Origin of the sequence: Dactylosporangium sp. NPDC050688 (genome assembly GCF_040654515.1) — a bacterium.
Classification (GTDB): Bacteria; Actinomycetota; Actinomycetes; order Mycobacteriales; family Micromonosporaceae; genus Dactylosporangium.
This window is the reverse complement of the sequence record NZ_JBFAIC010000009.1, coordinates 104069-160132: the sequence shown is the minus strand read 5'-3', so window position 1 is coordinate 160132 and position 56064 is coordinate 104069. Positions and strand designations below refer to the sequence as shown.

52 protein-coding genes, 2 tRNA genes, 1 other RNA gene and 2 pseudogenes (1 of these 57 running past the window's edge) are annotated in these 56064 nt (G+C 71.8%); 31 read left to right on the top strand and 26 right to left on the bottom strand.

What is annotated here, in order from left to right; all coding sequences use genetic code 11:
• The 7 genes and pseudogenes from AB0H83_RS11870 to AB0H83_RS11840 form a co-directional block, all read left to right on the top strand.
• Window positions 1-131, top strand: the end of a protein-coding gene (locus AB0H83_RS11870; protein ID WP_360090928.1) for a nuclear transport factor 2 family protein. 247 nt of this gene lie to the left of the window's left edge; only the last 131 of its 378 coding nucleotides appear in the window; its start codon lies off the left edge, out of view; it ends in the stop codon at window positions 129-131.
• A 128-nt stretch (window positions 132-259) separates the two neighbouring features.
• On the top strand, window positions 260-745 hold the full coding sequence (locus tag AB0H83_RS11865; protein WP_360090925.1) for a hypothetical protein: 486 nt from the start codon (window positions 260-262) through the stop codon (window positions 743-745).
• The gene (locus AB0H83_RS11860) at window positions 745-2118 is read left to right on the top strand and encodes a hypothetical protein (RefSeq protein WP_360090922.1); all 1374 of its coding nucleotides are present in this window, start codon (window positions 745-747) and stop codon (window positions 2116-2118) included. The genes AB0H83_RS11865 and AB0H83_RS11860 overlap by 1 nt, the downstream gene beginning before the upstream one ends.
• On the top strand, window positions 2115-3434 hold the full coding sequence (locus AB0H83_RS11855; protein WP_360090919.1) for a VWA domain-containing protein: 1320 nt from the start codon (window positions 2115-2117) through the stop codon (window positions 3432-3434). The genes AB0H83_RS11860 and AB0H83_RS11855 overlap by 4 nt, the downstream gene beginning before the upstream one ends.
• Window positions 3435-3443: 9 nt before the next feature.
• Window positions 3444-4559, top strand: a complete 1116-nt coding sequence (locus AB0H83_RS11850; RefSeq protein WP_360090916.1) for an AAA family ATPase — start codon at window positions 3444-3446, stop codon at window positions 4557-4559.
• A pseudogene (locus AB0H83_RS11845) lies at window positions 4556-7153 on the top strand (DUF5682 family protein); the annotation flags it as partial. The gene AB0H83_RS11850 and the pseudogene AB0H83_RS11845, both read left to right, overlap by 4 nt.
• An 809-nt stretch (window positions 7154-7962) precedes the next feature.
• A complete protein-coding gene (locus AB0H83_RS11840; RefSeq protein WP_360090913.1) occupies window positions 7963-8652 on the top strand; it encodes a hypothetical protein in 690 nt (229 codons plus the stop codon).
• A gap of 157 nt (window positions 8653-8809) precedes the next feature.
• Here the strand turns inward: AB0H83_RS11840 and AB0H83_RS11835 are convergent, their stop codons facing one another.
• Entirely contained in the window at window positions 8810-9181 is a 372-nt protein-coding gene (locus AB0H83_RS11835) for a helix-turn-helix domain-containing protein (protein ID WP_360090910.1), read from the bottom strand.
• An 81-nt stretch (window positions 9182-9262) separates the two neighbouring features.
• Between AB0H83_RS11835 and AB0H83_RS11830 the strand changes: the two genes are divergently transcribed.
• Window positions 9263-10111 (top strand): SDR family oxidoreductase, encoded by an 849-nt coding sequence (locus AB0H83_RS11830; protein ID WP_360090907.1) that lies wholly within the window; start codon window positions 9263-9265, stop codon window positions 10109-10111.
• A gap of 79 nt (window positions 10112-10190) precedes the next feature.
• Here the strand turns inward: AB0H83_RS11830 and AB0H83_RS11825 are convergent, their stop codons facing one another.
• The gene (locus AB0H83_RS11825) at window positions 10191-10820 is read right to left on the bottom strand and encodes a hypothetical protein (RefSeq protein ID WP_360090904.1); all 630 of its coding nucleotides are present in this window, start codon (window positions 10818-10820) and stop codon (window positions 10191-10193) included.
• A 133-nt stretch (window positions 10821-10953) separates the two neighbouring features.
• Here AB0H83_RS11825 and AB0H83_RS11820 point away from each other — a divergent pair, with 133 nt between their 5' ends.
• Window positions 10954-12372 (top strand): IPT/TIG domain-containing protein, encoded by a 1419-nt coding sequence (locus AB0H83_RS11820; protein ID WP_360090901.1) that lies wholly within the window; start codon window positions 10954-10956, stop codon window positions 12370-12372.
• A 48-nt stretch (window positions 12373-12420) separates the two neighbouring features.
• Here AB0H83_RS11820 and AB0H83_RS11815 read toward each other — a convergent pair whose 3' ends face one another.
• Window positions 12421-13488, bottom strand: a complete 1068-nt coding sequence (locus AB0H83_RS11815) for a hypothetical protein (RefSeq protein ID WP_360090898.1) — start codon at window positions 13486-13488, stop codon at window positions 12421-12423.
• Window positions 13489-13783: 295 nt separating this feature from the next.
• On the opposite strand from AB0H83_RS11815, the gene AB0H83_RS11810 reads away from it, so the two are divergent.
• The 3 genes from AB0H83_RS11810 (at window position 13784) to AB0H83_RS11800 (ending at window position 16795) form a co-directional block, all read left to right on the top strand.
• Window positions 13784-14641, top strand: coding sequence for an efflux RND transporter periplasmic adaptor subunit (locus AB0H83_RS11810; protein WP_360091061.1), 858 nt, complete (start codon window positions 13784-13786; stop codon window positions 14639-14641).
• The gene (locus tag AB0H83_RS11805) at window positions 14638-15372 is read left to right on the top strand and encodes an ABC transporter ATP-binding protein (protein WP_360090895.1); all 735 of its coding nucleotides are present in this window, start codon (window positions 14638-14640) and stop codon (window positions 15370-15372) included. The genes AB0H83_RS11810 and AB0H83_RS11805 overlap by 4 nt, the downstream gene beginning before the upstream one ends.
• Window positions 15373-15457: 85 nt before the next feature.
• Window positions 15458-16795, top strand: a complete 1338-nt coding sequence (locus tag AB0H83_RS11800; RefSeq protein WP_360090892.1) for an ABC transporter permease — start codon at window positions 15458-15460, stop codon at window positions 16793-16795.
• A gap of 42 nt (window positions 16796-16837) precedes the next feature.
• On the opposite strand, the gene AB0H83_RS11795 is transcribed toward AB0H83_RS11800, so the two are convergent.
• The gene (locus tag AB0H83_RS11795; protein WP_360090889.1) at window positions 16838-19153 is read right to left on the bottom strand and encodes an AbfB domain-containing protein; all 2316 of its coding nucleotides are present in this window, start codon (window positions 19151-19153) and stop codon (window positions 16838-16840) included.
• Between the two features lie 916 nt (window positions 19154-20069).
• Between AB0H83_RS11795 and AB0H83_RS11790 the strand changes: the two genes are divergently transcribed.
• Both AB0H83_RS11790 and AB0H83_RS11785 read left to right on the top strand, forming a co-directional pair.
• Complete coding sequence (locus tag AB0H83_RS11790) at window positions 20070-20717, top strand: DUF6230 family protein (protein WP_360090886.1); 648 nt, start codon at window positions 20070-20072, stop codon at window positions 20715-20717.
• A 76-nt stretch (window positions 20718-20793) separates the two neighbouring features.
• The gene (locus AB0H83_RS11785; RefSeq protein WP_360090883.1) at window positions 20794-22329 is read left to right on the top strand and encodes a DUF6114 domain-containing protein; all 1536 of its coding nucleotides are present in this window, start codon (window positions 20794-20796) and stop codon (window positions 22327-22329) included.
• Here the strand turns inward: AB0H83_RS11785 and AB0H83_RS11780 are convergent.
• Together AB0H83_RS11780 and AB0H83_RS11775 are read right to left on the bottom strand one after the other, a co-directional pair.
• On the bottom strand, window positions 22317-23387 hold the full coding sequence (locus AB0H83_RS11780; RefSeq protein WP_360090880.1) for a CoA transferase: 1071 nt from the start codon (window positions 23385-23387) through the stop codon (window positions 22317-22319). The genes AB0H83_RS11785 and AB0H83_RS11780 overlap by 13 nt on opposite strands.
• 5 nt (window positions 23388-23392) lie before the next feature.
• The gene (locus tag AB0H83_RS11775; protein WP_360090877.1) at window positions 23393-25066 is read right to left on the bottom strand and encodes a DUF885 domain-containing protein; all 1674 of its coding nucleotides are present in this window, start codon (window positions 25064-25066) and stop codon (window positions 23393-23395) included.
• Window positions 25067-25199: 133 nt separating this feature from the next.
• Here AB0H83_RS11775 and AB0H83_RS11770 point away from each other — a divergent pair, with 133 nt between their 5' ends.
• Window positions 25200-26192 (top strand): DMT family transporter, encoded by a 993-nt coding sequence (locus tag AB0H83_RS11770; protein ID WP_360090874.1) that lies wholly within the window; start codon window positions 25200-25202, stop codon window positions 26190-26192.
• Here AB0H83_RS11770 and AB0H83_RS11765 read toward each other — a convergent pair.
• A complete protein-coding gene (locus AB0H83_RS11765; protein WP_360090871.1) occupies window positions 26088-27122 on the bottom strand; it encodes a PHP domain-containing protein in 1035 nt (344 codons plus the stop codon). The two genes, AB0H83_RS11770 and AB0H83_RS11765, sit on opposite strands and share 105 nt — an antisense overlap.
• Window positions 27123-27125: 3 nt before the next feature.
• Entirely contained in the window at window positions 27126-27584 is a 459-nt protein-coding gene (locus AB0H83_RS11760) for a hypothetical protein (protein ID WP_360090868.1), read from the bottom strand.
• A 70-nt stretch (window positions 27585-27654) separates the two neighbouring features.
• Between AB0H83_RS11760 and mtnA the strand changes: the two genes are divergently transcribed.
• Window positions 27655-28608, top strand: coding sequence for an S-methyl-5-thioribose-1-phosphate isomerase (gene mtnA, locus AB0H83_RS11755; protein WP_360090865.1), 954 nt, complete (start codon window positions 27655-27657; stop codon window positions 28606-28608).
• A 436-nt stretch (window positions 28609-29044) separates the two neighbouring features.
• On the opposite strand, the gene AB0H83_RS11750 is transcribed toward mtnA, so the two are convergent.
• A tRNA-Ser gene (locus AB0H83_RS11750) sits at window positions 29045-29131 on the bottom strand.
• A 67-nt stretch (window positions 29132-29198) separates the two neighbouring features.
• Between AB0H83_RS11750 and deoD the strand changes: the two genes are divergently transcribed.
• Window positions 29199-29906: a purine-nucleoside phosphorylase gene (deoD, locus tag AB0H83_RS11745; protein ID WP_360090862.1), complete on the top strand. Its 708-nt coding sequence runs from the start codon at window positions 29199-29201 to the stop codon at window positions 29904-29906.
• Between the two features lie 9 nt (window positions 29907-29915).
• On the opposite strand, the gene AB0H83_RS11740 is transcribed toward deoD, so the two are convergent.
• From AB0H83_RS11740 to AB0H83_RS11725, 4 genes are read right to left on the bottom strand one after another with little or no spacing between them, the layout of a single operon-like run.
• On the bottom strand, window positions 29916-31082 hold the full coding sequence (locus tag AB0H83_RS11740; RefSeq protein ID WP_360090859.1) for an ABC transporter permease: 1167 nt from the start codon (window positions 31080-31082) through the stop codon (window positions 29916-29918).
• Window positions 31079-31729 carry an ABC transporter ATP-binding protein gene (locus AB0H83_RS11735; RefSeq protein WP_360090856.1) on the bottom strand — a complete coding sequence of 217 codons (651 nt, stop codon included), beginning with the start codon at window positions 31727-31729 and terminating at the stop codon, window positions 31079-31081. Before AB0H83_RS11735 ends, AB0H83_RS11740 begins: the two co-directional genes overlap by 4 nt.
• Window positions 31726-32769: a peptidoglycan-binding domain-containing protein gene (locus AB0H83_RS11730; RefSeq protein WP_360090853.1), complete on the bottom strand. Its 1044-nt coding sequence runs from the start codon at window positions 32767-32769 to the stop codon at window positions 31726-31728. Before AB0H83_RS11730 ends, AB0H83_RS11735 begins: the two co-directional genes overlap by 4 nt.
• Complete coding sequence (locus AB0H83_RS11725) at window positions 32766-33248, bottom strand: hypothetical protein (RefSeq protein WP_360090850.1); 483 nt, start codon at window positions 33246-33248, stop codon at window positions 32766-32768. Before AB0H83_RS11725 ends, AB0H83_RS11730 begins: the two co-directional genes overlap by 4 nt.
• 88 nt (window positions 33249-33336) lie before the next feature.
• Here AB0H83_RS11725 and AB0H83_RS11720 point away from each other — a divergent pair, with 88 nt between their 5' ends.
• Genes AB0H83_RS11720 through AB0H83_RS11705 form a run of 4 tightly spaced genes read left to right on the top strand, consistent with a single transcriptional unit; the run spans window position 33337 to window position 36273 of the window.
• The gene (locus AB0H83_RS11720; protein ID WP_360090847.1) at window positions 33337-33993 is read left to right on the top strand and encodes a response regulator transcription factor; all 657 of its coding nucleotides are present in this window, start codon (window positions 33337-33339) and stop codon (window positions 33991-33993) included.
• Window positions 33990-35105 carry an ATP-binding protein gene (locus AB0H83_RS11715; RefSeq protein WP_360090844.1) on the top strand — a complete coding sequence of 372 codons (1116 nt, stop codon included), beginning with the start codon at window positions 33990-33992 and terminating at the stop codon, window positions 35103-35105. The genes AB0H83_RS11720 and AB0H83_RS11715 overlap by 4 nt, the downstream gene beginning before the upstream one ends.
• Before the next feature lie 36 nt (window positions 35106-35141).
• The gene (locus AB0H83_RS11710) at window positions 35142-35831 is read left to right on the top strand and encodes a TetR/AcrR family transcriptional regulator (protein WP_360090842.1); all 690 of its coding nucleotides are present in this window, start codon (window positions 35142-35144) and stop codon (window positions 35829-35831) included.
• A gap of 1 nt (window position 35832) precedes the next feature.
• Entirely contained in the window at window positions 35833-36273 is a 441-nt protein-coding gene (locus tag AB0H83_RS11705) for a thioesterase family protein (RefSeq protein ID WP_360090839.1), read from the top strand.
• Window positions 36274-36387: 114 nt separating this feature from the next.
• On the opposite strand, the gene AB0H83_RS11700 is transcribed toward AB0H83_RS11705, so the two are convergent.
• From AB0H83_RS11700 to AB0H83_RS11680, 5 genes are all read right to left on the bottom strand, one after another.
• The gene (locus tag AB0H83_RS11700; protein ID WP_360090836.1) at window positions 36388-36813 is read right to left on the bottom strand and encodes a nucleoside deaminase; all 426 of its coding nucleotides are present in this window, start codon (window positions 36811-36813) and stop codon (window positions 36388-36390) included.
• Window positions 36814-36842: 29 nt separating this feature from the next.
• Window positions 36843-37364: a tRNA adenosine deaminase-associated protein gene (locus AB0H83_RS11695; protein ID WP_360090832.1), complete on the bottom strand. Its 522-nt coding sequence runs from the start codon at window positions 37362-37364 to the stop codon at window positions 36843-36845.
• A gap of 68 nt (window positions 37365-37432) precedes the next feature.
• The gene (locus AB0H83_RS11690; protein ID WP_360090829.1) at window positions 37433-37621 is read right to left on the bottom strand and encodes a hypothetical protein; all 189 of its coding nucleotides are present in this window, start codon (window positions 37619-37621) and stop codon (window positions 37433-37435) included.
• Between the two features lie 86 nt (window positions 37622-37707).
• A complete protein-coding gene (locus tag AB0H83_RS11685) occupies window positions 37708-38289 on the bottom strand; it encodes a hypothetical protein (RefSeq protein ID WP_360090826.1) in 582 nt (193 codons plus the stop codon).
• Window positions 38290-38360: 71 nt separating this feature from the next.
• Entirely contained in the window at window positions 38361-39482 is a 1122-nt protein-coding gene (locus tag AB0H83_RS11680; RefSeq protein WP_360090823.1) for a hypothetical protein, read from the bottom strand.
• A gap of 34 nt (window positions 39483-39516) precedes the next feature.
• On the opposite strand from AB0H83_RS11680, the gene AB0H83_RS11675 reads away from it, so the two are divergent.
• The 3 genes from AB0H83_RS11675 to AB0H83_RS11665 all read left to right on the top strand — a co-directional run bounded on the left by AB0H83_RS11675 (window position 39517) and on the right by AB0H83_RS11665 (window position 41798).
• Window positions 39517-40638: a prephenate dehydrogenase/arogenate dehydrogenase family protein gene (locus tag AB0H83_RS11675; RefSeq protein WP_360090820.1), complete on the top strand. Its 1122-nt coding sequence runs from the start codon at window positions 39517-39519 to the stop codon at window positions 40636-40638.
• 329 nt (window positions 40639-40967) lie between these two features.
• A complete protein-coding gene (locus AB0H83_RS11670) occupies window positions 40968-41411 on the top strand; it encodes a DUF6232 family protein (RefSeq protein ID WP_360090817.1) in 444 nt (147 codons plus the stop codon).
• Between the two features lie 186 nt (window positions 41412-41597).
• Entirely contained in the window at window positions 41598-41798 is a 201-nt protein-coding gene (locus AB0H83_RS11665) for a DUF397 domain-containing protein (protein ID WP_360090814.1), read from the top strand.
• 67 nt (window positions 41799-41865) lie between these two features.
• Here AB0H83_RS11665 and AB0H83_RS11660 read toward each other — a convergent pair whose 3' ends face one another.
• The 3 genes from AB0H83_RS11660 to AB0H83_RS11650 form a co-directional block, all read right to left on the bottom strand.
• Window positions 41866-42066, bottom strand: a complete 201-nt coding sequence (locus tag AB0H83_RS11660) for a DUF397 domain-containing protein (RefSeq protein ID WP_360090811.1) — start codon at window positions 42064-42066, stop codon at window positions 41866-41868.
• A gap of 53 nt (window positions 42067-42119) precedes the next feature.
• On the bottom strand, window positions 42120-43034 hold the full coding sequence (locus AB0H83_RS11655) for a helix-turn-helix transcriptional regulator (RefSeq protein ID WP_360090808.1): 915 nt from the start codon (window positions 43032-43034) through the stop codon (window positions 42120-42122).
• A 284-nt stretch (window positions 43035-43318) separates the two neighbouring features.
• Window positions 43319-43507: a DUF6232 family protein gene (locus AB0H83_RS11650; protein ID WP_360091058.1), complete on the bottom strand. Its 189-nt coding sequence runs from the start codon at window positions 43505-43507 to the stop codon at window positions 43319-43321.
• A gap of 381 nt (window positions 43508-43888) precedes the next feature.
• On the opposite strand from AB0H83_RS11650, the gene AB0H83_RS11645 reads away from it, so the two are divergent.
• A complete protein-coding gene (locus AB0H83_RS11645; RefSeq protein ID WP_360090805.1) occupies window positions 43889-44368 on the top strand; it encodes a hypothetical protein in 480 nt (159 codons plus the stop codon).
• Between the two features lie 56 nt (window positions 44369-44424).
• On the opposite strand, the gene AB0H83_RS11640 is transcribed toward AB0H83_RS11645, so the two are convergent.
• Window positions 44425-44512: transfer RNA gene (locus AB0H83_RS11640), tRNA-Ser, on the bottom strand.
• A gap of 55 nt (window positions 44513-44567) precedes the next feature.
• On the opposite strand from AB0H83_RS11640, the gene ffs reads away from it, so the two are divergent.
• From ffs to recR, 4 genes are all read left to right on the top strand, one after another.
• An RNA gene (gene ffs / locus AB0H83_RS11635) (signal recognition particle sRNA small type) lies at window positions 44568-44661 on the top strand.
• 116 nt (window positions 44662-44777) lie between these two features.
• Window positions 44778-47738, top strand: coding sequence for a DNA polymerase III subunit gamma and tau (locus tag AB0H83_RS11630; RefSeq protein WP_360090802.1), 2961 nt, complete (start codon window positions 44778-44780; stop codon window positions 47736-47738).
• Window positions 47739-47955: 217 nt separating this feature from the next.
• Window positions 47956-48276, top strand: a complete 321-nt coding sequence (locus tag AB0H83_RS11625; protein ID WP_245635724.1) for a YbaB/EbfC family nucleoid-associated protein — start codon at window positions 47956-47958, stop codon at window positions 48274-48276.
• Window positions 48277-48285: 9 nt separating this feature from the next.
• On the top strand, window positions 48286-48879 hold the full coding sequence (gene recR, locus AB0H83_RS11620; protein ID WP_360090799.1) for a recombination mediator RecR: 594 nt from the start codon (window positions 48286-48288) through the stop codon (window positions 48877-48879).
• Here the strand turns inward: recR and AB0H83_RS11615 are convergent.
• The 4 genes and pseudogenes from AB0H83_RS11615 to AB0H83_RS11600 all read right to left on the bottom strand — a co-directional run.
• Window positions 48876-49115, bottom strand: a pseudogene (locus AB0H83_RS11615) (hypothetical protein); the annotation flags it as partial. The gene recR and the pseudogene AB0H83_RS11615 overlap by 4 nt on opposite strands.
• Window positions 49116-49496: 381 nt before the next feature.
• On the bottom strand, window positions 49497-50201 hold the full coding sequence (locus tag AB0H83_RS11610; RefSeq protein ID WP_360090796.1) for an HNH endonuclease family protein: 705 nt from the start codon (window positions 50199-50201) through the stop codon (window positions 49497-49499).
• A 220-nt stretch (window positions 50202-50421) separates the two neighbouring features.
• Complete coding sequence (gene leuA / locus AB0H83_RS11605; protein ID WP_360090793.1) at window positions 50422-52128, bottom strand: 2-isopropylmalate synthase; 1707 nt, start codon at window positions 52126-52128, stop codon at window positions 50422-50424.
• A 158-nt stretch (window positions 52129-52286) separates the two neighbouring features.
• On the bottom strand, window positions 52287-53090 hold the full coding sequence (locus tag AB0H83_RS11600) for a hypothetical protein (protein WP_360090790.1): 804 nt from the start codon (window positions 53088-53090) through the stop codon (window positions 52287-52289).
• Window positions 53091-53210: 120 nt separating this feature from the next.
• On the opposite strand from AB0H83_RS11600, the gene AB0H83_RS11595 reads away from it, so the two are divergent.
• Entirely contained in the window at window positions 53211-54476 is a 1266-nt protein-coding gene (locus AB0H83_RS11595; RefSeq protein WP_360090787.1) for an aspartate kinase, read from the top strand.
• Between the two features lie 11 nt (window positions 54477-54487).
• Entirely contained in the window at window positions 54488-55549 is a 1062-nt protein-coding gene (locus tag AB0H83_RS11590; protein WP_360090784.1) for an aspartate-semialdehyde dehydrogenase, read from the top strand.
• Window positions 55550-56064 lie beyond the last annotated feature (515 nt).

Genomic DNA, 56064 nt, shown 5'->3' with positions numbered 1-56064 from the left:
GGTTCGTCGGCCGGCTCGCCGGCTCGTTCAACGGCTCGGCCTTCGACGCGCGGATGCGGTACACGCGCACCTGGGTGTTCGACGACGCGTCGGGGTGGCGGCTGGTCGCCGGGCACGCCAGCATGATCTGACGCATCGGCATTCGTGGATGGCTTCATCGGGTCGGGGCATGCCTAGCTGCCGGAACGTGGCAGCCGGGATTTTTGTCGTACCGATGCTGTAGAACTACCGGCGTCAAGGAGTCCGACGCTGGAGGTCGATGGCAGTGGACGTGGAGCGGCGCTCGGTAGCGCCAATCATCCCGCCGGTGAAGCCCCGCAAGCTGGCCAAGGTGCCGTTCGTCGAGCTGGCCGACGGGCGGTTGCAGGGGGTCGTGTCGAGCGGCTCCGACGTGGAGCGGGTCTATGTCTCCTCGATCGGGGCCGGCAGCCACGGCCTGAGCTGCAGCACCAACAACAACCGGCCCTGCGGCGGGCTGCGCGGGTCCTATCCGTGCAAGCACCTGCAGGCGCTGCTCGACGAGGCGGTGCTGCAGTATGGCGCCGACCGCGTCGCCCGCTACCTGCGCATCGACGTCGAGGAGGGGCGCAGCCTCGCCGCGGGCCTGCGCGCCCACCACGAGCCGTCCCCGGCGGCGACCGTGTTCAGCAGCTTCCTGCGCCACCTGGCCTACCTGGAGCTGCCCGACACCACGCTGCCCGTGCCCGAGCTGCACTGGTTCCCGTCGGTCGGGGCGGCCCGCTGATGCTTCCCACGCAGCTCGGCGCCCTCGTCGCCGACCCCGCCCCGGGCGTGCCCGAGGCCCTCGACGTGGCCGGCTCGCTCGACCACGCCCTGGCCGACGGGCTGGCCAGGATGTCCCCGGCCGCGCTCGCCGGCTTCGCCGACGCGTTCTGCGGCAGCCCGCTGCGCGACCGGGTCGCCGAGGCCGTCGACAAGATCGCCGCCGGGTCGGTCTCCGACGAGCACCTGCTCGCCCTGGCCGGGGCCCGGTCGGCGCTGTTCGGCGCCGTCCACGACGCACTGCTCGGCCAGGCCGACGCGGCGCTCGGCCGCACCCGGCAGGCGTGGCCCGGCGGCAGCGGCGAGGCCGCATCCGCCGGCAACCTGCTCGCCGGGAGCCGCTCGTGGCTGCGCGAGCTCGCCATCACCGGCTGGCGCGGCGTCGATCACGACCTGGTCACCGCCGCCGGGCAGGTCATCGAGGCGTCCCTGGCGCAGCCGCGGTTGCGGCGCCTGGCGACGCTGCTCGACGGGCTCGCCGCCGAGCTGCGCGCCTGCAGCCCGATCGCGACCATGGACCGGCTGCCGGTGCGGCGATGGGGCGACCTGTGGAGCCGCGCGATGCTCCTCGCCCAGGACGGCGGGCGCACCGTCCCCGCCGAGCCGGTCACCGGGCGGCTGCTGCTGCTCGGTGCCGACGTCCACGAGCACGCCACCGCCGTGCAGGTCCAGATCCACGGCATCCTCGAGACCCCCGGCGGCGCGCCCCGGCTGGTGCGCACCAGCGTCGCCGCGCCCAAGGTCGACACCATCGTCGGCCCCGCCGTGTGGCGGCTGTTCGCCGGGCATCCGGTGCTGCTCGGCGCGCTCGCGGAGCGCCTGACCCTCGACGTCACCGACATGCCGCTGCTGGCCGGCGGCGACCTCGTCTGGAGCGACGCGCAGGCCAAGGCCGGTCCGCCGGCCGACCCGTTCGCCACCGCCCGGGTGCTGCTCGCCGACGCGGTCGCGCCGGCGGTGCCACCGCTGGAGCGCCACCCGGCGCGCATCGGCGAGCCGGTGCTCGTCGAGGGCTACACGGCCGTGGACGGCGCGTTCACGCTCGCCGACCAGACCATCGTGGTCGACACCGGCCGGCTGCCGGCGTGCGGGCCGCTGACCCCGCAGCTCGTCGCCGCCTCGCACGCCTGCATCGGGCTGCTGCGCTGGGACGACGGCGGATGGTCGCTGCAGCCGCTCGCGGTGCTCACCATGGTCAAGCGCCAGCCCGTGCCGGTGCACACCACCGACTGGGCGCTCGGGCCCACCGACCCGAAGGTGGTCAAGGCGGCCGCGGCGGCCGGCGACGCGGTCGCCGTCCTGCGCGAGCGGGCCGGAAGGTTGCTGCGCAAATGAGCGATGAGAACCGTCGCCAGGTCCTCTACTGGCGGATGCTGGCCCGCGTCTTCGAGACCGACGAGCAGCACGCCCTGGAGACCGCGAGCGTCGCCATCGTCGAGGACATCGGCCTGCCCGCGGCGCTGCTGGACCCCGGCGTCTCCGTGGACAACCTGGTGCAGCGCCACCCCGAGCTCGCCGGCGCGTTCGACGGGCTGATGACGCCCGCCGGGGAAGCCCCGCAGGAGGCTCCGCAGGAGCTCCCGCAGGGCGAGGAGGTGCGCCGGGCCGCCCTGGTGTCCAAGCTGCTGATCAACGTGTTCGCCACCGGCAGCGGCAACGTGAGCGCCGGCCAGCTGGCCAACTGGCAGGCCGACGCCGGCTGGTTCGAGCGGGCCCTCGGCATGTGCCCGGGCGACCTGCGCGGCAAGCCCAACGCGGGCGGCCTGGCCGGGGTCCTCGGCGGCCTGGAAGGCGACCTGGTCAAGCGGATGCACCTGCGGGAGGTGCTCGCCAACCCGGCCCTGGCCAAGCAGCTGACGCCGAGCATGTCGCTCATCGAGCAGCTGCTGCGCGACAAGAGCAACCTGTCCGGTGTCGCCCTCGCCAACGCCAAGGCACTGATCCGCCGGTTCGTCGACGAGGTCGCCGAGGTGCTGCGCACCCAGGTGCAGCAGAGCAGCGCCGGCGTGATCGACCGGTCGGTGCCGCCGAAGCGCGTCTACCGCAACCTCGACCTCGAGCGCACCATCTGGAAGAACCTGACCAACTGGAGCCCCGACGACGAGCGGCTCTACGTCGACCGGCTCTTCTACCGGCAGACCGCGAAGCGCACCACCCCGGCCAGGCTCATCGTCGTCGTCGACCAGTCCGGCTCGATGGTCGATTCGATGGTCAACTGCACCATCCTCGCGTCGATCTTCGCCGGGCTGCCGAAGGTCGACGTGCACCTCATCGCCTATGACACCAGGGCGCTGGACCTGACCCCGTGGGTGCACGACCCGTTCGAGGTGCTGCTGCGCACGCGGCTCGGCGGCGGCAACGACGGGCCGGTCGCGATGGCGATGGCCCGGCCGAAGATCGCCGACCCGAGCAACACGGTGATGGTCTGGATCTCCGACTTCTACGAGTTCGACCGTTCACAGCCGCTGCTGGAAGGCATTCAGGCAGTGCACCGTTCCGGCGTCAAGTTCATCCCGATCGGCTCCGTCAACAGCGGCGGGCAGCAGAGCGTCAACCCGTGGTTCCGGCAGCGGTTCAAGGACATGGGCACGCCCGTGATCTCCGGCCACATCCGCAAGCTCATCACCGAACTCAAGAACTTCCTCGCATAGGAGACCGACATGACCGACGACATGCTGCGCGCCCCGGCCGAGGTCAAGTACGCCGACGAGCTCGACTGGCTCGAGTCGATCGACGACGGGCCCAAGCCGTTCTCGTGGCGGCTCAGCCCCAAGATGGTCCGCCTGTTCGTCCTTGGCTCCGAGCGCGCCGACGGCCTCGACCGCGAGGTGTCGCAGAAGTGGTTCGGCGACCGCAGCTTCGTCGAGCGCAGCATCGTGACGCTCGCCTCCGACCGCGGGCTGCTGCTGATCGGCGACCCCGGCACCGGCAAGAGCTGGCTCGCCGAGCTGCTGGCCGCGGCCATCTCGCGCAACTCGACGCTCGTCGTGCAGGGCACCGCCGGCACCACCGAGGACCACATCAAGTATTCGTGGAACGTCTCCATGGTCATCGCCAAGGGCCAGTCCCGGGCCTCGATGATCCCGTCGCCGATCATGACGGCGATGGAGCGCGGGGTCATCGGCCGGTTCGAGGAGCTGACCCGCTCCACCAGCGATGTGCAGGACGCGCTCATCTCGATCCTGTCGGAGAAGTACGTGTCGATCCCCGAGCTCGACGACGACAACATCGTCTTCGCGCAGCCCGGCTTCTCGATCATCGCGACGGCCAACAGCCGCGACCGCGGGGTCAACGACCTGTCCTCTGCGCTCAAGCGCCGGTTCAACTTCGTGCGCATCCCCGTGGTGACCAACAAGCGCAGCGAGGCGGAGATCGTCAGGTTCCGCACCACGGAACTGCTGCGCCGGCACCAGATCGAGCTCGACGTGCCGCCCAACCTGCTCGACATCCTGCTGCAGAGCTTCGCCGACCTGCGCACCGCGGCGGCGTCGGCGACCAGCGACGACGAGAAGCTCGAGTCGGCGCTGTCGACCGCCGAGCAGATCGGCGTGCTGGAGGACGCGATCCTGCACAGCACCTTCTTCGGCGACCGCACGCTGCGCGCGCAGACCCTCGCGGGCTCGCTCGTCGGGTCGCTCGCCCGGCGCAGCCCCGAGGACCTGGCGATCCTCAACAAGTACTGGCACGGCGTCGTCGAGCCGCGCAGCAAGCAGGACGGCGGGGACTGGCCGGCCTTCCTCGAGGGCGGCCGCGAGGCGATCGCCACCCTGTCATGAGTGAGCCTTTCGGGGCGCTGCGGCAGCAGCTCGTCGAGGCGGCGACCAGGTTCGCCGCCTCGCCGGGCGCCGTGCCCGAGATCCTCGCCGGGATCGTCGACGACGTCGACCGGGCGCTGCGCGAGGAGCTGGAGATCTTCCCGGTCTGCCACCACTCGCCGGCGTCCGCCCTCGCCATGGTCCGCAGGCTGCACGAGAAACAGCCGAAGGTCATCTACCTGGAGCTGTGCGAGGACCTCGCGCCGCTGCTGACGGAGCTGCGCAACTGCCGGCTGCCGGTGGCGCTGCAGGCGTTCGCCTCCGAGCTCGACACGTTCCCCAAGGACTGGGGGCCGCTCAGCGTCATCGCGCCGATCACCGAGGCCTCCGCCGAATATCAGGCGATCGCCTACGCGCTGGACACCCCCGGCGTCGAGCTGGTGCTGGTCGACCGCTCCACCGACCACGTCTTCCAGTGGCAGCCCCGCACCGCCGCCGACCCCGGTCCCCACGCCGACCCGGACGCCGACCCCGGCGCCGCCGGGCCCACCGAGGCGGGCGCCGCGGGCGAGGACGACGCGGGCGAGCTGCACGGCGACGCGGTCGGCATCGAGATCGGCGACCTGCGGCCGCGCTTCGCCGAGCTGGAGGCGCACCTGCTGCACCACGGCAAGGTGCGGCACTGGTCGGAGTGGTGGGACCAGTATGTCGAGCAGCCGCTGGTCGACGCCGACTACGCCACCTACCGGCAGGTCATGGTGCTCATCGGCAGCCTCTTCCGGCGGCTGGCGCCCAGCGACGCCGACCGGGTCACCGTCGACGAGGACCGCGAGCGCTACATGTGGACGCGCATGCGCGAGCACCTCGCCGCGTCCGGCGTCGACCGCGCCGACTGCCTGTACGTGTGCGGCGCCTTCCACGCCGCGAGCCGGGTCGAGCAGTTCGGCACCGGCCCCGACGCCGCGCCGTTCGAGATCACCCCGCGCACCGCGACGAAGTGGCTCTACGGGCTGATCCCGTCCAGCCACTCGGCGATCGAGGGTCAGTTCGGGCTCGCCCCGGGCTCCGTGTCGATCGCGGCGGCGACCTGGGCGAAGGCGGTCGCCCGGTCGAAGCTCGCCACGTTCCAGCTCGAGGGCCAGCGCGGCAGCCGGAAGCGCGCGGCCCGGCCTGTCGTCGCACCCGTCCCGACCGAGCCCGTCGAAGACCAGCTGACCCAGTTCCTCGCCAGCCCGCCCGACCTGCACGGGTTCGACGAGGAGGAGCTGCTCGGCTGGTGCGTCGACATCGTCCGGCTGGCCCGCCGCAACGGTTACCTGGCCAGCACCGCCGACGCGATCGCCGTGTTCGAGACCTCGATCCTGCTCGCCGGGATGCGCAACCGGGCCCGGCCGACGCCGTACGACTTCCAGGACGCGGCGGTCACCTGCATCGAGAAGGACGTGGTGCCGGGCCGCCGCGACGTGCGCCGGCTCTGCGAGATCCTGCTCGGCGGCGACAGGGTCGGGCAGGTCGGCTACGACGCGCTGCCGCCGCTGGCCCGCGACGTCTACGACCGGCTCGCCCCGATAGGCCTCGACCTGCGCAAGAGCACCGTGCAGCGGGCACTGCTCGACCTGAACGGCCGGCCCGAGCTGCAGCCCTGCTCGCACCTGCTGTGGATGCTGCGCTACCTGCTGCCCGACGGCGCCGTCCGGCCGATCATGGGCTCGCGCCGGCTCGGCGAGCGCTCCATCCAGGAGAGCTGGGACCTCTCGATCGGCAAGCACCAGCGGTACATCATCGAGCTGGGCTACGAAGGGGTCACCGTCGAGCAGGTGGTGGAGCGGCGGCTCCGCCGGACCGTGTACGCACCCGACGCGACCGCGGCCGTCGCCCTGCGCGCCGTCGAGGACTCGATCCTGTTCCTCGGCAGCCGCCGGTTCACCGACGAGCTGGGCGCGCGGGCCGTCGAGCTGCTCGCCGCCGAGCGCACCGTCGACGACGCTCCTGACGTGCTGCGCCGCATCCGGCGGCTGCTGGCGCACTACCGGGCCACCGAGCCCGAGCTGCCCGCGTGGTGCGGGGCGTTCGTCACCGCCGGCTACGCGCACTACTGCACCCTGCTGCCGACCGCGTTCGTCGACGACGAGACCGGCGTGCGGCAGGTCGGCGCGATGCTCGGGTTCCTCTTCTCCATGGAGAGCCTCGCGCTGTCCCTCGGCTGCGACCGGGCCCAGCTCGAGATCGCCGTCCGGCAGTCGCACCCCGAGGCGCCGGCGAAGGTCGCGCTGCTGTGGGCCGCGCACCACCAGCTCGGCCTGCTGCCCCTGGCGGACCTGCGGGCCCGGTGCGCCGGGCTGCTCGGCAACCCGCTGGTGGTGCCGACGTTCCCGCAGTACCTGAGCGGGTTCGTCCAGGCGCTGGAGCCGGTGCCGAAGCTGGCCGCGTTCGTGGTCGAGGTGATGTCCGACGCGTTCGCCCAGCTGCCTGACCCGGTGCTGCTGCCGTGGCTGCCGACGCTCATCACCACCCTGCGCGACCAGGCGGCGGAGCTGGTGCCCGTGCTGATCCGCGAGGCCGGCCGCACCTTCCCGGCGACCCTGCCGGCCGTCGACGCCTGGATCCCACCGTGGACCGCGCCGGCCACCGGCGGCGCCAGCGAGGTCGGCGGGGTCGGCTCAGGCGGGTTCGCGGGCGGCGGCGCGGCAGGGGTTGGTAGCGCGGGGTCCGGTCGGGCGGGGGCCGGGGCCGGGCTGTTCGATGGCGACGGCTTCGTGCCGGGGTCGCAGCGGTGGGATGCGGCGATGCCGGTGGCGCGGCTGCTGGCCGAGCATCGCGTAGCCAGCGACGGCGTGGCCGAGCTGCTCGGGATATCCGGCGACGGGGAGGCGGCGCCCGGCTGGGTCGACCTCGACGCGTTCGGGGCTTCCGGCGGCGAGACGGGGTCCGGCGCGCCCGGCAGCTCCGCGGTCCAGGCGTTGCTCGCATCCCACCCCGGCGCGGCAGAGGCTGTGGAGGCGCTGCTGGTCGCGGGTTAGACGAGTCTGCCTCGTGGTCTCGTGGTCGTGGCATTTCGGTGGGCGGGGCGCCGGAGTTCCACGACCGCGAGGCGGGAGGGCGGCCGGGGGGGCGGTGGCGGTCACCTAGCTTGCGTGGCGGGAGGGGTGGCCGCCGGGGCGCGGGCGGTGGCCACGTTGCTCGCGGTGGGAAGCGGGCAGGGTGCGGGCGGTGGCCACGATGCTCGCGCGGTGGGAGGGCGGCGCTCGCGTGGTGGGAGGGCGGCCGGGGCGCGGGCGGTGGCCACAATGCTCGCGTGGTGGGAGGGCGGCCGGGGCGCGGGCGGTGGCCACAATGCTCGCGTGGTGGGAGGGCGGCCGGGGCGCGGGCGGCGGTCACCTTTGCCGCGAGGCGGGACTGGCACAGGGACCTTAGCGTGGTGGCCATGGAGCCCTCGGCGATCGTGATCAGCGTCATCGCCTGCTTCGGGGCGGCCGTCGCGTTGGTCGTCGTCGCGGCGGTGGTGGCCGCGCGGCGGGAGCGGGAGCGGCGGGAGGCGTTGCGGCTCTGGGCGAAGCGGCACGGCTGGCAGGTGGTGGAGAAGCCGCAGGTCGACTGGGGGCGGCGGATGCCGGGGCGCAACCGGCGAGGCGTGTCGCTGGCGCTGTTCGGCACGCTGGGCGGGCGGCCGGTGGCGGTGGGGGACTACTCGTACACGACGACGTCGACGTCGACCGGCGCCAACGGGGCCACTCAGACGACGACCACGACACACCACTACGTGGCGGTGGTGACACGGCTGCGGATGCCCCTGCCGAGCGTGGCCGTGCACCGGCGGGGCGGCGGGTCGAAGCTGTGGCGGTCGATGTTCGGCGACAAGTTGACGGCCGTCGGGATCGAGGCGTTCGACCGGGCGTACCGGGTGAACTCGCCGGACCCCAGCCTGGTCCGGATGGTGCTCGGCGGGGCGCTGATCAACGAGCACGTCGCGGGGCGGGTGCCGGACTGGAGCGTCGAAGGCAATGAGCTGCTGACGTTCGTGCAGGGGCGGATCGGGCCGCCGGAGCGCATCCCGGCGCAGATCGGGCCGCTGCTGCGGGTCGCGGAGCTGATCGAGGCCCACGCCAGGACCTGACGCCCGGCCACCGATTGGAGCGCCCGTCGACCGGAAGCGCCCGCGAGACGGAAGCGGCCACCGGCTGGAAGCGCTCCGCAGGACGGGAGCGCTGGCCGACCGGAAGCGCCCGCGGACGGAAATGCCCGGCGGACGGAAGCGGACGGGAAGCGCCGCGTCAGCGGGAACTGTCGTATCGGGCCTGGGCGACGGAGATGGCGGGCATCTCGGCCTCGACGAGCTCGATCAGCTCGGTGAGCTTGACGGCGATGCGGCGGCCTGCGTCGGTGAGGCTGTACTCGACCCGGGGCGGGATCGTGCTCTGCACGGTGCGCAGCACCAGGCCGTCGCGCTCCAGGGCGTGCAGGGTCTGCGACAGCATCTTCTCGCTGACGCCGTCGACGCGGCGGCGCAGCTCATTGAAGCGGTGGGTGCCGTCCAGCAGGGCGGCCATGGACAGGATGCCCCAGCGGCCGGCAACGGTGTCCATGACCGGCCGCGACGTGCAGTTCTTCGCGAAGACGTCGAAGACCAGCTCCTCGTAGGACATTCCCTAACGGTAACTCAAAGGTTGCACTTTCTAGAAGTTAGTGCTTACTGTGGGAGAGTAGACCAGAACGAGGGAGTTCTCATGACCATCACCGTCACCGGTGCCACCGGACAGCTGGGCCGGTTCGTCGTCGCCGCGCTCAAGGGGCAGGGTGCCGACGTCGTCGCCGCGGTCCGCGACACGGACAAGGGCAAGGACCTCGGCGTGCCGGTCCGGCTCGCCGACTACGACCGGCCGGAGACGCTGGTGCCGGCGTTCGAGGGCACCGACCGGCTGCTGTTCGTCTCGGGCAGCGAGGCGGGCAGGCGGGTCGAGCAGCACCGGGCCGTCGTCGAGGCCGCTGTGAAGGCCGGCGTCGGTCACCTCGTGTACACGAGCATCACCAGGGCGGACACCTCGATCAACCCGCTCGCGCCGGAGCACCGGGCGACGGAGGAGCTGATCGTCGCGTCGGGGCTGCCGTACACCTTCCTGCGCAACAACTGGTACCTGGAGAACTACACGGGCAACCTGGGCACGGCGCTGGAGCACGGGGTGATCCTCGGCGCGGCCCGTGACGGCCGGGTGGCGGCCGCGACCCGCGAGGACTTCGCCGCGGGCGCGGTGGCGGTGCTCACCGGCGAGGGGCATGCCGGGCGGATCTACGAGGTCGGCGGCGACGTGGCCTTCTCGATGGCGGACGTCGCCGCGACGGTCACCGCGCAGTCGGGGACCGAGGTCGCGTACCAGGATCTGCCGGAGGCCGACTACGCGCAGGCGCTGATCGGGTTCGGGCTGCCCGAGGGGTTCGCGCGAGTGCTTGCCGCCGCCGACGCGTCGATCGCGCAGGGCAGCCTCGACGTGGTCACCGGCGACCTGTCGGCGCTCATCGGCCGCCCCACCACGACCCTCGCCGAGGCGGTTGCGGCGGCACTGCGGCAGCGCAGCTGAGCAGGCACGGGACACGATCCCGGTCGCCCGGCGTGCCCGCGCCGGCCGAACGATCCGGGTCGCGGACGTGCCCTGAGGGCTAGACCGACAGCGCCACCGTGGCGACGCCCGCGCCGACCAGTGCCACCGCCCACACGGTGTCCAGGTCGACGCGGGCCAGCCGCTCCAGGCGCAGCCCCACCGTCTGGTAGACCAGCAGCGCGATAGCGCCCGCCACCGCCACCATGGCCGCGGTGTGCACGCCGGTGGCGAGGAAGCCCATCCACAGCGGGTCGCCGCCACCGCCGTGGTCGTGGCCCGTGGTCAGGCCCGACGGCGGGTTCGCGACCAGCACTGGCACGAGCATGAGGCCGGCGCCGTGGACGCTCGACATCAGAAACGACCAGCCGGCCAGCTGTGCCGGGGACAGGTGCAGGCCGGGCGCGCCGACGTGCCGCCGCGACACCGCCCGCCACAGGCCGAAGCCGACCAGGACGACGCCGCCGCCGATGGCGACGAACCTGGTCGCGACCACCGACTGCAGGGCGCTGACGAGCCCCGCGACCACGAAGATCGAGGCGGCGTGCCCGGCGGCGATCGGGACGAGCGCCCGCAGCACCGCGGCGCGGCTGCGCTCCTGCACGCCGTTGGCGACCGCCAGCAACCAGCCCATGCCGGGGTTGAGGCCGTGGAACGCACCCATCGCCGCGAGCAGCACGATCACCGGCATGGTCCCGCAGCCTAGTGCGGATGTCCCCCGATCGGTGGACACCGCCGGGGTGGTATTCCCGGCAACACCTCAGGCGGCTCCCGGCGGCGTCGATGGCAGGCGCGTCGCGGTCACCCGGTCTTGAGGAGCACGGATGCGCCCTGGAGTGCGAAGCCTCGCGTTGCGCCTGCTGATGGCGGCGGGCGGCGGCCTGGCGGCAGTAAGCCAAGCGACCCCCGCCGCCGCCGCGCAGGGCACCACGCCGCCACCGCACACCGCCGCACCGCACGTCGCCGCACCGCACGTCGCCGCACCGCGCACCGCCACGCCACCGCGCACCGCCACGCCACCGCGCACCGCCACGCCACCGCGCGCCGCCACGCCACCGCGCGCCGCCACGCCACCGCGCGCCGCCACGCCACCGCGCGCCGCCTCGCCACCGCACGCCGCCTCGCCACCGCACGCCGCCTCGCCACCGCGCACCGTCGGCGGCGTGCTGACGCCGTACGCCGTGCCGGTACCGCGGCCGTTGGTGTCGACCCTGTCGCGGGTGCGCGGCCCCGTCGCCGGCGGCACGGAGGTGAGCATCACCGGCGGCAACCTGAGCACCGCCACGGCGGTGAAGTTCGGCGAGACCGCGGCCCAGTTCCGCAAGGCGGAGACGAACGGGGTGACCAGACTGGTCGCCACGACGCCGCCGCACGCCAAGGGGTACGTCGGCGTGACCGTGGTCAACGCCGCCGGGGCGAGCCCGCTGAACTCGCAGGCGCGCTTCCTGTACCTGCCGCCGCTGCCGGTGGTGACGGGCCTCAGCGCCGCGAGCGCGTCCGTGCTGGGCGGTGACGTGCTGGCCATCACCGGCACGAACCTCGACGGGGCCACCGCGGTCCGTATCGGCGCCAACGCCGCGACCAACGTCAAGGTGCTGTCGCCGACGTCGATCGCGTTCACCGTGCCGCCGAAGCTGGCCCGGGGCGTCTACGACGTGACGGTGGTGACGCCGTCCGGCACCAGCGCGACCGTTGCCGCGGACAAGCTGGCGATCGTCAACCCGCCCGCGCCGACCATCGTCTCGCTGAGCGTGACCAGCGGCCCGACGTACACGACCACGCCGGTGATCGTGACCGGCACGAACCTCAGCGGCGTCACGGCGGTGCGCGTCGGCGACACGAGCACGCTGTACCAGCGCATCTCCGACACCCAGCTGCGGGTCACGATGCCGGTGCACGCGGCCGGCCGGGCGACGGTGAAGGTCACCACCGTCGGCGGGGTCGTGGAGGGCACCGCCGCGCCGTTCACCTACCTGGCACCCCCGCCGCCGTCCGTCGGCGCGGTCATCCCGACTGCCGGCGGGACCAGGACGTGGACGACGGTCGAGGTCTCCGGGGCCAACTTCGCCACGGTTGACCGGGTCACCTCCAACGGCGCGGTGGTCTCGTTCGTGAAGCTGTCGGAGAGCCGGCTCAAGGTGTACCTGCCGCCGCGCACCCCCGGCACGGTGCAGCTCCAGGTCATCACCAAGGGGGGCGCCAGCGCCGCCGTCCCCGCGTCGATCTTCACCGACAAGATCTGACGCACCGGGAGGGAGGGGCCGCCACGGGGGCGGCCCCTCCTGACCGATTCAGATGCGTGAGGTGAACGTCGACAGGTACCGGTCGGCCACCGGCGCCCCGGCGTTGGTGAAGCAGGCGATGGTGACGAGGGCGGTGCCGCCCGAGTCGCTCCACAGCTTCTCCAGGCCGCAGTAGTTCGACGTGTCGCCGTAGGCGGTCACCTGCGAGTGCGTCTCCTTCTGGTGCAGGTCCGGATACTTGATGACCATGCCGCCGAGCGAGTTGGCGCCGAAGCCGTAGACGCTGTTGAAGTTCGTCTGCCCGGTGAACGCGTTGGCGACGTAGCCGAAGTAGGCCGGCACGGTCGCGGTGACCGCCCGCTGCCGGTGGAACGAGGCGACGAACTCGGAGTCCATGAGCGCGCCGGTGAGCGGGTTGTAGCAGGCGACGAGCGCGGTGACGTCGGTGCCCGACCAGACCCAGCGGGCCACCTTGCACCGGCGTGCCTGCGCGTTGGGCTGCACCGCGGTCACCTGGATGTTGCCGGCCTGGACGCCGGCCGCGCCGACGCCCGTGAAGCGCACCGTGTAGTACCCGGGCGACGACGGCACCACGGTGATGGGGCCGCCGGTGGAGTTGTACTGCTGCACGATCGCGCCCGGCGAGGCCACCTGCACGGAGGCGTACGTGTTCGCCGCGGGCACCACGCCGGAGCTCAGCGTCCACAGCACCGTGAACGGCGTGTCGGCCGGTACCCCGCCGGGCTTGAAGCACTGCACGTCGACGACCTCGTCGACACCGGAGATGTTCCAGCGGACCGCCTCGCAGAACCGGCCGTCGGCGGCGACCGCGGTGACGTGCGGGATGCCCCGGGCGCCGGCGACCCCGACCTGCGGGAACCGCACCAGGTAGCGGCCGGTGGCCACCTTGATCCCGTCGGCCCAGGCGGCGGGGGCGAACGTCTTCCAACTGCCCCACTGGTAGGTGGTCGGCAGTGTGTTCCACACCGTGATGGTGGGGTCCTTCACGTACGCGAATCCCCAGCGGTCAGGAGTGGCGGCCTGTGCGGGGGCGGAGGGGAGGAGGAGGGCTGCCGTCACCATGGCGGTGGCGACGGCGAGCAGGCGTCTGCGCATCCGTGCTCCAATCGATATTGATCGATACTGCTGCCTGTACTGTGCCGGGGGTTGCACGAAAACGCTGTCGTATTCAATACATTTCTCACCCCGGATGAAATGCATGACGGGGCATCGCCCTCACCCGCGGGACCGCTACCCTTTGCCGGACTTCGATCCTTGCTGGGGGTGAACCCGGGTGCGACGAATCCTCATTGCGGTGGCCGCCGCCGGTGCCGTGAGTGCACTGGGAGCTTGCACGGCGTCGGGCGCGGAGGAGGTGGGCACGCCCAACCTCGCGGACCGGGGCGTCACGATGACCACGGTGAAGCCCACCCGTCAGGACCTGACCAACAAGGTCAGCCTCAGCGGCAAGGTCCAGCTCGGCCCGACCTTCGGCCTGGTCGCCCCGGTCGACGGCGAGATCCGCTATCTCGACGTGAAGGCCCCCACGAGCACACCGACCAAGCCGACCAAGGTCGCCAACGTCTGGGCCGGCGGCAAGGCCACGCCGATCGAGGTGCCGGCCGGCGCCGTCTTCAGCGGCCGGCTCGTCGACGACCGGTCCAAGGTGACCGCCGGCATGCCGGTCGTGTCGGCCAAGCAGTCCGGGTACGGCGTCGTCGCGGACATCGACGGTTCCCAGGCGTACCAGATCTCGGACCAGCTCGAGTCGGTGCAGGCGCAGATCAAGAGCGGCCCCGGGCCGTTCCCGTGCACCGTGCTCGGCACGCTGGCCGCCCTGCCGGCCGGCGCGATCCCCGAGCCGGTGACGCCGCAGCCCAACCCGTCGGCCTCGGCCGCGCCGCCGCCGAGGATCGTCGGCCAGCAGCAGCAGCCGTCGGAGCCGACCGGCATGCGGCTGGTGTGCGTCCCGCCGGCCGACGTCAAGGCGATCAACGGCGCCGCCGCGACCGTCGAGGTGATCACCGCCCGGGTCGCCGGCGCTCTCGTGCTGCCGGTCGAGGCGGTCGCCGGCTCGCAGGGGCACGGCAAGGTCGACGTCGTCAAGGCCGACCAGACGCGGGAGACCCGCGAGGTCACGCTCGGCCTCAGCGACGGCAAGGTCATCGAGATCAAGAGTGGCCTCACCGGCGACGAGACCATCGCGGTCCCCGGACCCAACCTGCCCGCCGCCAAGAACAACGAGCCGGTGCCGGGGTTCACCAAGTGACCCCGCTCATCGAGATGCGGGGCATCACCAAGACCCTCAAGGGGCAGCAGGAGCCCCGGGTGATCCTCGACGGCGTCGACCTCACCGTCGGGCGCGGCGAGAGCGTGGCGATCCTCGGCCGGTCCGGCTCCGGCAAGAGCACCCTGCTGAGCCTCATCGGGCTGTTCGACCGGCCCGACCAGGGGCAGTACCTGATGGGCGGCCGCGACCTGGCCCGCATCCCCGAACGCAAGGCCGCCGCCCTGCGCAGCGCCGAGTTCGGCTTCGTCTTCCAGCGCTTCTTCCTGCTCAAGCACCTCACCGCCGCGCAGAACGTGGCGATGGCCCTGGTCAACGGGCAGGGCTGGCTGCCGCGCCGGCACCGCCGGGCCCGCGTGCTGGACGCCCTCGACCAGGTCGGCATCGCGCACCTGGCCAAGCACCGACCCGCGAAGCTGTCCGGCGGCGAGCAGCAGCGGGTCGCGGTCGCCAGGGCCCTGGTACGCAGCCCGAGCCTGCTGCTCGCCGACGAGCCCACCGGCGCGCTGGACACCGAGACCGGCAACCTCGTCATCGAGGTGATGCGCGCCGCCACCGACCGCGGCTGCGGCCTGATCCTCGTCACGCACGACCAGGCCCACGCCGCCAAGATGCAGCGCGTGCTGTCCCTGCGCGACGGGGTCCTGCACGACGGGGTCCTGCACGACGGGGTCCTGCACGACGGGGTACTGAGCGACGGGGTGCCGGCATGACCGGCCCGCAGCGGAGCGAGGAGCCGGGCATCATAAGCGCAGTTCGACGGTCAGGGCGGCGCCGGAGCGCAGCGGAGGTGACGTCATGACCGTTCCGCGCGCGCTTCGGCTCTCCGGCCGGCTGCGGTCGGCGCTCATCATCGGCGGGCAGGGCATCCGCTCCCGCAAGCTGCGCACGTTCCTGTCGATGATCAGCCTGTTCCTCGGCGTCCTGGCGGTCGTCACCGTGCAGGCCGGCGCCGAGACCGCCAAGACGCTGCGCCTCGCCGACCTGGAGCTGCACGTCGGCAAGGACGGCACCCGCCAGATGTACGTGCCGCCGACCGCCGACGCGATGGACGCCGCCCTCACCAGCGTCGCCGGCAAGCCCGGCGCGGTCGGCATGATGCAGTACCAGGCGATCATCGGCGAGCCGAACGTCCTGCCGATCAACCAGGGCGCGGCGCCGTTCGACAACAACGACGGCGGCTACTACGGCCCGTCCATGGAGATGTACTGCGACCCGGTGACCGGCGGCTGCCGCCCGGTGCAGAGCGAGGCGATGACCCAGCCGAAGGGCCAGGCGATCGAGCTGGTTCTGCAGGGCCTCACCGGCGACGTGCGGCAGTTCCGCCCGTTCCGCCCGGTCTCCGGCGCCTGGCTCGACTTCGGCGGCGAGCCGTCCTACTCGCCGCGGCTGGTGCTCAACAAGGAGGCGGCGAAGGGCTTCAGCCGCTACCGGATCCCCGCCGAGATGCGCGTCGAGGGCGCCACCGCCAACCCGACGCCCCGCATCATCGGGGTCGTCGACGACGGCAACTCCCAGCCGACCGCGTACGTCCGGGTCGACGAGATGCGCAACTGGATGCCGAAGACCACGGCGAACCAGATGTACGGCCCCGGCCTGCAGCTCTTGTTCGCGCCGTCCGCCGGGGAGACCGAGGCGCTGGTGATCCGCAAGCTCACCGCGCTCGGGTTGCCCGGCGACATGCTGCGCGTGGAGACCATCAACGCCCGCAAGGACATCGCGGGCGAGCTGGCGATCATCCGCTGGATCTTCCTCGGCATGGCCGCCCTGGTCCTGCTCATCGGCGTGGCCGGCATCCTCAACGTCGGCCTGGCCACCGTCGGCGAGCGGGTCGAGGAGTTCGCGCTGCGGCGCGCGGTCGGCACGCCCCGCTCGCTGCTGGCCGGGATCGTCCTGGCCGAGACGCTGCTGACCGGGCTGCTCACCGCGGCCGCCGCGATCGGGCTGGCGGTGGTCGCGCTCGACGTCGGCGCCGGCCTGCTCGGCTCGCGGGTACCGCAGCTGCAGGAGACGACGTTCCCTTGGCAGGCGGGCGTCGCCGGGGTCATCGCGGGCCTGGTGGCGGGCCTGCTCGGCGGACTCATCCCGGCCATCCGGGCCGCCCGGATCCCGATCGCCACCGTCATGCGGGCCTGAGCGAGGGGGTGCTCACCGGAGCACCCCCTCGCCGTGCCAGGGCTACGGGGCCCAGGGGTTCTCCACGGACCACGTGGTGTCCTCGGTGAACGACCCGGGCGCGTCCCACGCGTTCGGGCCGCCCGGGGTGGCCAGCCACAGCTCCGCGTTGCGGTGCCGCAGGTACTGGCCGGGGAAGTTCCAGGCGGTCAGCCGCACGCCGCCGGTGCCCTGCTGGGCGCACCAGGTGGCGTCGGCCTTGAACAGTGCCGAGTTGTCGTTGGGATCCTTGCGGACCCGGTACGACTGGTGCCGCAGGTAGTGGCCGGGGAAGTTGCGCGACTCGAAGGAGTAGCACGACGCGTCGGCCAGGCCGGGCACGATCCGCCAGGTCGCGTCCTGCTTGAGCAGCGTGCTGCTGTTCGCGTCGACGACCTCGGTGTAGCCGAGGCTGTTCTGGTGCCGGATGTACCGGGTGGTGCAGCACGGCGTGACGACCCGGAACGACCGGTACACGTTGGTGGGCAGCGTGGCCGGCGGCGGCGGGTTGGTGGAGGCGTTGATCAGCGCCTGGTTCGCGGCCCGGATGCGGGCCGTGTCGACCTTCACCACCTGCCGGTCGTAGGTGAGGAAGCCGTTGCTCTCGTTCTCCACGTCGGTGATCTCGGTGTAGACCGACGCGGACAGCCCGGCCGGCATGCCGCCGGTGCGGATCTGGTCGTACAGGCCGACGAGGCGGTTGTTGAGTGCCGCGGCGTTGGCCTGGTCCTCGTAGCTGAAGCCGTTGCCCGGCGACCATTCGTGGCCCGCCACGCGCAGGCCGAGGCCGCCGAACTCGCCCAGGACCGCGGCCCGGGTCGCGGTCGGCAGGGTGGAGCCGGGACCGACGTAGATGTGGTTGTCGATCACGTCGCCGTTGCCGCCGTCGACGGAGCCGCAGCAGTTGACCCCGCTCATGTTGTTCACCAGGCGCGACGGGTCGTAGGCCTTGACCTCGTTGGCGATGCGGGCCTGGTCGTACTGCCCCCAGCCCTCGTTCTGGTTGACCCACATGACCAGCGACGGCGAGCTGCGGTGCTGGTCGATGATGCGGTCGTACTCCGCCTCCCACTGGGTGCGCGCGGCGGTGGTCGGGTTCTTGCCGGTCGGCATGGCCGGCATGTCCTGCCACACCAGCAGGCCGAGCTGGTCGGCGTGGTAGAACCAGCGCTGCGGCTCCACCTTGATGTGCTTGCGGACCATGTTGAAGCCGAGGTCCTTGTGCGCCTGCAGGTCGAAGCGCAGGGCGGCGTCGGTCGGCGCGGTGTAGATGCCGTCGGGCCAGTAGCCCTGGTCCAGGGTGCCGGACTGGAAGACGAACTGGCCGTTGAGCAGGATGCGCAGCTTGCCGTTGACGGTGCCGACGGAGATCGAGCGCATGCCGGCGTAGCTGCCGACGGAGTCCACGACCGTCGAGCCGCTCTTGAGGTCGATCCGGACGGTGTACAGGAACGGGTCGCTGGGCGACCAGCGGTGCGCGTTGGGCACCGGGACGCTGAACGCGGTGCCGGTGCCGCCGTTGGCCGTGCCGACCTGGGTGGCGCCGTCGAGCACGGTCGCGGTCACGGTGTGCCCGGACAGCCCGGCGCCGTGCACGGTGACCGACAGCGTGTTGTTGGCCAGGTTCGGCACCAGGTCGACCCGGGTGACCCGGGCCGCCGGGGTCGGCTCCAGCCAGACCGTCTGCCAGATGCCGGAGGCGCCGGTGTAGAAGATGCCGCCGCCCGCGTGCGGCAGCACGTCGTTGCGGCGCTGCTTGCCGACCGCCTGGGTGCCGGCGTCCGTGGGGTCGTAGACGCCGACGACAATGGTGTTGGTGCCGCCGTTGAGCAGCGGGGTGATGTCGTAGGTGAAGGCGTCGAAGCCTCCACTGTGGACGGCGCCGGCCTGGGTGCCGTTCACCCAGACCGTGCTCTGCCAGTCCACGGCGCCGAAGTTGAGCTGGACGCGGCGGCCCGCCCAGCCCGACGGGACGGTGAAGGTGCGGCGGTACCAGAGCCGGTCGTTCTCGGTGACCTTGCGCTGGATGCCCGACAGGGCCGACTCGACGGGGTACGGCACGCGGATCTGCTCGCCGAACGTCGCCGGCGGGGTGGTCTGGCCGCTACCGGTGACCGCGAAGTCCCAGATGCCGTTGAGGTTGAGCCAGTCGGTGCGGGTCAGCTGCGGGCGGGGGTACTCCGGCAGCGGGTTGGTGGTGGGCACCGAGTTGGTCCACGGGGTGGTCATCGGTGGCGTCTTGGGGGTCCAGGCGCTCGCGGGCGTCGACGTGGCGATCACGGTGCCCGCGGCGGCCAGCAACGGTGCCAGTGCCAGGGCGAACCATCTTGAGAGCTTCATAAGAGGGGCTCCTCGAGGTATGCGTCAGCCCCGGTGGCGGCCGAGGCTGGTCCGTGGGAACGACGGACGTCCCCACGGACCAACACATACACTCACAATCCAACGAAGAGTGTCAAGAGTCACTCATCAATGTCCCGCACCCCTGCGGCGTTGGATCGAACATTTTTGAACACGGTCATGCGCCGAACGCCTCCCACGAGCCCGCCGCGGGCCGGTTGGCCGCGACGGAGCTGCCGGCGGCGACGACGGCTGCGGTGAGCAGCCTTCGCCAGCGGCGCGGGGATGGTGCCATCGCGGGGTGTCCTTCCTGGGCTGATGGGGGTTCCAGCCAGGCAAGACGCGCGCCGATCGCGCTTCCTGAGACCCGCTCGCGGCAAGGCGCCGACCTGTCGCGCGCGGGCGGGGGGACAACTGTCGCGGTGGATGGCGGCCACCGTGTTCGTTATCGGGGTTAACTAACCATCGACGGCGCCGCACGGCAATGCCGAGTTTTTCGAGATGCGGCATTTCGACCGTTCTACGGAAAACTGATGGCAGTCGATGCGCATATTGAGAACCTCAGAGGTTTTCGTTATAGAACCGTGATATCTCGCAAAATCGCTCACCTGTGGTAACCGTCACATGTTTTGTTTGTCCGGCTTTATGGTTTTTGAAGGCCGGTCATCGCCCGGAAACACCCCGGTAACCGATTACGCAGCGTGGGATTTCCGGACCTGAGCGGTTACCGGTCAGTAACTACGGGCCTTGTCCGCACCCGGGGGAGGCGGCAACATCGTCCGCACGCCCCACCCCGGTTCCACCCCCTGCCGCGCAGGGCCGGCCAGGGCGTCGAGACACCAAGGCCGGTGCGAGCGCCCGCAAGTGACAGGGAGCCGCCGCACCGTCCGCGACCCCCGCGACCCAAGAGGAGCTTCACGTGTCCGTAGCTCAGGGCAGCGCGGTGAAGGGCCGTACGCGATGGAAGCGTTTCGCAACCGTCGTCGTGCCCGCCACCTTCATCGCCGGCGCCATCGTCTTCGGCCAGGCCACCGGCGCGATCGCCGCGTCGTTCAGCGTCTCCGGCCAGCAGTTCAAGGTCTCCGCCGACAAGCTCGAGGGCACCGGCTTCGTCCAGTACGGCGGCGTCGCCACGGAGAAGGGCGGCAACCCCGCCAACCCGGCCGACCCGAAGAACCACTTCGTCGCGGTCTCCGGCATCAAGTCCGCGAAGCTCTACAACCTGTGCCAGTCGGTCAAGGTCCCCGGGCTGCCCGTCAGCATGGTGATCCACGCCGGCCAGGCCGCGGGTGCCCCCGCCGAGGCGACCGACCTGCTGATCGACCTGACGTCGCTCAAGGGTGACGCCACGTTCCAGAACATCCAGATCGGCATCGACGCGTCCGACCTGACCAAGGGTGGCCCCAACGCCAAGAGCCTGCAGCAGGGCAGCTTCGCCCAGCAGGCGGACAGCGTGGTCATCACCAACCTCAAGCAGGTTGCCTGGTCGACCACCGCCGGCACGTTCAAGCTGACCGGGCTGGACCTCAGCCTCTCCACCGGTGGCACCCCCTTCGAGTGCTTCTAGTTCCACGGCCTGGGCCCGCGGCGTCACATCCGCGGGCCCAGGTGTTTGCTGTCAGTACTTCCAGCTGGAGGACCCCGTGACCACTCCTCACCCCTCGCACGTCAAGCGCCGTGCGACCTTCGGTGGGTGGCGCGCACAGCGGCCGTTCTGGGGTGGCCTGTTCCTGCTCCTGTCCGGGCTCGAACTGTTCCTCAGCGCAAACCTGCAACTCGCCCTGGAGGTCCACTTCGGACCGACCGGGTTCCTGTCCTACGTGATCCCGGCGATGCTCGTCCTCTGCGGCGTACTCACCTGGCTGTCCCCCGGCCAGCGGCTGTTCTACGGCATCCTGGGCACGCTCACCGCGCTGTACTCGATCATCGGGCTCAACCTCGGTGGCTTCTTCCTCGGCATGGTGCTCGGCGTCGTGGGCGGTGGCCTGGCCGCCGCCTGGTCGCCGGGGGCCGGCGCGGCCGCGGACGGCACCGAGGCGCAGGACGGCGAGCCGGCGTACGAGCGGGCACCGCTCAACGACCTGCTCGACGAGGAGCCGGAGCGCACCGCGTCCGAGCGGCCGTCGCTGAGCAAGGCGACCGACCCGGCCGCCTACGACGAGCCGACCCGGGAGCAGCCGGCGTTCGACGAGCCGGCCGGCCGGCACACCTCCGGGGTGCTGACCGACTCGCTGCCGAGCGCGCAGCGCAGCCCGCTGCACGACGACTACCAGGCACCGTCGCGCGGCGGGGCGGGCAGCGCCGACGACGAGCGCCCGCCGGCCGGCCACGACGGCCTGCCCCGGCGCCGCGGCCTCGGTGTCCCGCTGTTCGCGCTGCTGCTCACCGGTACCGTCGCGGGCGCCTCGCTGGTCGGCGCCACCCACGGCGCCACGCCGGCCTTCGCGGCGCCGACCACCTGCGCCAGCCCTTCCGTGACGGGCAGCACCGGCGCCCGGCCGGCGGCCAGCGGCGGGGCGGCCTCGGCGGCGCCGAGCCCCAGCCCCTCGCCGACGAAGACCGAGGAGAAGAAGCCGGGCCTGTTCGACTGGCTCGATGACCTCTTCGGCGGCAAGAAGGCCGACCCGGTGCCTTCGGTGTCACCCACCACGGCACCCTCGGCGCCCACCTCCGCCGCGGTGCCGAGCGCCGTGAAGACCCCGTCGAAGTCGGCGTGCCCGAGCGCCTCGGCCACGCCGAACGACAAGAAGGCCCAGGTCGCCGCCGGCCAGCCGTTCGTGGCGTCGGCGCCGTCAATCCTCATCGCGGACCAGATGACGATGGACAGCCTCGTCTACGACGGGGTGGCGGAGCTGACGAGGAAGGACGGCAGCAAGGTCAAGGTGCTGGCGTTCAGCATGAAGAACTCGGTGTCCAAGCCGTTCGAGCTGCGGACCCCCGGAGCGCCGAAGCTGCTGCTGACGAAGAGCACCTCGCTGACCGTCGAGGGCAACGTGAAGTTCTACACGTCGAAGTTCTCGGCCAACGTGCTGGGCATCCTGCCGCTGACCTTCACCCCGTCGTTCCCGCCGCCGCCGATCCCGCTGCCGGGGTACTACACCAACTGCAACATCGAGCTGGTGTACGTGCAGTCCAACGTGCTGCGGGCGCCCGGCCTGAGCATCGCCTACGCGTCCTGAGGGGGTGGAAGTCGATAGGTCATCGGCGTCTCCGACAACCTGATCGGTGACGCCACCGACCTGGCACCATCGACTTCCACCACCGGCGCCAGCCCGAGCCGCTCGGCCAGGGCGATCCCCTCCGCGACCGTGTTGACCGGCCCGCAGGGCACGCCCGCCGCCGTCAGCACTTCGATCCAGTGGGTTTTCTCCCGGTGTACCGTCACCGCCTCGATCGCCGCCGTCAGCGCCGCGCGGTGCGCGACTCGCCCCGAGTTCGTGGCGAAGCGCCCGTCCTGCGGCAGCCCGAGGGCCGACGCCAGCCGCTCGAACTGCCGGTCGTTGCCCACGGCGACCGCGAACTCCCCGTCGGCGGCCCGCAGCGTCTCGTACGGCGCGATGCTCGGGTGCCGGTTGCCCATCCGCCCCGGGACCACGCCGGCGTTCAGGTACCCCGAGGCCTGGTTGACCAGCCCCGCCAGGAGGCTGCTGAGCAGGTCCACCTCGACCCGCTGGCCCCGGCCGGTGCGCTCCCGGGCGTACAGGGCGGCCAGGATCCCGGCCGTGAGCTGCTGGCCGGCCAGCACGTCCACCAGCGCGACCCCGACCTTCGTCGGCGTGCCGCCGGGGTCGCCGGTGATCGACATCAGGCCGCCGACCGCCTGCACCAGGAAGTCGTAGCCCGGGGCGGGCTGGTGGCGCCCGAAGCCGGTGACGCTCGCGTACACCAGCCGCGGGTTGCCGATCTGCTCGTAGCCCAGGCCGAAGCGCTCCATGGTGCCCGGGGCGAAGTTCTCCACCAGCACGTCCGCCGCCGCGGCCAGCTCGAGGGCCTGCCGCCGGCCGTCGTCGGTGCCCAGGTCCAGCGCCAGCCCGCGCTTGTTGCGGTTGACCGACAGGAAGTAGGTCGACCGGCCGTCGGCCGCGAACGGCGGACCCCACGCGCGGGTGTCGTCGCCCGCGCCGGGCCGCTCCACCTTGACGACGTCGGCGCCCAGGTCGCCGAGCGTCATCGTGGCGATCGGCCCGGCGAGGACCCTGGAGAAGTCCGCGACGAGGATGCCGTCGAGCGCGCCCACGGTCGTCAGATGCGCGCCAGTGCGGCCCGCAGCGGGTCGAGGCCCAGCGAGCCGAGGTTGAGCGCGTCGCGGTGGAACGCCTTCAGGTCGAAGTCCGCGCCCTTGCGGGCCCGGGCGTCGTCGCGGGCGGCCAGCCAGGCGCGCTCGCCGAGCTTGTAGGCCGGGGCCTGGCCGGGCCAGCCCAGGTAGCGGTTGAGCTCGAAGCGCAGGCTCTTCTCCTCGACCCGGCAGTGCGCGCGCAGGAACTCCCAGCCCAGCTCGGGCGTCCACCGCTCGCCGGGGGCGAAGCCGAACGGGTTGTCCCGGGGGATCTCCAGCTCCAGGTGCATACCGATGTCGATGATGACGCGCACGGCGCGGAACGCCTGCCCGTCGAGCATGCCGAGCCGGTCGCCCGGGTCGGCGAGGTAGCCCAGCTCGTCCATGAGCCGCTCCGCGTAGAGCGCCCAGCCCTCGCCGTGCCCCGACGACCAGGCCAGGATCCGGCGCCACCGGTTGAGCAGCTCGGCCCGCACGTAGGTCTGGCCGATCTGCAGGTGATGGCCGGGGACACCCTCGTGGTAGACCGTGGTGACCTCGCGCCAGGTGGAGAACTCCTCCACGCCCTGCGGCACCGCCCACCACATCCGGCCCGGGCGGGAGAAGTCCTCGCTCGGCCCGGTGTAGTAGATGCCGCCGTCGGACGTCGGCGCCAGCATGCACTCGATCTGCTGCACCTGGGCCGGGATGTCGAAGTGCTGCCCGTGCAGCTCGCGCACCGTCGCGTCGGCGAGGGACTGCATCCAGTCGCGGAACGCCTCCTTGCCGCGGATCGTGCGGGCCGGGTCGGCGTCGAGCGCGGCGACCGCGTCGTCGACGGTGCCACCGGGCACGATCTTGTCGGCGACCGCGCGCATCTCGCTCTCGAGGCGGGCGAGCTCCTCGAAGCCCCACGCGTAGGCCTCGTCGAGGTCGACGGTGGCGCCGAGGAAGTAGCGGGAGGCGAGCTGGTAGCGCTCGCGGCCGGCGGCCTCCTTCTCCCGGCCCAGCGGCGCCAGCTCGCGGCGCAGGAACTCCCCGTGCGCGATCGTCGCGGCGCGGGCCGCCTCGGCGTTGCGGGCCAGCTCCGCGGCGAGGGTGCCGCCGAGCCCGCTGCTCACCTTGGCGGCGAGGTCCGGGTAGAAGTTGTCACCGCCGGGGTCGGCCCAGACCTCGCACTGCTTGGCCACCTCGAGGATCTGCCGGGCCGGCGCCACGTGCCCCTGCCGCGCGGCGTGCAGCAGCGAACGCTGCCACTGCTCCAGCGCGACCGGCACCGCGCCGAGGCGGTCCCTGACGTTGGCCGCGGCCTCCTCGCCCTCGGTCGCCATGAGGTCGAACGAGCTGCGGACCCCGTGCAGCGGGCTGGAGATCACGTTGACGTCGCTGGTCATGTCACCGGCCTCGAACCGCTCCAGGGCCAGCCCGAGCCGCTCCTGCATGGCCTCCTTGGCCACCCGCTCGGTCTCGTCGGCGGGTGTCTCGGCGGCGAGCGCGGCGAGCGTGCGCCGGTCGAGGTCAGCGAGGGCGGCGAATCCGTCGGGCGAGAGGTCGGTCAACCTGTTGTCATGACCGGCCACTCCGACGAAGGTCGCCCCGATCGGGTCGAGGGGCGCCCACTGCTCGACATAGCGGTCTGCGATGTCATCGATAGATCCCACGGGCCGACCCTACGCGACCGCGTTCCGCGTTGTCGCCCGTGTTCAGGCCAATTCGCAACCAGTGGCCTGACCTGCGTTCACAGGTCTGAAATCCGCGCGACGAGGGCCGGTGCGCGGGCGCAGAGTAAGGCCCATGATCTCTCCCGCTCCTGACGCGTCCCGGTGGCTGCCGGCGTTCCTGGCCGTGGCGTTCATCTGGGGTACCAGCTTCATGTTCATCAAGGACGCGTTGGTCGAGCTGGCACCGGTCTACGTGGCTGGCTACCGGATCGTGCTCGGCGCGCTCACCCTGCTGGTCTTCCTCTTCGCCCGGCGGCTGCGGCTGCCGCGCGGGGCGCGGCTGTGGGTGCACCTGTTCGTCTACGCGATCTTCGCCACCACGGTGCCCTTCGCCCTGTTCGGCTACGCCGAGCAGCGGGTCCCCTCGGTCCTCGCCGGCATCTGGAACGGCACCGCGCCGCTCACCACGCTCGTGGTGACCCTGGTCGCGATGCGCTCCGAGCGCCCGTCCCGCCGGCAGATCGCCGGTCTGCTCGCCGGGTTCGTGGGGGTGCTGGTCGTCCTCGGCGTCTGGAACGGCGTCGGCGGCAGCTCCCTGACCGGCCAGCTCATGCTGCTCGGCGCGGTCACCTGCTACGGCATCGCCTTCAACTACACCCGCTGGCTGATGAAGCACTTCGAGCTGTCGCCGCTGCAGCTGTCGGTGGGCCAGCTGACCATGTCGACGCTGCAGCTGCTGGTCGCGGCGCCGCTGATCGCCGGCGCGCCGCCGTCGCCGCTGTCGCACTCGCCGCGGGTCTACCTGGCCGTCGTCGCGCTCGGCGTCTTCGGCACCGGGATCGCGTTCGCGCTGAACAACCACGTGGTGCGCGTCGCGGGCATCACCACCGGCTCGATGGTGACCTACCTGCCGCCCTTCGTCGGCGCCATCGCCGGGGTCGTCGTGCTGCACGAGCACCTGACCTGGAACCAGCCCGTCGGCGGCATCATCGTGCTGTGCGGCGTCGGCATCTCCCAGGGGCTATTCGTGCGACTCGGCCCACGCCTTCAGCTCGGCGGCCGGCAGCGTGTTGACGATCCGGTCGAGCGGGACCCCGCAGGCGACGGCGCGCGCGCAGCCGTTTGACAGCCAGTCGAGCTGCCCGGGGGCGTGCGCGTCGGTGTCGATCGAGAACCGGCAGCCCGCCTCCAGCGCCACCCGCAGCAGCCGCTTCGGCGGGTCGAGCCGCTCCGGCCGCGAGTTGATCTCGATCGCCTTGTCGTGCTCGACCGCCGCGGCGAACACCCGCGCCGCGTCGAACCGGCTTTCTGGCCGCGTGCCACGCCCGCCGGTGATAAGGCGCCCCGTGCAGTGGCCGAGAATGTCCAGATGGGGATTCGCCAGGGCGGTGACCATCCGCCGGGTCATCACCTCCGGCTCGTCCTTCAGGTTGCTGTGCACCGAGCCCACCACCACGTCGAGCCGCCCCAGCAGCTCGTCGGTCTGGTCGAGCGAGCCGTCGGCGAGGATGTCCACCTCGATGCCGGTCAGGATGCGAAACGGCATGCCCAGCCCGGCGAAGCCCGCGTTGAGGTCCGCGACCACGTCGAGCTGCTCGGTGAGCCGCTCCGCGGACAGCCCTCTGGCCACCGTCAGCCGCGGCGAGTGGTCGGTCAGCACCAGGTACTCGTGGCCCAGCCCGGCGGCCGCGAGCGCCATCTCCTCGATCGGCGACCCGCCGTCGGACCAGTCCGAGTGGGAGTGGCAGTCGCCGCGCAGCGCCGCCAGCATCGCGGCGGTCGCCTCGTCGAGGTCCTGCCCGGCGGTCGCCTCCAGGCGGCGCAGGTAGACTGGCTCCTCGCCGGCGAGCGACTCGGTCACGCACCGCGCGGTCACCTCGCCGACGCCCGGCAGCTCCGTCAGCGTGCCGGCCGCGGCCCTCACGGCCAGCTCACCCTCGGGCAGCTTGTCCAGGGCGGCCGCCGCCCCGCGGAACGCACGCACCCGGTAGGTCTTCTCACGGGCCCGCTCCAGCAGGAAGGCGATGCGTCGCAGATCGGCGAGCGGATCCCTCATGCCCTAGAAGGTAGTGCTCCGCGTGCCACGGTGCGCGACCACCGTCCGCGTGCGGGTCAGCGTCGCGAACGGGTTGGCGAACTGCAGCACCAGCGCCCTGAACTGCGCCTCCGGCCGGCAGGTGATCATCAGCAGCTGGTCGCCGTCACGCACGTCCCAGAACGTCCCGTCGTGCACGCCGGCGGTGATCACCCCGTCGACGTGCAGCGCGCCCGGCCGCAGCCTGCGCCTGCCTGCCACCGCCGGCGCCTCCGACCGCGGCACGATCCGGATCGAGGCGATCGCCGCGAGCGGCACCTCGATCCTGCCCGTCCCCGCCCACCAGCGGTCCAGTCCCTGCGGCTCGATGACCAGGGCCGTATCGGTGACCGTGAGCTGCAGATGGGTCGGGACCCTCATCAACGCGATCGGACCGGCCACGATGAGGCCCAGGACCGTCGCGAGCGCCAATCCGGTGCTCATAACCGCGAATGTACGCCCGTCAACGTGACCCGTTGCCGTTTTCCGTAAATCATGACCGTTGGGAGTTGACATGCGAACGATCGACTGGGTCGACGGCGCCGTCGTCATCGTCGACCAGACCCGCCTGCCCGGCGAGACGGTCTGGCTACGGCTGTCCACTGTGGATTCCCTGGTGGACGCCATCCAGCGGCTGGCCGTCCGGGGCGCGCCGGCCCTGGGCGTGGCCGGCGCCATGGGCGTCGCGCTCGCCGCCGCCGCATCCTCGGACCCCGCGGTCGTCGCCGAGCTGGCCCGCCGCGTCGAGACCGCCCGGCCGACCGCGGTCAACCTCGCCCGCGGCGCCCGCCGCGCCGCCGCGCACCTGCCCTCCTTCTCCGCGGTGCTGGACGAGGCGCTGCGGATCCGCGACGAGGAGATCCATTCCTCCGGCGAGATGGCCCGCCTCGGCGCCGACCTCGTCACGTCCCTGTGCGGCCCCGGCGTCCGCCTGCTGACCCACTGCAACACCGGCGCCCTGGCCACCGTGGTGGGCGGCACCGCGCTCGCCGTCGCCTTCGAGCTGCACCACCGCGGCGCCCTCGGCAGCGTCATCGCCAGCGAGACCCGCCCCCTGCTGCAGGGCGCCCGCCTCACCACCTGGGAGCTGGCCCGCGCCGGCATCCCGCACCGCCTGGCCGTCGACTCGGCCGGCCCCTTCCTCATGGCCCGCGGCGAGGTCGACGCCGTCATCCTCGGCGCCGACCGCATCTGCGCCAACGGCGACGTGGTCAACAAGGTCGGCAGCTACGCGCACGCCCTGGGCGCCCGCGCAGCAGGCATCCCCTTCATCTGCGTCGCCCCCGAGTCCACCGTCGACCTGTCCACCCCCTCCGGCGCCGAGGTCGAGATCGAGGACCGCGGCGCCGCCGAGGTCGCCGGCGCGTCGGCCCCGCCGGGCACGGCGGCGGTGAACCCGGCCTTCGACGTCACCCCGGCCTCCCTGGTCACCGCCATCGTCACCGACACCCGCGTCTGGCACCCCTGACGCGAGCCGCCAGCGCGACCGATCGGCTCACTGGTGATCGCGCCCTGGTTGATCTTGCTCGCTTGATCGAAGTCGTGCCGTGGTCGTCCAGACGACCGGGACACGACTTGGATCACCACGGCGGTCCAGCCGGCGCGACGGCGACCACCAGATGCCGCACGCGTGAGGCTGCCGCACGCCGGCGGAGGCAGTGCGAGCGGTAGCGAGCATGGAGGGCTCCGGGTGGGAACCGGCCGGCCCGCGGCGCCAGCCGCGCCGAAGCTGGTGCTGTGGCCGGTGACCTTGGCCGGGTCTTCGGTCGTACCCCGCCCCACTGTGGGAGCGTGGCTGCGGCTCCCGGAAGCGCAACTGAGTCGGCAACTGGGACCAGCGATCTCGAAACGGCGAACGCCCGGTCGGTCTGTGGGACCGCCGGGCGTCTGACCTGGCCTGACTGCGGTGGCGCGGGGATTCGAACCCCGGGAAGGCTTGCACCTTCACACGCTTTCGAGGCGTGCTCCTTAGGCCACTCGGACACGCCACCGCCGAGAAGGCTACCGGATGCCTATCCGCGTCCGCGCGGGGGATCGCCGTTTGGCAGGATCAAGGGCATGAGCACGCACATCGGCGCCGAGCCGGGCGACATCGCGGAACTTGTCCTCATGCCGGGAGACCCGCTGCGGGCCAAGTGGATCGCGGAGACGTTCCTCGACGATGCCCGCTGCTACTCGACGGTGCGCAACATGTTCGGGTTCACGGGGACGTTCGAGGGGACGCGGGTCAGCGTCCAGGGGTCGGGGATGGGCATGCCCTCGGCCAGCATCTACGCGCACGAGCTGATCAACGACTACGGGGTGAAGTCGCTCATCCGGGTGGGCAGCTGCGGGGCGCTGGTGGAGTCGCTGAAACTGCGGGACGTGGTGGCGGCGATCGGGTCGAGCACCGACTCGAACATGAACCGGGCCAGGTTCGACGGGCTGATCGACTACGCGCCGGTGGCGGACTTCGGGCTGCTGCGCACGGCGGTCGACGTGGCCGAGGCGCGGGGCATCAGCATGCGGGTCGGGCCGATCCTGGCCGCTGACGCGTTCTACACGGATCGGCCCGACCTGTACGACCGGCTCGCCGACTACGGCGTGCTGGCCGTGGAGATGGAGTCGGCGGCGCTGTACACGATCGCCGCGCGGTTCCAGGCCCGGGCGCTCACGCTGCTGACGGTCAGCGACCACATCAAGACCGGCGAGCGGACCACGGCGCAGGAGCGGGAGCAGACGTTCAGCCAGATGGTGGAGATCGCGCTGAAGACGATCACCAGCTGAGCGCGAGAGCTAAGCAGCGGCCAGCGCCACCGTCGGTGAGAGCCGGGCGGCCCGCATCGCTGGGTACAGCCCGGCCAGCCCGCCGATGGCCAGCGTCGCCAGCAGCCCGCACCCGAGGATCCACCAGGGCACGACGAAGGGCCACGACCGGGCCGCCGCGTAGACCGACGTTACCGCGGCGCCCAGCAGCACCCCGGCCAGCCCGCCGGCCAGGGACAGCAGCAGCGACTCGGTCAGGAACTGCAGCCGGACCTGCGCCCGGCGGGCACCCAGGGCCCGGCGCAGCCCGATCTCGGCGCGGCGTTCCAGCACCGAGATGACCATGGTGTTGGCGACGCCGACCCCGCCGACCAGCAGCGCCACCGCGCCGAGGCCGAGCAGCAGGCCGGTGAACGCCTCGTCCAGGGCCGCCCGGGCGGCGAGGGCGTCGGAGGGCCGGGACACCCGCACCTCGTTGGGGGCCTCGGGGTTGGCGGTGGCGGCCAGTACGCCGGCGACTGCGGTCACCGCGTCGGGACGGGTGCGCGCGTAGACGGTGGTGGGGTGGCCGTCGAAGCCGAGCGCCGACGTGGCGGCCGTCCAGCCGACGAGGGCCGCGGAATCGAGCTCGGGCGCGAGCGGTACCGGCGACAACACCCCCACGACGGTGAACCAGTGCCCGCCGAGCCACACCAGCAGGCCGGGGCCGACGCCGAGCAGCGTGGCGGCGCGCGAGCCGAGCACGACGGCCGGGACGGACCCGGTGCCGAGCCACGAGCCGGTCGCCACCGCGCCGCCCACGGTGGGCAGTAGCGCGGATGCGGCGGCGAGCACCGCGATCCCGCCGGTCTCCGTGGTGGGGATGCGGTCGGTGCGGTACACCCGGGCAGTCGCCACCCGCCCGGTCGAGGACACCGAGGTCACCGGGCCGATCCTGGCGACCATCTCCGGCGCGGAGGTGGGCAGGCGCGCCGCTTCGCCGAAGAACGACGTGCCCGGGCCGACCGACAGCAGGTTGGTGCCGAGGGCGTCGAGCTGCCGGTCGACCTGCGCCCGGCTGGACGTGGAGATGCCCACGACGGCGACCATGGCGGCGATGCCGATCGCGATGCCGAGGGCGGACAGCACGACCCGCAGCGGCCGCGCCCGCAGGCCGGCGCCGCCGACCCGCACGACGTCGAGGAAGGACAGCCTCACCGGATCCTCCCGTCGCGCATCTGGACGCGGCGGGGCAGGGCCGCCGCGATGTCCCGGTCGTGTGTGATGACCACCACAGTGGTCCCGTCCGCATGCAGGTCCCGCAGCAGGGACAGCACGGCCGCGCCGGCGGCGGTGTCGAGGTTGCCGGTGGGCTCGTCGGCGAGCAGCAGCGACGGTGCGCCGACGATCGCGCGGGCGACCGCGACGCGCTGCCGTTCGCCGCCGGACAGCTGGTGGGGCCGGTGCGTGACCCGATGGGCGAGGCCGACCCGCTCCAGCGCGAGCCGCGCCCGCCGCCGCCGCTCGGCCGCCGGCACCCCGGCGTAGAGCAGCCCGTCGGCGACGTTGTCCAGCGCGCTGACCCCGGCCGCGAGGTGGAACTGCTGGAACACGAACCCGATCGTGCGCGCCCGCAGCCGGGAGAGCCGGTCGTCGTCGAGCGCGCCGACGTCCAGGCCGGCGATCTCGACGGTACCGCTGGTGGCGCGGTCAAGCGTGCCGATGAGGTTGAGCATGGTCGACTTGCCGGAGCCGGAAGGGCCGACGATCGCCAGCATCTCGCCGGCCGCGACCGACAGCGACACCCCGTCGAGTGCCGTGATGCCGCCGGTGTACGACTTGCGCACGTCCTTCAGCTCGATCATGCGGCCGTCCCCACGGTGAGCCCCTCACGGATGCCGGCACCGGAGACCTCGACCCGGCCGTCGGCGAAGAGGCCGGTCGTGACGGCGACGGTGCGCGTGGTGCCCCCGTCGAGCACCTGCAGCCCGTACCCGCCCTCGGCGAGGGCCACGAGCGCTGGCACCGGCACGATGAGCACGCCGTCGCGGCGTTCGGCGACGAGGGTGACGTCGACGGGCGCGGAGGAGTACGCGCCGAGCCTCGGCTGCGCGTCCGGCGGCAGGGACACGGTCACGTCGACGGTGACGACCGGCGCCTGGCCCTGCGGTGCCGGCTGGGCGGTGGCGACGGCGCCGATCGCGGTGATGGTGCCGGGCACCGTGGCGCCGTCGGGCAGCCGTACCGTGGCCTGGTCGCCGACCGCGGCGAGGGCCTGGCGGGTGACGTCGAGCTTCACGGTGACCTGCCGGGTCTGGCCGGTCCACTCCAGGACCGGGCCGGTGGCGTTGTCGCCGGGGTGGGCCTTGAGCGCGCCGACGCGGACCGCGGCCGGTGCCGTCACGACCCGGCCCAGCTCGACCACACCGGTCTCGGGCAGGCCGAGCCGCTCCTGCCAGTCCCGCACCGCCGAGGCCGTCGCGGCCGTGTACGCGTCGTCGACCGTGAAGCCGCGGTACCCCAGTGCCGCGAGGTTGCTCTCGAACGCGGCGACGTCGGCACCCTTGTCGCCGGCGCGCAGTGCCCGGTACAGCGGCGCGGTGGCGTACATGAGCAGCACCGGCGAACCGTCGACGTGATACAGCGGCTGGCCCCGCTGGACGGTGCCGCCCTCGGCGGGCAGGCCGGTGATCATGCCGGGCAACCGGCCGGTGACGGTCGTGGCGGGGCCGAAGTCGAGGGTGCCGTCGACGTCCTCGGTCTGGGTGAGCGTCCCGCGGGTGATCGTCGTGGACGCCGGCGGGGTCCGCTCGGCGGCGGGGGCCGTGTCGCGGTCCAGCAGCAGCCAGCCGCCCGCGCCCGCCAGCACCACGGCCGGCAGGGCCACGGTCAGCCACCGCCTCACCGGCCCACCACGCTCTTGCAGGCGTCGGCCGCGTCCCGGAACGCCGGGCTGTTCACGTCGATCGCGCCGTTGCCGAGCAGGTCCGCGATGCCGCTGGCCGGGTCGGGGTCCGGCATGTCGATGCCGTGCTCGCGCATGCACTTCGCGAACGCGCGGGCCTGGTCGAGCTGCTCGGGCGACAGGTTGCTCAGCGTGCCGCCGTTGGGCAGCAGCTGCTGGCAGGCCGACATGGCGGCGGCCGCCTTGCCGCGGTCGATGTCGCCGCTCATCTGCAGGTTGCCGTCCGGACCCGGGTCGGGGACCTCGACGCCGTGCTCGCGCATGCACTTGGCGAAGCGCCGGTTGGCCTCGGCTTTGTCCACTTGTGATGGGGACGCCGTGGCGGTGCCGCCGCCGGCCGTGGCGACCGAGGGGCCGGTGGTGGAGGAGCAGGCGGCCAGCAGCAGGACCGCCGCCGCCGTCAACAGGAGGTGTCTCATACCGGCAGGAGACGAAACCGGCGATAAGAGGGCCGTCAGCGCGACGGCTTATCCCGCGCTTACACCGCGTACCGGCACCATGGACCCTGTGCGGGTACTGGTGGTGGAGGACGAGCAGCTGCTGGCCGACGCGGTCGCCGAAGGGCTGCGGCGGGAGTCGTTCGCGGTCGACGTGGCCTACGACGGCGACGGCGCGCTGCAGCGGCTCGGGGTCAACGAGTACGACGTGCTGGTCCTGGACCGGGACCTGCCGTCGGTCGGCGGCGACGACGTCTGCCGGTGGGTGAGCGCCGAGCTGCCCGAGACCCGGATCCTGATGCTGACGGCCGCCTCGGCGGTCCTCGACCGGGTCGACGGGCTGTCGCTCGGCGCCGACGACTACCTCGGCAAGCCGTTCGCGTTCGCGGAGCTGGTCGCGCGGGTCCGTGCGCTGGGCCGGCGGGCCAGGCCGGCGACCCCGCCGGTGCTGGAACGCGGCGACCTGCGCCTGGACCCGAACCGCCGGGAGGTGTTCCGGGCCGGGCACTACGTGGCGCTGACCCGAAAGGAGTTCGCGGTGCTCGAGGAGCTGCTGCGGGCCGGCGGCGCGGTGGTCAGCGCCGAGCAGCTGCTGGAACGGGCCTGGGACGAACACATCGACCCGTTCACCAACGTGCTGCGGGTGACGGTGATGACGCTGCGCCGCAAGCTCGGCGACCCGCCGGTCATCGAGACGGTGGCCGGCGTGGGGTACCAGATCCCATGAGCAAGTTGGGTATTCGGACGCGGTTGACCGTGCTGTACGGGGTGCTGTTCCTGCTGGGCGGCACGATCCTGCTCGGCGTCACGTACTTCCTGGTCAAGCAGAACATCCATCAGCGGGGCACGGCCACGGTCACGGACCTGCCGGCCGATATCAAGATCGGCAACGTGGAGGTCAACGCGCTCGTCGAGCAGCTGCAGGCGCGCCAGGAGCAGATCGAGCGCAACACCCTGAACGCGCTGCTCACCCAGGGCGCGATCGCGCTCGGCGTCGTGACGGTGATCGGCGTCGGGTTCGGCTGGCTGATGGCGGAGCGGGCGCTGCGCCCGGTCGGCCGGATCACGGAGACGGCGCGCCGGGTCGCCGGCGGCAGCCTGCACGAGCGGATCGCCCTCCAGGGCCCGGCCGACGAGATCAAGGAGCTGGCGGACACGTTCGACTCGATGCTGGAGCGGCTGGACACCGCGTTCGACGGGCAGCGCCGGTTCGTGGCGAACGCGTCGCACGAGCTGCGCACCCCGCTGACGATCAACCGGACGCTGATCGAGGTGGCGCTGGGCCGCCCGGAGCCGCCGCCGGAGCTGGTGCACCTCGGCGAGACGCTGCTCGCCGTCAACGCGCGGCACGAGCGGCTGATCGACGGCCTGCTGACGCTGGTCGCCTCCGAGCAGGCGCTGACCGTGCACGAGAAGGTCGACGTCGCGGAGATCGCCCGGCACGTCACCGCCGGCAAGGTCGGCAGGGGTGAGGTGTCGCTGGAGCCCGCGTTCACCACCGGCGACCCGGTCCTGCTGGAGCGGGTGGTGCAGAACCTCGTCGACAACGCCCTCGCGTACAACGTGCCCGGCGGCGACGTGTGGGTGCGGACCCGCACGACCGGGGCGCGGGCCGAGCTCGTCGTGGAGAACACCGGTCCGGCGATCCCGGCGTACGAGGTGCCCCGCCTGTTCGAACCGTTCCGCCGGCTGCGGTCGCGGACCGGCTCGGGGCAGGGCACCGGGCTGGGGCTGTCCATCGTGCGGTCGGTCGCGGTCGCGCACGGCGGCCGCGCCGACGCCCGCCCCCGCGACGGCGGCGGGCTGATCGTGACGGTGACCCTCCCCACAGAAAACTAACCGACCGATCGGTTTTTTTGTTGGTACCGTCAAGCCATGCCGACCGTCGACGGCCGCCTCCTGCGCGGCGAACGCGCCCGCGCCGCGACCCTGCACGCGGCGGTGGCCCTGGCGACGGAGTCGGGCCTGGACGGGCTGTCGTTCAGCCAGCTCGCGGAGCGGGCCGGGGTCAGCAAGTCGGGCCTGTTCGCGCACTGGTCCACCAAGGAGGAGCTGCAGCTGGCCGCGATCGCGTACGCCGAGCAGCGCTTCGCCGAGGTGGTCGTGCGGCCGGCGCTTCGGGCGCCCCGCGGCATCCGGCGGCTGTGGGCGCTGCACGAGAGCCGCCTGGCGGACCTGGCCGGCGGCGCGCTGCCCGGCGGCTGCTTCTTCTCCAACGCGCAGTTCGAGTTCGCCGCGCGCCCCGGCAGCGTCCGTGACGCGCTCGGCGCCGTCCTCGCCGACTGGCACGCGCTGCTGGAGCGGCTGATCGCCGAGGCGGTCGAGCTGGGCGAGCTGCGCGACGACGTGCCGGTCGGGCAGCTCGCGTTCGAGCTCAACGCGTTCGGCACCGCCGCGGTGTACGAGTCGCGCCTGTTCGACGCGGAGACCATCTACCGGCACGCCCGGCTGGCCGCCCTGCAGCGGCTCCGCGGCCTGACCCCGGCGCCCGACCTGCTCCCGACGCCGGACCTGCTCCCGACGCTCGATCATTTCCCGGCGCCCGATCTGCTCCCGGAGGCTTGAGATGACCACCGCCGTCCTGCCCGGCCACGTGTCCCCGTTCGTCGTGCACTTCGACGACCTCGACGCGATGGGCATCGTGCACAACGCCCGCTATGCGGTGTTCCTGGAACGTGCCATGTCCCAGTGGTGGAGCGAGCGCGGGCACTCCTACGCCGGCGGCCGGCCGACCACGCCCGACGTGATGAACGCGGTCGTGGAGTACTCGATCTCGTACCGGACCCCGGTCCGCGGCACCGGCGAGATCGGCGTCCACTTCTGGATCGAGACCCTGGGCGAGACGAGCGCGGTGTACCGCTTCCGCATCCTGTCCGCGGACGGCTCGACCGTGCACGCGGAGGGCCGCCGGGTCAACGTGAAGCTCGACCCGCGCACGCTGCGGCCGGCGCCGTGGAGCGAGGACGCGCGCAAGCACGCCGGCACCCTGCTCGCCCCGGCGCTGTAGCCGGCACGCTCTTGGCCGGCGTACGGCGGCCAAGCGTGCTTCTGGCTGGCGTGCTGCGGCCGGCGTGCTGCGGCCGGCGTGCTTTGGGCGGGTGCGCTGCTCGCTGGCGCCGGTTCAGCGGTGGCCGGCGAAGAAGTCGCGCAGCAGGGCAGCGGACTCCTCGGCCAGTACCCCGGCAAGCACCTCAGGACGATGGGTGAGCCTGCGGTCGCGCAGGACGTCCCACAGCGAGCCGGCCGCGCCGGTCTTCGGCTCCCACGCGCCGAAGACCACGATGCCGACGCGGCCGAGGACGATCGCGCCGGCGCACATGGTGCACGGCTCGACGGTGACCACCAGGGCGCAGTCCTCCAGCCGCCACGCGCCGAGGCGGGCCGCGGCCCGGCGCAGCGCCAGGATCTCCGCGTGCGCGGTCGGGTCGCCGGTGGCCTCCCGCTCGTTGTGGGCGGCGCCGAGCTCCGTGCCGTCGGGGCCGAGGACGACCGCCCCGATCGGCACGTCGGGGCCGGCGGACGCGGCGACCCGCAGGGCCCGCCGCATCGCCGGCTCCCAGCGCTGGAGCACGGGCGTCAGGCCTCGCGCAGCTCTTCGATCTCGTCGCCGGCGCCGATCGCCTGGCAGATCTCCGCGGTCAGGTCGGCCGGCAGCATGCCCTCCTGGGCGCACAGCTCCAGCAGGCGACCGCCGGGCAGGCCCAGGTCGGCCAGGAGCTCGGGATCGCCGACCGGCTCGATGTCGGGCTCGGCCGACGGCCGCTCCTCGTCATCGTCGTCGACCTCCTCGTCGACCTCCTCGTCCACGATCTCCGGCAGCTGCTCCTCGATGTCGCCGAGGAGGATGGCTCCGAGGCGGGACTCCGCGGCGAAGATCGAGTCGGAGCCGAAGATCCGCAGGTCCTCGCCGTCGTCGAGGCGCAGGATCACCAGGTACGCGTCGTCGGACTCGACGAACAGCAGTGACACCGTCGCGTCCGGATCGGTGTCACGGAGGCGTTCGGTGATCTCCTCGACGTCGGCGACGCCACTGAGGTCGAGCTCGGCCGCGGCCCAGCTCTTGGTGCCGCGTGTGACAGCGGCAGCGAAGTGCGACACGGTCCCCCCGGTCGGTGTTCGTCGTTATCCGAGAACACTATTCGAGCAGATCGGCGGTTGGCGCAGGGCTAGTCGGCGAGTCGTCGGCGAGTCGCGATGAGCTCGCGGAGCCGATCGGCGCGGAGACGGCGTGGATGGAGCCGCTCGCGAAGCGCTTTCGCGTCCGCGAGCTCGACCAGCAGCGCGAGCCGCCGGCGACGCCGCTCAGGATCGAGCCGCTGCAGCCTCAATGCCATGTTGCTGAGAGTGATGCTCACCGCAATCCACGTCAAGACTACGCGGCAAAGTCCTTGTGCCAGCTACCCAACGTGAGCAAATGCCCATGCAGCGCAGCGAGATCGGGCTACCAGAGGAGCCAGTCGCCGCCGGCCAGCCGGTACGCCACGACGATGCCGCCGATCGCCACGGCGATGCCACTGGAGACCGCGACCCCGACCGCGACGCCGCGGTCACCGAACCTCGCAAGGATGAACGCCGCGGCCCACGCCACCACCCCCGCGATCAGGGTGAGCCAGATGTAGCCGCGGGCGGACGTGGCGAGCAGGCCGAACAGCAGCATCCAGGCGGCCCCCGCGGCGGCGCCGGCGGTGACCATCGGGCTGCGCACCGGCAGCGGCTCCCGGTACGTCGGCCGCGGCGGGCCCTGGCTGACCACGAACGGCGGTGGCCGCAGCACGCCCTGCCAGGCGCCGTAGGACGCGGCGGGGGTGAGCGGGCGGGCGGCGCTCAACCTCGGCGGCGGGCCGATGACCGGCGGCCCGTTGGCGCCCGGCCAGGCGGTCCGGGCGCCCGGCATCGCGGCGGTCAGGCCGGACGCCCCGTTGGGCGGCGGCGGCACCGGATGCGCGCTGCTGGGCATGGCCGGCGCCGGTCCCGCGGGGCGCGAAGCGTCCGGCGAGCTCCACGGCGACTCGTTCACTGCCACGAAAAAGAGCTTAGCCCGGCCGCCCCACAGGGACGACCGGGCCGAGCCACGCGACCTACCGAAGGAAACGACTAGCTGAACAGCGCGATCCGCTTCTGCGTCACCCCGCCGATGGCGGTGAACTCACCACCGGCGACCACCTGGTCGATCGCCGGGTTGGCGGCCATGGCGCGCACGCCGGCGACCCCGTTGCCCTGCGGCGCCCAGTCCAGCAGCTTGCCGCGGGCGTCGATCGCGGCGAGCTTGACCCGCGACACGGACCCGTCGGTGCAGGCACCCTTGGCGCCGTTCTTGTCGGTGGTGCAGGCCCTGTCGTAGTGCCCGCCGACGTACACGATGCCGTCGAGCTCCGTGACGGCCTGGACGTCGCCGTCGAAGACCCGGGTCCACAGGACCTTGCCGGTGGGGCTGTAGGCGACCGCACGTCCGCCCGTGCCGCCCATGCCGATGTAGATCCCGTCCGGGCCGACCGCCACCGCCAGCACGATGGCCGAGGGCCGCGGCAGGAAGGTCTTGTCCAGCTTGCCGTCGACCGCGTCGACGGCGGTGAGGCGCAGCGTGTTGCTGACCCCGTTGGTCTTGTGGAACGAGCCGCCGAGGTACACCCGGCTGCCGGCCACGGCGAGCGCCTCGACACGGTCGTCGGTGGTAGGTGCCCACCCCGCGTCGAGCTCGCCGGTGGCGAGGCTGAACGCGGCGAGGTTGGTCCGCTTGGCGGTGTCGACCGTGCTGAACTTGCCGCCGACGTACAGCCGGCCGCCGCCCACCCCGAGCGTGACCGGCGAGCCGGACATCGTGTGGCTGAAGGCGCCGACGGCGCCGGTGGTCGCGTCGAGCTGCGCGAGCGAGTCCCGCTTGACCCCGGCGACCTTCGAAAAGTCACCAGCCGCATACACAGAGTTACCATTTACCGCCAAGGCCCGGACGGTGTCGTCGGCGACCGGCGCCCAGTCCAGCAATGCGCCGGTGCGCGTGTTGATCGCCGCCAGCCGGCTCCGCGCGACGCTCTTGCCATTGACGATGGCCTTGCTGAACGATCCACCGACGTACACGGTCGAGCCGTCGGCGGAGTAGGTCACGGCCCATACGGTGCCGTCGAACGATGGCGAGAGCAGCGGCGTCTTCTCGACCGCCGAGGCGCCGGCCGGGGCCCCGCCGAAGAGGCCGCCGACCGCCGTGGCTGCCGCGGCCACGAGTACCGTTCTCACCAATTGCCGGAAAAGTCGCATGTGGCACACGCTAACGGGTAGTAACCGCCCAAACGGTGTGGAACGGGCACGCTTAAGGCGTTCGGCGGCCGTCCCGAGCCGAACGGGTGATCGGGTGGTGTGCGAGAGTTCCGCAGTGCGTGATGCGACGTTGAACGTGGCGGTGATCGGACTCGGACTGATCGGCGGATCGGTCCTGCGCGCGCTCGCGGCGCGCGGGCATCATGTCAGCGGTTACGACGCCGACCCGGCTACCAGGGCGACCGCCCGCACCGCCGCCGCCCAGGCCCCGGCCAACGCCCGCTGGCACGTCACCGCGACCGTGGCCGACGCCGTCCGCGACGCCGACCTGGCCGTCGTCGCCGTCCCGCTGCCCGCCGTCGGCGGGGTCTTCGACGAGCTGGCGTCGCTCGCGTACGTCGGCGTCGTCACCGACGTCACCTCCGTGAAGGGCCCCGTGCGGGACCTGGCCCTCGACCGGCTCCGCACCGGCGGGCAGGCCCTCGCCACCTTCATCGGCGGCCACCCGATGGCCGGCCGCGAGACGTCCGGCTTCACCGCCGCCGACCCGCGCCTGTTCGACGGCTGCGCCTGGGTGCTGTGCCTGGAGGAGGACGGCGCCGGCCTGCGCGACTGGATCGAGCTGGCCGCGCTCGTCACCGGCCTCGGCGCCCGCGTCGTGCCGGCCACCGCCGAGGAGCACGACCAGGCGGTGGCCACGATCTCGCACGTACCGCACCTCGTCGCCGCCGCCGTCGCGGCCCGTATCGCCACCGACCCGCTCGCCGGCACCCTCGGCGCGGGCTCGTTCCGCGACGGCACCCGGGTCGCCGCCGCCCGCCCCGAGCTCACCGCCGCCATGTGCGGCGGCAACGCCGAAGCGGTCCTCGACGCGCTCGACGCCGTGCTCGCCGACCTGGCCGCGGCCCGTGCCGCCCTCGACGGCGCCGACCCCATCACCACCCTCGTGCCGTGGCTGACCCCCGGCCACACCGCCCGCCAGTCCTGGCCCCCGCGGCCCGGCGAGACCGCCGACCTCCCGGCCCGCGCCGACGTCCTGCTGCGGCTGGGCCGGGTCGGCGGCTGGGTCGAGTCGGTCGCCGACGACGGCAGAACCGTCCGCGCCGTCCGTCCCGCCTGAAGCATCACGCGGGAACGTGACTGGCTGTAATAGGCTGGTTGCAGTGCCGCCATCGGTGGTACGTCAATCTGCGATATAGCAGGTTGAAGTCTGGCGATCTGTGAGGCCCCTCATCCATACTGAGGAGGCGGCTGGACGGCCAGAGTCTCGACCGCTCACGTGTCCGGTGGGGGCCGGACGCAGATCGACAGCCGACTCTGACTGGGCGGTGATTCGCTCGCGGATGGGGACCCGCTGAATCGCCTCACAGCACGGACGACCGCGATGACGTGCCGGAGACGGGAGGGGGAGCAATGTCAGCGACGGTGTACTACCGAAGTACCGACTTGATGATCACGGAGGAGATCTTCGCTCTGTGGTCGCCGGAGCCCCGGGTTTTCGTGCTGGACGAGGTGCAGGGGGTGCACGTCGTCCGCGGTTCGATCCACCCGGCGCGGATTGTTCTGATGGTGATCGGAATTCTGGCGGTTGTCGGCGTGGTCGTCGCGTGGCCGGTGATCGATTCGGCGGGCGAGTACCTTTTCGCCGTCGCCGCGATCGTCGCGCCACCGATGGTCGGTTCGACGTCACGGGCCCTCACGCCCCGGACCCTGCACCTGGTGGGGCGCCACCTGGGTGTGGAGGTCACCCTGTTCACGTCCTCGGACATGCTCATGTTCGGCCAGGTCAAGCGGGCCCTCATGCGCGCGTTCGAGGCCCGTTCCCGCAGTCTGGACCGGCGCGACCTGGCCGGCTACGACGAGGCGTACCACATGCTCAACCGGGTCCTCTAGCGACCTGAAGGATCGTGCCGCCTGCGATATGCAAAACGCAGGCGGCACGATCGCTGCCTTTCGCCCCGGTTCGCACATGAATGCGGCATTCACACATGCCAAAGTCATATGAATCGATAAAATTCCGCTGGCACGATCCGTGGCCGTCCGTATCCTGGATGCCAGGTCCAAGGTGAGGAGGACCCTGTGGCCGACGGTCGAGACGAGTTGATCTGGCGGAAGAGCCGGTTCTGTGCAAACGCGACGTGCATCGAGGTCGCCCGCGATGACGCCCGTTTCCTGGTCCGTGACTCGAAGGATCCGGACGGGGCGAGACTAGCGTTCACGGCCCGGGACTGGCAGCTGTTCATCGGCGCGGTGCGCGCATTGGACGAGAGCCGGGAATAGCATCCTGCGCGGTGGCTGAGCGTGGTGTCCAGCGGCGTGCCGACGCCCAGCCATCGCGTTGTTCGATTTAGCGGCTTTCCAGAGTGGCTTCCTTGATGCCCGCGACGAAGGTGTTCCAGTCCGCATGGGTGAAGGCCAGAACCGACTCAATCGGGCTCTTTGAGTCGCGCACGAACATTGCATTGGGTCGCTCAGCGACCTCCACGCATGCTGCACTGGCGCACTTGGTGCTCTTCCGCCAGTGCAGCGGTGCTTCGAACTGTGGCACTATGTTTCGTTCCTTTCAGAATGCAAGAAACGCGTCGTCGGATAACGGCGCGCTCACCCCTGCGGGGCGTTCCCGTTGCCGAGATGCGCAGTCATGTGCGTCTCGATCATTCTTTTCGAAGCGACCTCGTCGAAGGAGCCGTGCCACATCTTGTCCCACTGCGAGAGGTGCCGCAGAAGACCGGCCTCATCATCGATGATCTCGTCCTTCGTGGAATTCTCGCGGTAGAGCACGGCGTGCTCAAGGTCTTCGGCGCCCAGGTAGAAGATTTCCCAGTTTCCAATACCCGGGCTGGGGTGGGTAAACGGCATGACCCGTGCGGTCACCCATCCCTCTTCGATCGCGCTCAAAAGGTCGGACAGCTGCCGCCCGAGCATCTCGGGCTGGCCCATGGTCCGCAGCAGCACTGACTGGTCCAGGAGCACCTGCGCGTTCGGCTTCACTTTGCGGGCGGCCAGGCCCTGCCGGCGCAGCGCGCGGGTCTCGATCCGCGCCGCGACCTCGGCCTCGGTCAGCTCGTCGTTGAAGAAGGCGACCATGCTGCGGGCGAAGTCCGGGGTCTGCAGGAACCCCGGGAAGTAGACGGCGCAGAAGATGCGCATGGAGGTCGCCTCGACCTCGTAGCTGAACCACTGCTTCATGGCCGGGGTGAGCAGGCCGGCGAACTTCGGCTGGTCCCACCATTGGCGGCGCTGTTTCGACGCCTTCGCGGCCTGGATCAGCTCGTCGACGCGTGACTTGTCGCGGACCCCGAGATAGGCGAGCAATGGGCGCAGGTCATTCTGCGAAATGGTGACCTCGCCGCTTTCGATGCGCATGACTTTCGAAAGCGACCACTCCATTGCCTCGGCGACCTGGGTCTGTGTGAGGCTTTTGGCGGTGCGGGCGTCCTTGATGGCCAAACGGACGGTGCGCCGGGCCACGGCCGGAGTGTTCTCACTCGCTGCCATGACGTCCAGCGCCTCCATGGGAGATGTCCCCACCTGCGACATTGCAGGTGGCGAGCCACGATCCGAGCCTACGCCCCCGCCACGGGGCAGGAGCGCTCAACGCCGAAAGCCGAAGTAGGCGGGTCGAGCCGTGCTTCAACCTCATGGGAGAACACACGTGGATCGGCGCGGGTAGGCGCCCACGGGATGTTAACGAGTCGCTACCCCGCCAGGTGTGATATTGCAAGTTGCATTTTTGCATCATTCTAATTAACCCCGGATGACCGCGCGCGAGTTGCATCTCGCGCGCGGTCTTTCGGACCCTAACTACGTGCCGGTTTGCACTGCTCAAGGGCTCTGATCAAGGCGCGACGGACCTGACCGAAGGTGCGGGCGTCCGTGGTGCTGAAGAGGCGGACGTCGCGGTCGCCGTAGCGGGCCCTGATCTCCAGCAGGGGGCGGATCGTGGCAGATCCGTGCCGGACGATGTATGCCCCGCGAAGTTCGGTCATCAGGAAGCGGGCGGGATGTGGCCGGAGGACGGCGACATGGTCGCTGGTCACCATGATGTCCGGACTCCGATAGAAGGTGCGCATCTCCTTTCCCCTCTCGGTCTTGCGGAGGGCTGCTTGATGCGCAAGGATTGCTGTGTGTATCACCGCTGACCCTCCGCGTAGTCGTAGAGGTGGAAGCGTCACAAACAGCACCCGGTGGCCGCCGGGTGCTGTTGTGTTTCAACGCCTCCAGAGCCGGTTGGCCATGCACATCGTCGCATGTGTTGTCACTATGCGCTAGGTTACAACTAGCTATATGGCAGATTGTGCGCGACCGGGAACCGGATCACCCTCGGCCGGAGTCCCAATGGCATGAGGGTCGCCCTGGTCGCAGTCCTGTTGTTCGCGCTCGCCGGTTGTGCCAGCCAGCCGGACATACTGGCGAAAACCGTCCGCTATCAGGCGGATTATCCGCAGTACCAAACCTTGGAAGAACTGTTCAAGGCGGCCGATCTCGTCGCGGAGGTGCGGCTGGGGGCGTCAACCGAGGTCCGTGGGCCGACGCAGACCGTGCCCAACGTGCACACCGTCTTCGCCGCGACCGTCGGGCGGACCTACAAGGGCACGGCGCCGGCGCGGCTGGAGATCAAGCAGGGCGGCGGCCGCTACAAGGGCACCGACCACATCGAGACCGGCAGTGTCAGCCTGCAGACCGAGGGTCACTATCTGGTGTTCGTCGAGGTGTACGACGACGCGCCGGCCTCTCTGCTCAACCCCGCACAGGGCCAGTACCGGCTGGACGAGGCCGGCACCGTGACCCCGGTCGACGCCGCGGGCCTGCGCTTCACCCTCACCGACCTGGGCCGGGTGACCCCGTAGAGACCGAAACGCCGGGCGGCCCTGGGCGGGCTTCCCGGCGTTTTGCCTGGTCAGGCTGGCGGAGGATACGAGATTCGAACTCGTGAGGGTTTTATCCCAACACGCTTTCCAAGCGTGCGCCCTAGGCCTCTAGGCGAATCCTCCGTGCGCCAGGATACCCATGCCTCAGCCGCTGCGCGCCAGGGGGTATTGTGTTCCTCAAGCCACTCGTGCGGCGTCATCTTACGAACCTCCCCAGGGCCGGAAGGCAGCAAGGATAAGTGAGCTCTGACGGGTGCACGGGTGGCGCTTCCATGTCCGGGCCGCGTCCGGGTCGTGGTCGGGTCGCTGGGCACGTTTTGTCGGTGCCTGGAGGTACCGTGGTCCCGGCCCGCCACACCGAGCCGATGACGCGAACGGAGGACCGCTGGTGGCGCTCGCGCTGTACCGCAAGTACCGGCCTCGCACGTTCGCCGAGGTGATCGGCCAGGAGCACGTCACCGAGCCGTTGTCGCAGGCGCTGCGCTCGGGGCGGCTCAACCATGCCTATCTGTTCTCTGGCCCCCGCGGCTGCGGCAAGACCAGCAGCGCGCGCATCCTCGCCCGCTCGCTCAACTGTGAGAAGGGCCCGACGCCCGACCCGTGCGGCGAGTGCGACTCGTGCCGGGCCCTGGCCCCCGACGGCTCCGGCTCGATCGACGTCATCGAGATCGACGCCGCCAGCCACGGTGGTGTCGACGACGCGCGCGACCTGCGCGAGCGGGCATTCTTCGCGCCGGTCTCGAGCCGGTTCAAGGTCTATGTCATCGACGAGGCGCACATGGTCTCGTCGGCAGGCTTCAACGCGCTGCTCAAGCTCGTCGAGGAGCCGCCGGAGTATGTGAAGTTCGTCTTCGCGACCACCGAGCCCGAGAAGGTGCTGGGGACGATCAAGTCCCGCACCCACCACTATCCGTTCCGGCTGATCCCGCCGGGGGTGCTGCGGCCATACCTGGAGCAGCTGACCGCGGCCGAGGGCGTCGTCGTCGAGCCGGCGGTGTTCCCGCTCGTGGTCCGCGCCGGCGCGGGCAGCGCCCGTGACACGCTCTCCGTCCTCGACCAGCTGATCTCCGGCGCCGGCCCCGACGGCGTCACCTACCGGCGGGCCGTGGCGCTGCTCGGCGTCACCGATGTGGCGCTCATCGACGAGATGTGCGACTCCCTCGCCGCCGACGACGGCCGGGGCGCCTATGGCGTCATCGACCGGGTCGTCGAGGCGGGGCACGACCCGCGGCGGTTCGCGTCCGACCTGCTGGAGCGGCTGCGCGACCTGATCGTTCTGCAGCAGGTCCCCGACGCGGTCGAGAAGGGCCTGCTGGACGCGCCGCACGACCAGCTCGAGCGGATGGGCGCCCAGGCCAGCCAGCTCGGGCAGGCGACGCTGTCGCGGTTCGCCGACATCGTGCACAACGGGCTGACCGAGATGCGCGGCACCACGGCGCCGCGGCTGCTCCTGGAGCTGATCACCGCCCGCATGCTGCTGCCGGGCGCCGACGACTCCAGCAGCGCGCTGCTGCAGCGCCTGGAGCGCATGGAGCGGCGGATGCTGGCGGGCGGAGTAGCTCCGGCGGCCGGTCCCGGGGCTGCGCCTTCGTCTGGCGGGGAGCGTGCTCCGGCCGCGTCGCCCTCCTCCGGAGGGCCGTCGGCGGTGGTCCCTGTTGCGACTGCTGCGGTTGCTCCGTCTGCTTCCGCTCCGCCTGCGGTTGTGTCGTCTGCCGTTGCTCCGGCTCCCGGCGCCTCTGCGCAGGCTGCTCCGCCGTCTCCGGCCGCTGCGGCTCAGCAGGCTCCGGTCCAGGCTGCCTCCGTGCAGGTCGCTCCTGTCCAGACTGCTCCCGCCCCGGCTGATTACGTCCAGGAGGCGCAGGGCGGTCAGGGGTCCGGTGCGCTCGACGCCGGTGCGGTCCGGCGGGTGTGGGCCGACGTGCTGTCGCTGGTCAGCGGGAAGTCGAAGAAGGCCGCCGCGATCGTCCGTGAGGCGACCGTGCAGGACGTCGAGGGCACCACGCTGGTGCTCGGGTTCAAGCACACGGCGCACGCCAACATGCTCAATGCCTCACCCGACGTGCTGATCGCCGCGCTGAGCGAGCTGCTCGGCGGGCGGTGGCAGGTCAGGTGCGAGGTCGGCGGGCAGCCCGGCGGGGGCGGTGGCACCCGTCCGAGCCCGCCCAGGCCGACGCCGCAGTCAGGGCCGGGCGGCCCGCCGGTGCCGGCCGACGGTGGATCTCGCGGCGGCGCCACGGTGCCGCAGCAGGCCGCCGAGGCCTGGCCGACGCCGGCGCGCCCCGCTGGCGATCCCGTGCCGGTCGACGCGCGGGTGGGCGGGATGAGCATGGCGTCGGCGCGGGCCGGCACCGCACCTGGGTCTGTGGGGACCGAGGGGTGGCCGACCCCGGCGCCCGTTCCCGGGACGGCCGCAGCCCCTGGCGCTGCGGGCGGTTCCCAGGGCGGCTGGCCGGTGACAGCGGTGCCGGGCGGGATGGCGGCGCAGGCCGACGGCTGGCCGGCGCCGGCGGTGCCCGGCGGGGTCGTCCGCACGCCGTCCGGCGGTGTCCTTGCGGACCCGCGCAGGCAGGCGGGCCAGGGCGGCGATCAGACGCATGCGGCCGCTGGGTCGGCGAGCGACTGGCCGGTCCCCGCCACGCCGGGCGGTCCACCCGGCGGTCCAGCGCAGCACGGTCCGGCCGCGGGTGGTTCGGCTGCGGGTGGTTCGGCTCGGGGCGCCTTGGCGTCGGGTGTGTCCGCTTCCGGTGGGCCTGCATTCGGCGGGTCCGCTTCAGCTGGGTCCGCTTCAGCTGGGTCCGCTTCGGCTGGGTCCGTTCCGGCTGGGTCCGCTGTCGGTGGGTCCGCTGCCGGTGGATTCGCGCCGGGTGCTTCGGGCGGGTCGGCGCAGGTCGTGACCGGGCAGCCGAGCGGTGGGCCGGGGTTCGGCGGGGGCGGCCCGCAGGGCGGTCAGTGGCCGAGCGGTGGCGGTCCGGCCGGCGGAGGCCCGGCGTTCGGCGGCCAGTCCAACGGCGCACGCACCGCCGGGGGAGCCCGGCCGCACAACGGTGCCCGGCCGCGCACCGCGATCGAGCAGGCGCGGGAGGCGGCCAGCCGGGCGGCGAACGCGCCGCGGCGGGGAGCTGCCGCGGCCGCGCCGGTGGAGTCGGTGTGGGACGGTGCGGCCGCGGACGAGCCGCCGTTCGACCCGGATTACGACCGGCCCGTCGCCGATCCGCGGTTTCCGGGGTTGGACCCGGGGGATGAGCTGCTGGACGATGCGAGTTCGGTGCGGGAGTCGAGCGAAGAGGCGGCGTTGCGGTTGCTCAGTGAAGCGCTCGGCGCGGAGAAGATCGGCGAGACCACGAGCTGAGATCGACGGTCGAGGCAGGACATCGGCCGAGTGAACGACCCAGCCGACCGGGTGAGGGCCGCGGGCCGGGCACGACCCGGCGCCGGCACCGCGGTGGGCACCATCCAGGACGGACCGCCGGCTGAGGTATACCAGCCAGACGAGCCAGGGTAAGACCAGCTGAGCATTGCCCGAATATCGAAGAGGAGCAGACGTGCGCCCCGGTGGACAGCCCAACCTGCAGCAGATGATGAAGCAGGCGCAGAAGATGCAGCAGCAGATGGTCGCGGCGCAGGCCGAGCTGGCGGAGGCCGAGCTGACCGGCACCGCCGGTGGTGGCCTGGTGACGGCCGTCGTGCGCGGGTCCGGTGAGGTCGTCAGCATCAAGATCGACCCGAAGGCGGTCGACCCGGACGACGTGGAGACCCTGGAGGACCTGGTGGTCGCCGCGCTGCACAACGCCGCGCAGGCCGCGAAGGACCTGACGGAGGAGAAGATGGGGCCGCTCACGGCGGGCCTCGGCGGCTTGGGTGGCGGCCTCGGGCTGCCCGGATTCTAACCGCCGCAGATGTACGAAGGTGCCATCCAGGACCTGATCGACGAGCTGGGCAGGCTGCCCGGGATCGGTCCGAAGAGCGCGCAGCGGATCGCGTTCCACGTGCTGTCGTCCGACCCGTCGGACGTGAAGCGGCTCGCCCAGGCGTTGACCAGGGTGAAGGAGCTGGTGCGGTTCTGCACGCGCTGCTTCAACGTGGCCGAGTCGGACCTGTGCCGGATCTGCCGCGACCCGCGCCGCAGCGACGAGGTGTTCTGCGTCGTGGAGGAGCCGAAGGACGTCGTCGCGATCGAGCGGACCGGTGAGTTCCGGGGCAGGTACCACGTGCTCGGCGGAGCGATCAACCCGCTCGAGGGCGTGGGTCCGGACAACCTGAAGGTCCGCGAGCTGATGATGCGGCTCGCGGACGGCACCTGCAAGGAGCTGATCCTCGCGACCGACCCCAACACGGAGGGCGAGGCCACGGCGACGTACCTGGCGCTGCTGGTCAAGCCGATGGGGCTCAACGTGACCCGCCTCGCCAGCGGGCTGCCCGTCGGCGGCGACCTCGAGTACGCGGACGAGATCACGCTCGGCCGCGCCTTCGAGGGGCGCCGGGCGGTCTAGCCCTCGGGGCGGTTCAGGATGCCGACGACCACGGCGTGCACGGCGGCGAGGTCGGCGGGGTCGGCGAGGTGGGTGCGGGTGCCGGTCACCACGTACCACTCCTCGGCGTCCTTGTACTGGACCCGAACGAGCGCGGCACCGCTGGCGTCGACCTCGGAACGCAGGGTGAGCTCGCCGGTGACGACGCCGACCTCGTCGGTCATCACACCGCCGGGCCCGGCCATGATGTCGGTCGTCAGCGGCGCGCCCGCCCCACCGCCGGCCGGTGCGCCCGCCTCGCCGCCAGTCGGTGCGGCTGCCTCACCGCCGGCCGGTGCGCCCGCCTCAGCAGACCCGCCTGCGGCGGAAGCACCGTCAGCTGGCGCGGCGGCAGAAGCGTCGGCGGCAGCCGACGCAGCAGGAGCGTCAGCAGCCGGTGCCGCAGCCCCGGAGGCCTCCGCCGCCGGGGTGGCCGCAGCCGGCGCCGCAGCTGGAGCGGCCTCGGCGGCGGGCGCCGCCGCAGGGGCCGAAGGGGCGGCCGGTGTCTGCGTAGTACCCGGTGCCGCGTCCGGACCCGGTGCTGCGTCTGCCATCTCGGCCGCCCTTCAGTCGCGCCTGTACACAGAGTGTGGAACTGCCTACTTGCAGGTTGTCAGCATGTCCGTCAGGGCCGACTTCTCGGCCGCGGTGACGGTCAGCTTGTAGAAGCTCTTCACCGTTACCCAGTCTTGCGCATATGTGCACCAGTAGGCCTTGTTCGGCGGCTTCCACGTCGACGGGTCCTGGTCACCCTTGGACCGGTTCGACTGGAGGCTGACCGCGAACAGCTGCGGCCGCGTCATGTCGTTGGCGAACTGCTTGCGCTGTTCATCGGTCCACTTGTTGGCACCGGACCGCCAGCCGGCGGCGAGCGGGACCATGTGGTCGATGTCGAGGGCCTTCGGGTCGGTGAGGGTCTTGTCGTCGTACGGGCTGTACCAGGTCCCCGCCGTGACCTTGCAGTCGGCGTCGGCCTGGACGCCCTTGCCGTCGCGCTTGAGCACGGCTTCGCGGGTGTCGCAGCTGTTGCCCTGGCTGATCCAGTGGGTGAACTTCTCGCGGCTGTAACCGGCCATCGAACCGGCTGCCGTGACGGTGAGCTGCTCGAGGGCGGCCGTGGCCGCGCCGGGGTTGCCGGCGGCGGGCGACTTGGTCGCGCCGGTGCTCGCACCGCCGTTGCCTGCCGTGGACGAGCTGGGCGCTGCCGCGCCCGGTGTTGAGGAGACCTCACAACTGCCGGCGCCGGTGAGCACCGTGGCGAGTGCGAGAGCGAGGAGGACGGCTTTGCCGTTGGAGGGGCTCACGCCACCACTGTGCGGCATGGAAGCACGTAGCGGGCGCAGCGCCACGGTGGGATTCCCGACACCAGCGGGGCGGGAGTGACCGGAGAACCGGGACGGCGGTCCCTGTCGCCCGGGACGCCGGGCCCGGCAGGATCGACCGCATGAGCAGCACGAAGGTGACCTGGGCAGGACCCACATAGCGCGAAAGGCCGGCCCTGGACGGGCCGGCCTTTCAACGAGATCAGCTGCGGTTGGCGGCGCTCAGCACGGCACGCAACGATGCGGTCACGATGTTGGCGTCGATGCCGACGCCCCAGTAGGTCTGGCCGTCGACGGAGCACTCGACGTAGGCCGCGGCCTGCGCACTCTCACCGGCGGTGAGCGCGTGCTCGGCGTAGTCCAGCACCCGCACGTCGACCCCGAAGTCGCCCAGCGCGTGGACGAACGCGTCGATCGGGCCGTTGCCGGTCGCGGAAACGGACCGGACCACCCCGTCGACCGCCACCTCGGCGGTCAGCGTGACCTTGCCGTCGACCGTGGAGGCCTCGTACCCCTGCAGCGTGAACCGCCGGTCGGAGAAGTACTCGGCGGAGAAGAAGTCCCACATCGCCTGCGGGCTGACCTCGCCGCCCTCGTCGTCGGTGTGCCGCTGCACGACACCGGAGAACTCGATCTGCAGGCGGCGCGGCAGGTCGAGGTGGTGCTCGGACTTCATCACGTACGCGACGCCGCCCTTGCCCGACTGCGAGTTGACCCGGATGACCGCCTCGTAGGAGCGGCCCACGTCCTTCGGGTCGATCGGCAGGTAGGGCACGCCCCACTGGTACCGGTCGACGTCGACCCCGGCGGCCGCGGCGTCGCGCCGCAACGCGTCGAAGCCCTTCTTGATCGCGTCCTGGTGCGAGCCGGAGAACGCGGTGTAGACCAGATCGCCGGCGTACGGGTGGCGCTCGTGCACCGGCAGCTGGTTGCAGTACTCGACGGTGCGCTTGATCTCGTCGATGTTGGAGAAGTCGATCTGCGGGTCGACACCCTGGGAGAACAGGTTCAGCCCCAGCGTGACCAGGTCGACGTTGCCGGTGCGCTCACCGTTGCCGAACAGGCAGCCCTCGACGCGGTCGGCGCCGGCCATCAGGCCCAGCTCGGCGGCGGCGACGGCGGTGCCACGGTCGTTGTGCGGGTGCAGGGACAGCACGACCGACTCGCGCCGTGGCAGGTTGCGCGACATCCACTCGATCGAGTCGGCGTAGACGTTGGGGGTCGCCATCTCCACCGTGGCCGGCAGGTTGATGATCAGCGGCCGGTCCGGGGTCGGCTGCAGTACGTCGATCACGGCGCTGCAGATCTCCAGCGCGTAGTCCAGCTCCGTGCCGGTGTACGACTCCGGCGAGTACTGGTAGTAGATCTCGGTGTCGGGGGTGATCGCCTCGGCGTACTTCTGGCACAGCCGCGCCGCGCTGGTCGCGATGTCGGTGATCCCGGCCTTGTCCAGGCCGAACACGACCCGCCGCTGCAGCGTGGAGGTCGAGTTGTAGAAGTGCACGATGGCCCGCTTGGCGCCACGCAGCGACTCGAACGTGCGCTCGATCAGCGTGTCGCGGCACTGGGTCAGCACCTGGATGGTGACGTCGTCGGGGATCAGGTCCTGCTCGATCAGCGTCCGCACGAAGTCGAAGTCCGTCTGCGACGCGGCCGGGAAACCTACCTCGATCTCCTTGTAGCCCATGCGGACCAGCAGGCCGAACATGCGGCGTTTGCGCTCCACGGACATCGGGTCGATCAGGGCCTGGTTGCCGTCGCGCAGGTCGACCGCGCACCACCGGGGCGCCGCGGTGATCTCGCGGGACGGCCACTGACGGTCGGTCAGCGGGATCTGGAACTGTTCACTGAACGGCCGGTAGCGCTCGACGGGCATCCGGCTGGCAGTCTGATTGGCGATCTCGGACATGGCTCAATGCTCCTGGAAAGGTGGTCGGGACCAAGAAGGGTCGACCGGCAGGAGCGCAGACGCGACTCAACCCCGCGACGAGGTGCCGGCCTGTCGGGCCTCGTCGCGGCGACGAAGAAGGAGAACCGTCTGCCACATGTCGGGCGCCAGCGTACCACTCACCGGGAGCGTGAGATCGACGGTGCGGCCGACGGTGACGAAGACGACGGTTTCGGCGGCGGGGGCGCGGACGTCCCCAGCGGCGCGCCATCGACCACCGGGCCGGGCAGCGAGATCGTGCCGGGCGCCGGTGCGGGGTCCCCGGTGAGCGTGAGCTGGCCCATCGGGATCCTCGCGGCGACCAGGATGCCGCGGTCGTTGTAGCAGAACACCCCGGCGTCGATCGGCGGCTGGACCGCGGTGACGCCCGGCTCGACCGCGAAGCACGGTGCCGACGTACCGGCGAGCGGGTCGGCGGGCGCCACGGCGAGTGGCACCTGGCGGTCCAGCAGTACGTCGAGCCAGGCGCTGAACACGTACTGCAGCCGCGGGTCGATCGCGGCCGGCAGCTTCTTGTTCGTCGCGGCGACCCGCACGCAGCCGCCCGCGGGGTTGATCGGGCACTGGTAGACGCCCTCGGGGCGGTTGATGATCGCGACGTCCGCTGTACCGCCGAGCGCGCCGCCCTGGATGTCGATCCGCCACGTGCGGTCGGTGGCGACGGTGACCAGCACCGAACGGGGTGCCTTGCCCTGCACGACCAGGGTGTACGCGGCGATGTACCGCTGGTCCTTGGCCACCGCCACCCGGGCGGCGAGCATGCCGCGGGGATCGGGCTGCGCGGGCGCGCCGGTAGCCGGGGCCGACGGCGGGGCGACCGGTTCGCCCCCGCCACAGGCGGCCAGCAGCAGCCCGGTGACCACGGCGAGCGCCGTGCCGGTGGTCACAGTGATCGCGGTTACCCCGGCCCGACGTGAGCGCACGTGCGTATTCTCGCCCGTCGGACGGCCGGATCGTGGGAACGCCACTCCCGACCGGTACCGACCGCCGGTACGCTCGGCTGCGTCAACATCGCCCGTACGGGTGGAAAGGAGCTCGACGGCGTGGCGCTGATCGTGCAGAAGTATGGCGGGTCGTCCGTCGCCAACGCCGAGCGCATCAAGCGCGTCGCCGAGCGGATCGTCGACACGCGGAAGGCCGGCAACGAGGTCGTCGTGGTCGTCTCGGCCATGGGCGACACGACCGACGAGCTCCTCGACCTCGCGTCGCAGGTCAGCCCCGTCCCAGCAGGCCGTGAGCTGGACATGTTGCTCACCGCCGGCGAGCGGATCTCGATGGCACTGCTCGCGATGGCGATCAACAACCTCGGTTACGAGGCACGGTCGTACACGGGCAGCCAGGCAGGCGTGATCACCACGTCGACGCACGGCCGGGCCCGCATCATCGACGTGACCCCGGGCCGCCTGCGCGGCGCGCTGGACGAGGGCGCGATCGCGATCGTCGCCGGGTTCCAGGGTGTGGCACAGGACACCAAAGACATCACCACCCTCGGGCGGGGCGGCTCCGACACCACCGCGGTGGCGCTCGCCGCGGCGCTGCACGCCGACGTGTGCGAGATCTACACCGACGTCGACGGGATCTTCACCGCCGACCCCCGGGTGGCCAAGAACGCCCGCCACATCAAGCAGATCACGTACGAGGAGATGCTCGAGCTTGCCGCCTGCGGCGCGAAGGTGCTGCACCTGCGCAGCGTCGAGTACGCGCGGCGGTTCAACCTGCCGATCCACGTCCGATCGTCCTACTCAACCGCAAACGGCACCCTGGTCACCGGATCGATGGAGGACCTTTCCGTGGAGCAAGCGCTCATCACCGGCGTCGCGCACGACCGCAGCGAGGCGAAGATCACCATCGTCGGCGTGCCCGACCAGCCCGGTGTCGCCGCGCGGATCTTCCAGACGGTCGCCGCTGCGGAGACCAACATCGACATGATCGTGCAGAACGTGTCGACCGAGGGCACCGGCCGCACGGACATCTCGTTCACGCTGCCGAAGACCGACGGCGCCACCGCGAAGGCGGCGCTGGAGCGGGCCAAGGCGACCGTCGACTTCCGCGACATCCTGTTCGACGACCACATCGGCAAGGTCTCCCTCATCGGCGCCGGCATGCGCTCCAACCCGGGCGTCGCGGCCCAGCTCTTCGCCGCCCTCGCCGAGGCCGGCGTCAACATCGAGATGATCTCCACCTCGGAGATCCGGGTGTCCGTCGTGTGCCGCGACACCGACCTCGACGTCGCCGTTCGTGCCATTCACGACGCCTTCGAGCTCGGCGGCAACGAGGAAGCCGTGGTTTATGCGGGGACCGGACGGTAGGTTCGCTCGTTATGGGCGCGTTACCAACGCTGGCCGTCGTCGGTGCGACCGGCGCAGTCGGCACCGTCATGTGTGAGCTGCTCTCCTCCCGCAAGAACGTGTGGGGGGAGATCCGCCTCGTCGCCTCCAAACGCTCCGCCGGCCGCACCCTGGTCGTGCGGGGCGAGGAGCTGACCGTGCAGGAGCTCGCCGCCGACGTGTTCGACGGTGTCGACGTGGCGATGTTCGACGTCCCGGACGAGGTCTCCGCCGAGTGGGCCCCGATCGCGGTGTCGCACGGCGCGATCGCCGTCGACAACTCCGGCGCCTTCCGGATGGACCCCGACGTCCCGCTGGTCGTGCCCGAGATCAACCCCGAGCAGTCCCGCAACCGCCCCAAGGGCATCATCGCCAACGCCAACTGCACCACCCTGGCGATGATCGTCGCGCTGGCCCCGCTGCACCGCGAGTACGGGCTCAAGGAGCTGGTACTGGCGTCGTACCAGGCCGTCTCCGGCGCGGGCAAGGACGGCGTCGACACCCTGCTCAGCCAGCTCGAACGGGTCAGCGGCGACCGCAGCCTCGGCTCCCGCTCGGGCAACGTCCGCCAGGCCGTCGGCGACGACCTCGGCCCGTTCCCGGCGCCGCTCGCGCTCAACGTCGTGCCGTGGGCGGGCTCGCTGCGCGACGCGGGCTGGTCGTCCGAGGAGCTCAAGACGCGCAACGAGTCGCGCAAGATCCTCGGCCTGCCCGACCTCAAGGTGTCCGCGACCTGCGTCCGCGTCCCCGTCGTGACCGGCCACTCGGTCGCCGTGCACGCGGTCTTCGGTGTCGAGGTCGACGCCGAGGGCGCCCGCGAGGTGCTGCGCCACGCACCGGGCGTGATCCTCGTCGACGACCCAGCCGCCGGCGAGTTCCCGATGCCCATCGACGCCGTCGGCACCGACCCGTCGTGGGTCGGCAGGATCCGCCGCTCGATCGATGACCCACGCGCGCTGGACCTGTTCGTCACGGGCGACAACCTGCGCAAGGGCGCGGCGCTGAACACGGCGCAGATCGCGGAGCTGCTGTCGAAGGAGCTCCAGGGCTCCTGAGGCCGCGCTCGGGGTCGTGCGCCGCGTCCCCCTGATCTCAGGCCCGCCGTCCGCGCACCCGGCCTGTCGCGTCCAGCGGCCCACGTGCCCGCCCGGCCCGCGTGCCCGCCCGGCCCACGTGCCCGCCCGGCCCACGTGCCTGCCCGGCCCACGTGCCTGCCCGGCCTGGGTGCCTGCCCGGCCTGGGGCCCGTTCGGCCTGCGCACCGAGCCAGCCTGCGCACCCGGCGGGCTCGCCCAGCCAGGCCTGCTCCACAGTCAGCGCGCTTCGCCCGGCCTGGGTGCTCGTCCCGGCCTGCGTGCCTGCCTGGCCTGTGCGTCCAGCGCTTGCTTGGCCTGCGCCTCCAGCCGGCCCGCGTGCGCGCTTGGCTGGCTCGCCTGGCCAGGCTTGCTCGACCGTCAGCGTGCCTGCCTGGCCTGCGTGCCTGCCTGGCCTGCGTGCCTGCCTGGCCTGCGTGCCTGCCTGGCCTGCGTGCCTGCCTGGCCTGCGTGCCTGCCTGGCCTGCGTGCCTGCCT

Coding starts and splice junctions, on each gene's coding strand:
- AB0H83_RS11865 (WP_360090925.1), top strand. CDS start 260: ATGGCAGTGGACGTGGAGCGGCGCTCGGTAGCGCCAATCATCCCGCCG.
- AB0H83_RS11860 (WP_360090922.1), top strand. CDS start 745: ATGCTTCCCACGCAGCTCGGCGCCCTCGTCGCCGACCCCGCCCCGGGC.
- AB0H83_RS11855 (WP_360090919.1), top strand. CDS start 2,115: ATGAGCGATGAGAACCGTCGCCAGGTCCTCTACTGGCGGATGCTGGCC.
- AB0H83_RS11850 (WP_360090916.1), top strand. CDS start 3,444: ATGACCGACGACATGCTGCGCGCCCCGGCCGAGGTCAAGTACGCCGAC.
- AB0H83_RS11840 (WP_360090913.1), top strand. CDS start 7,963: ATGGAGCCCTCGGCGATCGTGATCAGCGTCATCGCCTGCTTCGGGGCG.
- AB0H83_RS11835 (WP_360090910.1), bottom strand. CDS start 9,181: ATGTCCTACGAGGAGCTGGTCTTCGACGTCTTCGCGAAGAACTGCACG.
- AB0H83_RS11830 (WP_360090907.1), top strand. CDS start 9,263: ATGACCATCACCGTCACCGGTGCCACCGGACAGCTGGGCCGGTTCGTC.
- AB0H83_RS11825 (WP_360090904.1), bottom strand. CDS start 10,820: ATGCCGGTGATCGTGCTGCTCGCGGCGATGGGTGCGTTCCACGGCCTC.
- AB0H83_RS11820 (WP_360090901.1), top strand. CDS start 10,954: ATGCGCCCTGGAGTGCGAAGCCTCGCGTTGCGCCTGCTGATGGCGGCG.
- AB0H83_RS11815 (WP_360090898.1), bottom strand. CDS start 13,488: ATGCGCAGACGCCTGCTCGCCGTCGCCACCGCCATGGTGACGGCAGCC.
- AB0H83_RS11810 (WP_360091061.1), top strand. CDS start 13,784: ATGACCACGGTGAAGCCCACCCGTCAGGACCTGACCAACAAGGTCAGC.
- AB0H83_RS11800 (WP_360090892.1), top strand. CDS start 15,458: ATGACCGTTCCGCGCGCGCTTCGGCTCTCCGGCCGGCTGCGGTCGGCG.
- AB0H83_RS11795 (WP_360090889.1), bottom strand. CDS start 19,153: ATGAAGCTCTCAAGATGGTTCGCCCTGGCACTGGCACCGTTGCTGGCC.
- AB0H83_RS11770 (WP_360090874.1), top strand. CDS start 25,200: ATGATCTCTCCCGCTCCTGACGCGTCCCGGTGGCTGCCGGCGTTCCTG.
- AB0H83_RS11765 (WP_360090871.1), bottom strand. CDS start 27,122: ATGAGGGATCCGCTCGCCGATCTGCGACGCATCGCCTTCCTGCTGGAG.
- AB0H83_RS11760 (WP_360090868.1), bottom strand. CDS start 27,584: ATGAGCACCGGATTGGCGCTCGCGACGGTCCTGGGCCTCATCGTGGCC.
- mtnA (WP_360090865.1), top strand. CDS start 27,655: ATGCGAACGATCGACTGGGTCGACGGCGCCGTCGTCATCGTCGACCAG.
- deoD (WP_360090862.1), top strand. CDS start 29,199: ATGAGCACGCACATCGGCGCCGAGCCGGGCGACATCGCGGAACTTGTC.
- AB0H83_RS11735 (WP_360090856.1), bottom strand. CDS start 31,729: ATGATCGAGCTGAAGGACGTGCGCAAGTCGTACACCGGCGGCATCACG.
- AB0H83_RS11725 (WP_360090850.1), bottom strand. CDS start 33,248: ATGAGACACCTCCTGTTGACGGCGGCGGCGGTCCTGCTGCTGGCCGCC.
- AB0H83_RS11715 (WP_360090844.1), top strand. CDS start 33,990: ATGAGCAAGTTGGGTATTCGGACGCGGTTGACCGTGCTGTACGGGGTG.
- AB0H83_RS11710 (WP_360090842.1), top strand. CDS start 35,142: ATGCCGACCGTCGACGGCCGCCTCCTGCGCGGCGAACGCGCCCGCGCC.
- AB0H83_RS11705 (WP_360090839.1), top strand. CDS start 35,833: ATGACCACCGCCGTCCTGCCCGGCCACGTGTCCCCGTTCGTCGTGCAC.
- AB0H83_RS11700 (WP_360090836.1), bottom strand. CDS start 36,813: ATGCGGCGGGCCCTGCGGGTCGCCGCGTCCGCCGGCCCCGACGTGCCG.
- AB0H83_RS11675 (WP_360090820.1), top strand. CDS start 39,517: ATGTGGCACACGCTAACGGGTAGTAACCGCCCAAACGGTGTGGAACGG.
- AB0H83_RS11670 (WP_360090817.1), top strand. CDS start 40,968: ATGATCACGGAGGAGATCTTCGCTCTGTGGTCGCCGGAGCCCCGGGTT.
- AB0H83_RS11655 (WP_360090808.1), bottom strand. CDS start 43,034: ATGGAGGCGCTGGACGTCATGGCAGCGAGTGAGAACACTCCGGCCGTG.
- AB0H83_RS11650 (WP_360091058.1), bottom strand. CDS start 43,507: ATGACCGAACTTCGCGGGGCATACATCGTCCGGCACGGATCTGCCACG.
- recR (WP_360090799.1), top strand. CDS start 48,286: ATGTACGAAGGTGCCATCCAGGACCTGATCGACGAGCTGGGCAGGCTG.
- leuA (WP_360090793.1), bottom strand. CDS start 52,128: ATGTCCGAGATCGCCAATCAGACTGCCAGCCGGATGCCCGTCGAGCGC.
- AB0H83_RS11590 (WP_360090784.1), top strand. CDS start 54,488: ATGGGCGCGTTACCAACGCTGGCCGTCGTCGGTGCGACCGGCGCAGTC.